Source organism: Micromonospora musae, assembly GCF_003626545.1.
GTDB classification, from domain to species: Bacteria; Actinomycetota; Actinomycetes; order Mycobacteriales; family Micromonosporaceae; genus Micromonospora; species Micromonospora musae.
This window is the reverse complement of the sequence record NZ_RAZS01000003.1, coordinates 516,441-573,903: the sequence shown is the minus strand read 5'-3', so window position 1 is coordinate 573,903 and position 57,463 is coordinate 516,441. Positions and strand designations below refer to the sequence as shown.

General features: G+C 72.0%; 50 protein-coding genes (2 of these 50 only partly in view). 21 read left to right on the top strand and 29 right to left on the bottom strand.

Annotated features, from left to right (window positions below; translation table 11 throughout):
• The 4 genes from D7147_RS10715 to D7147_RS10700 all read right to left on the bottom strand — a co-directional run.
• A protein-coding gene (locus D7147_RS10715) for a DedA family protein (protein ID WP_120676250.1) crosses the window boundary here: on the bottom strand, positions 1–19 show its 5' end (the start). Its footprint begins 563 nt before the window's first position; 19 of the gene's 582 nt are visible here — the first part of the coding sequence; the start codon lies at positions 17–19; its stop codon lies off the left edge, out of view.
• A complete protein-coding gene (locus D7147_RS10710) occupies positions 16–804 on the bottom strand; it encodes an MBL fold metallo-hydrolase (protein WP_233563074.1) in 789 nt (262 codons plus the stop codon). Before D7147_RS10710 ends, D7147_RS10715 begins: the two co-directional genes overlap by 4 nt.
• Positions 805–964: 160 nt before the next feature.
• Positions 965–2,176 (bottom strand): S8 family peptidase, encoded by a 1,212-nt coding sequence (locus D7147_RS10705; protein WP_120676248.1) that lies wholly within the window; start codon positions 2,174–2,176, stop codon positions 965–967.
• On the bottom strand, positions 2,173–3,210 hold the full coding sequence (locus tag D7147_RS10700) for a hypothetical protein (protein ID WP_120676246.1): 1,038 nt from the start codon (positions 3,208–3,210) through the stop codon (positions 2,173–2,175). Before D7147_RS10700 ends, D7147_RS10705 begins: the two co-directional genes overlap by 4 nt.
• A gap of 152 nt (positions 3,211–3,362) precedes the next feature.
• Here D7147_RS10700 and D7147_RS10695 point away from each other — a divergent pair, with 152 nt between their 5' ends.
• A complete protein-coding gene (locus tag D7147_RS10695) occupies positions 3,363–6,251 on the top strand; it encodes an AfsR/SARP family transcriptional regulator (protein WP_120676244.1) in 2,889 nt (962 codons plus the stop codon).
• Between the two features lies 1 nt (position 6,252).
• Here the strand turns inward: D7147_RS10695 and D7147_RS10690 are convergent, their stop codons facing one another.
• Together D7147_RS10690 and D7147_RS10685 are read right to left on the bottom strand one after the other, a co-directional pair.
• Complete coding sequence (locus D7147_RS10690) at positions 6,253–7,059, bottom strand: alpha/beta hydrolase fold domain-containing protein (RefSeq protein ID WP_158609340.1); 807 nt, start codon at positions 7,057–7,059, stop codon at positions 6,253–6,255.
• Positions 7,060–7,217: 158 nt separating this feature from the next.
• On the bottom strand, positions 7,218–7,568 hold the full coding sequence (locus D7147_RS10685) for a DoxX family protein (protein WP_120676240.1): 351 nt from the start codon (positions 7,566–7,568) through the stop codon (positions 7,218–7,220).
• Positions 7,569–7,687: 119 nt separating this feature from the next.
• On the opposite strand from D7147_RS10685, the gene D7147_RS10680 reads away from it, so the two are divergent.
• The 3 genes from D7147_RS10680 (at position 7,688) to D7147_RS10670 (ending at position 10,806) form a co-directional block, all read left to right on the top strand.
• Positions 7,688–8,395: a TetR/AcrR family transcriptional regulator gene (locus D7147_RS10680; protein WP_158609339.1), complete on the top strand. Its 708-nt coding sequence runs from the start codon at positions 7,688–7,690 to the stop codon at positions 8,393–8,395.
• Positions 8,396–8,464: 69 nt separating this feature from the next.
• Positions 8,465–9,673 (top strand): D-alanyl-D-alanine carboxypeptidase family protein, encoded by a 1,209-nt coding sequence (locus D7147_RS10675; protein ID WP_407663328.1) that lies wholly within the window; start codon positions 8,465–8,467, stop codon positions 9,671–9,673.
• An 83-nt stretch (positions 9,674–9,756) separates the two neighbouring features.
• Entirely contained in the window at positions 9,757–10,806 is a 1,050-nt protein-coding gene (locus D7147_RS10670) for a zinc-dependent alcohol dehydrogenase family protein (protein WP_120676234.1), read from the top strand.
• 72 nt (positions 10,807–10,878) lie between these two features.
• Here the strand turns inward: D7147_RS10670 and D7147_RS10665 are convergent, their stop codons facing one another.
• Positions 10,879–12,081, bottom strand: coding sequence for a citrate synthase (locus D7147_RS10665; protein WP_120676232.1), 1,203 nt, complete (start codon positions 12,079–12,081; stop codon positions 10,879–10,881).
• 68 nt (positions 12,082–12,149) lie between these two features.
• On the opposite strand from D7147_RS10665, the gene D7147_RS10660 reads away from it, so the two are divergent.
• From D7147_RS10660 to D7147_RS10620, 9 genes are all read left to right on the top strand, one after another.
• Positions 12,150–13,283, top strand: a complete 1,134-nt coding sequence (locus tag D7147_RS10660; RefSeq protein ID WP_120676230.1) for a citrate/2-methylcitrate synthase — start codon at positions 12,150–12,152, stop codon at positions 13,281–13,283.
• 198 nt (positions 13,284–13,481) lie between these two features.
• A complete protein-coding gene (locus D7147_RS10655; protein WP_120676228.1) occupies positions 13,482–14,750 on the top strand; it encodes a beta-propeller fold lactonase family protein in 1,269 nt (422 codons plus the stop codon).
• A 136-nt stretch (positions 14,751–14,886) separates the two neighbouring features.
• Positions 14,887–15,189: an urease subunit gamma gene (locus D7147_RS10650; protein ID WP_120676226.1), complete on the top strand. Its 303-nt coding sequence runs from the start codon at positions 14,887–14,889 to the stop codon at positions 15,187–15,189.
• Positions 15,190–15,228: 39 nt separating this feature from the next.
• Complete coding sequence (locus tag D7147_RS10645) at positions 15,229–15,684, top strand: urease subunit beta (protein ID WP_120676224.1); 456 nt, start codon at positions 15,229–15,231, stop codon at positions 15,682–15,684.
• 45 nt (positions 15,685–15,729) lie between these two features.
• Positions 15,730–17,448, top strand: a complete 1,719-nt coding sequence (locus tag D7147_RS10640; protein WP_120676222.1) for an urease subunit alpha — start codon at positions 15,730–15,732, stop codon at positions 17,446–17,448.
• Positions 17,449–17,508: 60 nt separating this feature from the next.
• Positions 17,509–18,072: an urease accessory protein UreE gene (gene ureE, locus D7147_RS33375; RefSeq protein ID WP_120676220.1), complete on the top strand. Its 564-nt coding sequence runs from the start codon at positions 17,509–17,511 to the stop codon at positions 18,070–18,072.
• A complete protein-coding gene (locus tag D7147_RS10630) occupies positions 18,072–18,773 on the top strand; it encodes an urease accessory protein UreF (protein WP_120676218.1) in 702 nt (233 codons plus the stop codon). The genes ureE and D7147_RS10630 overlap by 1 nt, the downstream gene beginning before the upstream one ends.
• A 22-nt stretch (positions 18,774–18,795) precedes the next feature.
• Positions 18,796–19,479 carry an urease accessory protein UreG gene (gene ureG, locus D7147_RS10625; RefSeq protein WP_120676216.1) on the top strand — a complete coding sequence of 228 codons (684 nt, stop codon included), beginning with the start codon at positions 18,796–18,798 and terminating at the stop codon, positions 19,477–19,479.
• Positions 19,476–20,390, top strand: a complete 915-nt coding sequence (locus D7147_RS10620) for an urease accessory protein UreD (RefSeq protein WP_120676215.1) — start codon at positions 19,476–19,478, stop codon at positions 20,388–20,390. Before ureG ends, D7147_RS10620 begins: the two co-directional genes overlap by 4 nt.
• 176 nt (positions 20,391–20,566) lie before the next feature.
• On the opposite strand, the gene D7147_RS10615 is transcribed toward D7147_RS10620, so the two are convergent.
• Positions 20,567–21,283, bottom strand: a complete 717-nt coding sequence (locus D7147_RS10615; RefSeq protein WP_158609338.1) for a YoaK family protein — start codon at positions 21,281–21,283, stop codon at positions 20,567–20,569.
• A gap of 67 nt (positions 21,284–21,350) precedes the next feature.
• Between D7147_RS10615 and D7147_RS10610 the strand changes: the two genes are divergently transcribed.
• Positions 21,351–22,031, top strand: coding sequence for a GntR family transcriptional regulator (locus D7147_RS10610; protein WP_120676213.1), 681 nt, complete (start codon positions 21,351–21,353; stop codon positions 22,029–22,031).
• Positions 22,032–22,085: 54 nt separating this feature from the next.
• Here the strand turns inward: D7147_RS10610 and D7147_RS10605 are convergent, their stop codons facing one another.
• The 11 genes from D7147_RS10605 to D7147_RS10555 all read right to left on the bottom strand — a co-directional run bounded on the left by D7147_RS10605 (position 22,086) and on the right by D7147_RS10555 (position 34,686).
• Complete coding sequence (locus D7147_RS10605) at positions 22,086–23,876, bottom strand: gamma-glutamyltransferase family protein (protein WP_120676211.1); 1,791 nt, start codon at positions 23,874–23,876, stop codon at positions 22,086–22,088.
• Positions 23,873–24,874, bottom strand: a complete 1,002-nt coding sequence (locus tag D7147_RS10600) for an ABC transporter ATP-binding protein (RefSeq protein ID WP_120676209.1) — start codon at positions 24,872–24,874, stop codon at positions 23,873–23,875. The genes D7147_RS10605 and D7147_RS10600 overlap by 4 nt, the downstream gene beginning before the upstream one ends.
• On the bottom strand, positions 24,871–25,917 hold the full coding sequence (locus D7147_RS10595) for an ABC transporter ATP-binding protein (protein ID WP_120676206.1): 1,047 nt from the start codon (positions 25,915–25,917) through the stop codon (positions 24,871–24,873). Before D7147_RS10595 ends, D7147_RS10600 begins: the two co-directional genes overlap by 4 nt.
• Positions 25,914–26,801, bottom strand: a complete 888-nt coding sequence (locus D7147_RS10590; protein WP_120676204.1) for an ABC transporter permease — start codon at positions 26,799–26,801, stop codon at positions 25,914–25,916. The genes D7147_RS10595 and D7147_RS10590 overlap by 4 nt, the downstream gene beginning before the upstream one ends.
• Positions 26,798–27,754, bottom strand: coding sequence for an ABC transporter permease (locus tag D7147_RS10585; protein ID WP_120676202.1), 957 nt, complete (start codon positions 27,752–27,754; stop codon positions 26,798–26,800). Before D7147_RS10585 ends, D7147_RS10590 begins: the two co-directional genes overlap by 4 nt.
• 7 nt (positions 27,755–27,761) lie before the next feature.
• Positions 27,762–29,438 carry an ABC transporter substrate-binding protein gene (locus tag D7147_RS10580; protein ID WP_120676200.1) on the bottom strand — a complete coding sequence of 559 codons (1,677 nt, stop codon included), beginning with the start codon at positions 29,436–29,438 and terminating at the stop codon, positions 27,762–27,764.
• A gap of 131 nt (positions 29,439–29,569) precedes the next feature.
• The gene (locus D7147_RS10575; protein ID WP_120676198.1) at positions 29,570–31,075 is read right to left on the bottom strand and encodes a pyridoxal phosphate-dependent decarboxylase family protein; all 1,506 of its coding nucleotides are present in this window, start codon (positions 31,073–31,075) and stop codon (positions 29,570–29,572) included.
• Between the two features lie 78 nt (positions 31,076–31,153).
• Positions 31,154–31,891 carry a cupin domain-containing protein gene (locus tag D7147_RS10570; protein WP_120676196.1) on the bottom strand — a complete coding sequence of 246 codons (738 nt, stop codon included), beginning with the start codon at positions 31,889–31,891 and terminating at the stop codon, positions 31,154–31,156.
• A 20-nt stretch (positions 31,892–31,911) separates the two neighbouring features.
• Positions 31,912–32,706 carry an ABC transporter ATP-binding protein gene (locus D7147_RS10565; protein ID WP_120676194.1) on the bottom strand — a complete coding sequence of 265 codons (795 nt, stop codon included), beginning with the start codon at positions 32,704–32,706 and terminating at the stop codon, positions 31,912–31,914.
• Positions 32,707–32,713: 7 nt separating this feature from the next.
• Complete coding sequence (locus D7147_RS10560) at positions 32,714–33,718, bottom strand: ABC transporter substrate-binding protein (protein WP_120676192.1); 1,005 nt, start codon at positions 33,716–33,718, stop codon at positions 32,714–32,716.
• A gap of 47 nt (positions 33,719–33,765) precedes the next feature.
• Positions 33,766–34,686: an ABC transporter permease gene (locus tag D7147_RS10555; protein ID WP_120676757.1), complete on the bottom strand. Its 921-nt coding sequence runs from the start codon at positions 34,684–34,686 to the stop codon at positions 33,766–33,768.
• Between the two features lie 300 nt (positions 34,687–34,986).
• On the opposite strand from D7147_RS10555, the gene D7147_RS10550 reads away from it, so the two are divergent.
• A complete protein-coding gene (locus D7147_RS10550) occupies positions 34,987–38,445 on the top strand; it encodes a ThuA domain-containing protein (protein ID WP_120676190.1) in 3,459 nt (1,152 codons plus the stop codon).
• 148 nt (positions 38,446–38,593) lie between these two features.
• A complete protein-coding gene (locus tag D7147_RS10545; RefSeq protein ID WP_120676755.1) occupies positions 38,594–39,784 on the top strand; it encodes a sugar phosphate isomerase/epimerase family protein in 1,191 nt (396 codons plus the stop codon).
• Positions 39,785–39,844: 60 nt separating this feature from the next.
• Here D7147_RS10545 and D7147_RS10540 read toward each other — a convergent pair whose 3' ends face one another.
• Positions 39,845–41,125: an L-lactate MFS transporter gene (locus D7147_RS10540; protein ID WP_120676188.1), complete on the bottom strand. Its 1,281-nt coding sequence runs from the start codon at positions 41,123–41,125 to the stop codon at positions 39,845–39,847.
• A 452-nt stretch (positions 41,126–41,577) separates the two neighbouring features.
• Between D7147_RS10540 and D7147_RS10535 the strand changes: the two genes are divergently transcribed.
• On the top strand, positions 41,578–42,618 hold the full coding sequence (locus D7147_RS10535; protein ID WP_120676186.1) for a sodium:calcium antiporter: 1,041 nt from the start codon (positions 41,578–41,580) through the stop codon (positions 42,616–42,618).
• Positions 42,619–42,693: 75 nt separating this feature from the next.
• Here the strand turns inward: D7147_RS10535 and D7147_RS10530 are convergent, their stop codons facing one another.
• Positions 42,694–43,932, bottom strand: coding sequence for a cytochrome P450 (locus tag D7147_RS10530; protein WP_120676184.1), 1,239 nt, complete (start codon positions 43,930–43,932; stop codon positions 42,694–42,696).
• 217 nt (positions 43,933–44,149) lie between these two features.
• Between D7147_RS10530 and D7147_RS10525 the strand changes: the two genes are divergently transcribed.
• A complete protein-coding gene (locus D7147_RS10525) occupies positions 44,150–44,656 on the top strand; it encodes a VOC family protein (RefSeq protein ID WP_120676182.1) in 507 nt (168 codons plus the stop codon).
• A 76-nt stretch (positions 44,657–44,732) separates the two neighbouring features.
• Here D7147_RS10525 and D7147_RS10520 read toward each other — a convergent pair whose 3' ends face one another.
• From D7147_RS10520 to D7147_RS10495, 6 genes are all read right to left on the bottom strand, one after another.
• Complete coding sequence (locus D7147_RS10520) at positions 44,733–45,248, bottom strand: hypothetical protein (RefSeq protein ID WP_120676180.1); 516 nt, start codon at positions 45,246–45,248, stop codon at positions 44,733–44,735.
• Positions 45,249–45,373: 125 nt separating this feature from the next.
• Positions 45,374–46,093: a hypothetical protein gene (locus tag D7147_RS10515; RefSeq protein WP_120676178.1), complete on the bottom strand. Its 720-nt coding sequence runs from the start codon at positions 46,091–46,093 to the stop codon at positions 45,374–45,376.
• Positions 46,086–46,661 (bottom strand): RNA polymerase sigma factor, encoded by a 576-nt coding sequence (locus D7147_RS10510; protein WP_233563073.1) that lies wholly within the window; start codon positions 46,659–46,661, stop codon positions 46,086–46,088. Before D7147_RS10510 ends, D7147_RS10515 begins: the two co-directional genes overlap by 8 nt.
• A 172-nt stretch (positions 46,662–46,833) precedes the next feature.
• Positions 46,834–48,408 (bottom strand): alkaline phosphatase D family protein, encoded by a 1,575-nt coding sequence (locus D7147_RS10505; protein ID WP_120676176.1) that lies wholly within the window; start codon positions 48,406–48,408, stop codon positions 46,834–46,836.
• A 224-nt stretch (positions 48,409–48,632) separates the two neighbouring features.
• Positions 48,633–49,712 carry an NYN domain-containing protein gene (locus D7147_RS10500; protein WP_120676174.1) on the bottom strand — a complete coding sequence of 360 codons (1,080 nt, stop codon included), beginning with the start codon at positions 49,710–49,712 and terminating at the stop codon, positions 48,633–48,635.
• A gap of 104 nt (positions 49,713–49,816) precedes the next feature.
• Positions 49,817–50,944 (bottom strand): low temperature requirement protein A, encoded by a 1,128-nt coding sequence (locus tag D7147_RS10495; protein WP_158609337.1) that lies wholly within the window; start codon positions 50,942–50,944, stop codon positions 49,817–49,819.
• A gap of 671 nt (positions 50,945–51,615) precedes the next feature.
• On the opposite strand from D7147_RS10495, the gene D7147_RS10490 reads away from it, so the two are divergent.
• The 3 genes from D7147_RS10490 to D7147_RS10480 all read left to right on the top strand — a co-directional run bounded on the left by D7147_RS10490 (position 51,616) and on the right by D7147_RS10480 (position 55,735).
• Positions 51,616–54,054, top strand: coding sequence for a hypothetical protein (locus tag D7147_RS10490; RefSeq protein WP_147437384.1), 2,439 nt, complete (start codon positions 51,616–51,618; stop codon positions 54,052–54,054).
• Positions 54,055–54,203: 149 nt separating this feature from the next.
• Positions 54,204–54,947 carry a hypothetical protein gene (locus D7147_RS10485; RefSeq protein WP_120676169.1) on the top strand — a complete coding sequence of 248 codons (744 nt, stop codon included), beginning with the start codon at positions 54,204–54,206 and terminating at the stop codon, positions 54,945–54,947.
• Between the two features lie 212 nt (positions 54,948–55,159).
• Positions 55,160–55,735 (top strand): Dps family protein, encoded by a 576-nt coding sequence (locus D7147_RS10480; RefSeq protein WP_120676167.1) that lies wholly within the window; start codon positions 55,160–55,162, stop codon positions 55,733–55,735.
• A gap of 74 nt (positions 55,736–55,809) precedes the next feature.
• On the opposite strand, the gene D7147_RS10475 is transcribed toward D7147_RS10480, so the two are convergent.
• Positions 55,810–56,727: a siderophore-interacting protein gene (locus tag D7147_RS10475; RefSeq protein WP_120676165.1), complete on the bottom strand. Its 918-nt coding sequence runs from the start codon at positions 56,725–56,727 to the stop codon at positions 55,810–55,812.
• 92 nt (positions 56,728–56,819) lie between these two features.
• Positions 56,820–57,463 carry the 3' end of a potassium transporter Kup gene (locus tag D7147_RS10470; RefSeq protein ID WP_233563072.1) on the bottom strand. It continues 1,324 nt past the right edge of the window, so the window shows 644 of its 1,968 coding nt (coding positions 1,325–1,968); the start codon falls outside the window, past its right edge; its stop codon occupies positions 56,820–56,822.

Genomic DNA, 57,463 nt, shown 5'->3' with positions numbered 1-57,463 from the left:
CCCCGAGCGTCGCCGTCATGAGCGGGTGATCGCGCAGGATTCGCCGGGACGCAGCACGCGCACCCGGGTACCGGGCGAGAGGGCGCCGGCGTGCCGGGCGAACTCCTCCCCCGGTGGGAGGAACCGGTCGGGTCGGACCCGGTCGAAGCCCACCGGCCAGAACGTGCCGTAGTGGATCGGCACCGCCCAGGCCGCCGCCGCCCGCCGTACCGCCTCGGCCGCGCGGGCCGGATCGAGGTGACCGGGGCCGAGGGTCGGCCCCCATCCGGCGACGGGGACGAGCGCCAGGTCGAGCGGGCCCAGCTTGCCCATCTCGTCGAAGAGGCCGGTGTCGCCGGCGAACCAGGTGCGGGCCGCGCCCTGCAGCAGGTAGCCCACGGCGGCGGCGTGGTGCCGGGACCAGGGGCCGCGCCGCGTGTCGTGGGCCGCCGGCACCGCGGTGACCCGGACCCGGCCGACGGTGGTCGTCTCACCGACGGCGAGCTCGACGCAGCGGTCGGCGGCGGCGCCCAGCGCCCGGCGGACCAGCCGCGTCGCGCCGGCCGGCACCACCAGGGTGGGGTCTCCTGGCAGCCGGCGCAGTGACGCGAAGTCCAGGTGGTCGGCGTGCAGGTGCGACACGAGTACGGCGTCCGGCGCGCCCGGCAGCTGTGGGGTGGGGCCGCGGCGGCGGCGCAGGTGCGCGAGCCGGTCCCGCAGCAGCGGGTCGGTCAGCAGGTGGGTGCCGGAGTCCTCGATCCACACGGTGCTGTGTCCGTGCCAGGTCACGTGCGCCGCGGGATCCCCCGCACCTGTCTCGGTCACGTCTGCCACCGTATCCGACCTGCTGCTCCGTCCTCGGTGGGGGCGTCGCGGGTGGTCCGCAGGCGCGCAACTCCGGCGGCACGCACCGACCACGCCTATGGCCGACGCCGTCGCGGTGCCCCTCAACCGGCCGGTTCAGGGGCACCGCCTCCGGGCGAGTTCACCACTGCCGTGGGGGCATTCCGGCCACGGGCGGGCTCGCCAGACGCCGGCGGGCGCGCCGGCCACTGCGTAGCAGCAGCAACCCGCCGATGATCATGCCGGCCGCGAAGAGGCCGAAGACCCCCGCGAACACCAGCAGGAGCACGTCGAGCGGCTGGCCGACACGACGGGGTGTCCCGTCGTCACCGGGACCGAAGTGCGCGCCGGCGCCCTTCGCGTTCACCGGCATCACGTACGGCGCTGGTTTGACCTTTCCGGCGGCGCGCAGCGCCTTGGCCGCGTCGACGACCCCGTAGCCGGTCTTCGGGTCGTGCCGCTGCGGATGCGACGCGGTGCGCTGGAGCAGGTCGCCGACCTGCCGGGGGGCGAGCTTCGGGTACTTGGCCAGGATCAGCGCGGTGACCCCCGCGGTGAGCGCGCCCGCCTGCGAGGAGCCCTGCTCGGAGACCCGCCCCTTCGACTTGATGTCGGCGCCCCAGATGTCGACGCCGGGAGCGGCCACGTCCACGTAGGAGTGCACCGTCGAGAAGTCGGCCCGCCCGCCCGACGGGGTGCTGGCGGCCACGCCGATCACGCCGGGATAGCCGACCGGGTAGGCGACCAGATTCTCCCCGTCGCCGTCGTTGCCGGCCGACGCGATCACCACCACGCCCTTGGCGAGGGCGTACTGGATGGCCTTCGCCTCCTCCTCGTCGTACGGGGTGAACGCGTTCTCCGTACCCAGCGAGAGCGAGATGACCCGGGCGCCGCTGTCGGCCGCGTACCGGATGGCGTTGCGCAGCGCGTGCGCCGACTGCGGGTTCGGGTTCGCCAGGCTCTGCTCCCAGGTCTGGTAGTCGGGGTCCTCGCGGTCGCGGATCGCCCGCAGGCCGAGCACCTTCGCCTTCGGCGCGACGTCGAGGACGTTGGAGGCCATCGACGTGCCGTGCCCGCCGTACCAGGACTCCTTCTTGTCGTTCTCGCTCAGGAAGTCGGGCCCCTCGGTGGCGCGGCCGGCGAGAACCGGGTGGTTCGTCCGGATCCCGGTGTCGATCACCGCGACGGTGATCCCGTCACCCTCGCTCAGGTCGTGCGCCGCCGGCACCGACAGGGCGTCGAGCTCCCAGCCCTTGCCCGCCGCGTGGACCGGGGCGGCCACCGCGACCAGGGCCCCGGCGACGCCGAGCGCGACGGCGGTGCGGGACACCGCCCGGAACGCCCGCGCCCTCATCGGCCGTTCGCCAGGTGGTCGAAGGTGCGCGCGTACCCGCCGACGAGTTCGTCGGCGACGCCCTGGTAGAGCTTCTGCTCGCTGCGGCCGCTGATCGCCCAGTCCCCGGGGAGCTTCCCGTACTGGCGGCGGGGGTCCAGGGGACCGACGGTGATGGCGGCGACGTACGGCGGCGAGTTGGTGGCGAGCCCGACGGATCTCGCCCGACCGGCGTACGCGAGCTTGCGGCTCCAGCCGGCGGCCGCGGTGCCGGGCACCGCCATCGGGACGACCATCGGTACCCGCTCGGAGCCGAGCTCCTCCGCGATCTCCGTCGCCTGCTGGTAAGAACCGACCACGGCGAGCGCCACGGTCGCAGCCATGTCTCCCCCGACGTGCACGTACGTCGCCCGCAGCACGCTCACGCACCCCTGCGCGATCACCGCTTCGGTGAGCTTGTCGGCGAGCACCCCGCGGCAGTCCTTCTGTTCGGCGAGGCCCTGCCGGGACCACCCCTGCGGCTGCTCCCCCGTCAGGTAGGGGTCTCTGAGGAAGTCCGGGAACACCTCCTCGGTGCGCAGGTTGTGCCAGGCGACCGCGGCGAACGCGTCGTTGCCGGTCTGGATCCGGTGGTTCTTGATCGCCGCGTACGTCAGCCCCCCGGCGAGCACCAGGGGCACCACGGCGGAGATGGTGGCGAGGATGCCGAAGACGCGCCGCTTGCGGCCGCGCGGCCGACCGGTGTCAGCGGGTGACGGCTGCGGAACGCCCACCGGGCCGGCGGGCGGCGCGGCGGCCGGGTGCGCGTAGGGCGGGAACGGCGGTAACGGCTGGGCGAAGGGCGGGACCGGCTGCGCGGGCTGCGCGAACGGCGCTGCCGGTGGGACCGGCTGCGCGAACGGTGCTGCCGGCGCGACTTGCGGAACCGGCGGAGCCGGCGGGATCGGCTGCGCGAACTGTGGCGCCGGCGGAACCGGCGGCGGGACCGGCGCGGACCGTGGAGGTTCGTAGGCGGAGCCACCGTACGGCTGGTACGGCGTGGGTGGCTGTGACAAGAGGAGACCTTCCCGCCCGCCGCGACGACGGGGCACTACCGGAATCGGCTGTGGATCCCGGCGACCCTGGCATCCGGTCCTTGCCACCGCCTTGCCACCGGCTCGCCACCGGCGCTCCGGCGCGCGGATCCGGTGCCTCTAGGATTCCCCGAATGGAAATCCGGCTGCTGGGTGCGGTGGAGCTGTACACCGACGGCGGGCAGCTGGTCCCTCTCCGGCGGCGTCAGGAGCGGCTGACGCTCGCGGTGCTGCTGCTCGACCCCGACCGGGTGGTCAGCGCCGAGCGGCTGGTGAGCGTGCTCTGGGGACAGACGCCTCCGGCGACCGCCAGGGCGACGCTGCAGGCGCTGATGTCGCGGGTCCGCAAGGCGGTGCACGTCGCCGCCGGGGCGGATACCGACGGGCGGACCCGCCTGCTTGCCCTGGGCGAAGGCTACCGGCTCTCCGTACCGGCCGATTCGGTGGACCTGCACCGCTTCCAGCGGATGGTGGAGGGCGCGAGGGCCATCACCGACCCGCGGCGGCGATCCGCGCAGCTCGCCGCCGCGCTCGATCTGTGGCGTGGGCCGGCGCTGGCCGACGCGACCACCGGCACCCTCCGGGAGCGGCTCTGCGGCGGCATCGAGGAGTCCCGTCTCACGGCGCTGCTGGACCGGATCGACGCCGACCTCTCCGCCGGCCGGCACGCCGAACTCGTGTCTCAGCTCAGCGAACTCGTCGTCGACCATCCCCTGCAGGAGCGTCTGCACGGTCAACTGATGCTGGCCCTCTACCGCAGCGGCCGGCGGGCGGACGCCCTGGCCGCGTACCGGCACGCCCGTCGGCTGCTCGTCGCGGAGCTCGGCCTGGAGCCGGGCCCGTCCCTGCGTGAGCTCGAGGCGGCGATCATCGGGGACGACCCCGGCCTCGGCTCCGCCGTAGCCGGTGCGGCGGCCAGCACGATCCCCGGCGCCGGGCGGGGCACGACGTCCGGGGCCGGTGCGGCCGGCGCTGTCACGGAGCTGCCGGCGCCACCGGTGGCCGTGGTGCCGGCACAGCTACCGGCCGGGGTGGCGGCGTTCGTCGGTCGTACGGCGTACCTGTCCCGGCTGGACGCGCTGCGCCCGGACGAATCCGACGAACGCCACGATCCGACGATCGTCACGATCACCGGCACGGCCGGGGTCGGCAAGACGTCGTTGGCGTTGCGTTGGGCGCACCAGGCTCGCCGCGCGTTCCCCGACGGACAGCTCTACATGGACCTGCGGGGGTTCGACGCCGAAGCGGCCTCGGTCGGACCGTCGGAGGTGCTGCACGCCTTCCTGCACGCCTTGCAGGTGCCGGCGCAGCGGATCCCGGCGATGCCGGCCGCGCAGAGCAGCCTCTACCGCAGTCTGCTCGCCGAGCGGCGGATGCTGATCGTGCTGGACAATGCCCGCGACGCCGATCAGGTCCGGCCGCTGCTGCCCGGCACGGCGGGCTCGATGGTCGTGATCACCAGCCGGAACCGGCTCAGCAGCCTCCTGGTGATCGAGGGTGCCCACCCGATGCACGTCGACCTGCTCACCGCCGGGGAGGCACGCAAGCTGCTGGTGGACCGGCTCGGCGGCCACCGGGTGGCCGCGGAGCCCGACGCGGTCGCCGAGATCGTCTCGCACTGCAGCCGGCTGCCGCTCGCCCTGGCCGTCGTGGCCGCCCGCGCGGCCGCAAACCCCGGATTCCCGCTCGCCGCCATCGCCAGCGAGCTGCGCGCGGCGCGCGGCGGGCTGGACGCGTTCGACGGTGACGAGACGTTCACCGGCGTCCGGGCGGTCTTCTCGTGGTCGTACCGGGCTCTCGACCCACCTGCGGCACGGTTGTTCCGCCTGCTCAGCCTGCACCCGGGACCGGACATCGCCGCGCCGGCCGCCGCGAGCCTCGCCGGCGTGCCGGTCCGCGCGGTCCGTCCGCTGCTGGCCGCGTTGACCGGGGCGCACCTGCTCTTCGAGCAGAGTCCCGGCCGGTACGGGTTCCACGACCTGCTGCGGGCGTACGCCGCGGAGCTGGCGTCCGCGCACGAGGCTACCGCCGAACGCACGCAGGCGCAGGGCCGGCTCTTCGACCACTACCTGCACACCGCCGACCTCGCCAACCGGCTGCTCTACCCGGGCCGGCAGTTGATGTCGCTCTCCCCACCCCGCCCCGGGGTCGCGGTGGCCGACCTCGCCGCGCCGCCGCAGGCGGTCGCGTGGTTCGCGAGCGAGCAGCGGGTCCTGCTCGGTGTGATCAACCACGCGGCCGAGCACGGCTTCGACCGGCACGCCTGGCAGCTCGCCGGCATCCTCACCACGTTCTTCCACCGGTTCGGTCTCTGGCACACGATGGCCGCCACCCAGCAGACGGTGGTGACGGCGGCGAGCCGGATCACCGACCCGGCGGGCAGGGCGCACCTGCACCGCAGCCTCGCCGTCGCGATCGCCGCGCTGGGCCGCGACGACGACGCCCAGGCCCATCTGGAGTACGCCCTCGACCGGTTCCGCGAGCTGGGCGACTCGAACTATCAGGCCGACACCCACATGGGACTGGTCTGGGTGCACGGGCGGCTGGGACAGCCGGAGCTGGGCCTGCACCACGCCGAGCAGGCCCTGGCGCTCTGGCGGACGACCGGTCACCGCACCGGCCAGGCGAACGCCCTCAACAACATCGGCTGGTGGCACGCCCAGGCGGGCCGGTACGAGGAGGCGCTCGCCTACTGCGGTCAGGCGCTGGACCTGCACCACGAGACCGGCGAGAACACCCACGACGAGGCCGTGGCGCTGGACAGCCTCGGCTTCATCCACCACCACCTCGGTCAGCACGACCGGGCCGTCGCGCTGTACGGGCAGGCACTCGCCCGCTACCGCGCGGTGAGCAGCCGCTACTACGAGACGAGGACGCTGACCCGGCTCGGCGAGCTGCACCTGACCGCCGGTGATCCGGCCCTCGCCCGCCGGACCTGGGAGCAGGCGCTGGCCATCCTCGACGAGCTCACCCACCCGGACGCGGACGCGCTTCGTGACCGGCTCGCCGCGCTGCCCGGGTGACTCAGCGCTCCACCGCGCCGGGGTCAGCGTCGAGACGTCGGGTGATCTCGGCCAGCACGGCGTCGGTCTCCGCGCCGGGGCGCAGCAGCATGAAGGCGTGGATCATGTCCGGGTACTCGTGCAGGGTCATCTCCGTGCCGGTCGCCTCGGCGGCGAGCTGGGCCAGGCGACGTGCGTCCGGGGTGAGGATGTCGTTGGTCCCGGCGAAGATCGCGACACGGCCGAGGTTCTCCAGCGGCCCGTTGATGGGGCTCAGCAGTGGCGTGGCGACGTCGGCGCGGCCGGCCCACCACCGCGCGAACCGGCTGAGGTTCTCGGTCGAGGAGATCGGATCGTGGGGTTCGAGCGCCCTGATCTCGGGGTTGGTCAGTGTCGCGTCGAGCCACGGCGACATGAGGACGAGGTCCCTCGGCCGCCGCTGTCCCGGCGGGAGGGACTGGACCAGCGCGAGACCCATGGTCGCGCCGGTGGAGTCACCCATCACCGCGAACGTGTCCGGGTCCGTCCCGTCGCTCAACTGGTCGTAGAGCCGCCGGAGGGTCGGGAAGACGTCGTGATGCGTGTGCCCGGGTGCGAGCGGGAAGTCCGGCACGACGAAGGCGCGTCCGGTGCGGGCGGCCAGCCGGGCGATCAGATCCCAGTGCGCCGGCTGTAGCGGACTGACGTAGCCGCCGCCGTGCAGGTAGAGGACGTGCCCGCGGGCGTCGCCCGTAGCGGGGCGCACCGTGTGCACCGGCCATCCTTCGAACTCGCTCCGCTCGATCTGAAGCCGTCCCGGCAGGGGTCCGCCGGTGCTGTTTCCGGTCATCGATGCGTTCCTTTGGCTTGCTGTCTCAGGAGGTTTCGAACGGTTCACGTGCTCTGCGGCGTTGTCGGCTCGGAGGCCCGAGCGTCCCCGCGCCATCGACTCCCGCCACACGAGGGTGGATCCCCAGTTCCGGGAGGATCCACCCTCGGTCCTGCGGATCAGGACACGGCGGAGGCCAGACGCAGTGCGGTGGCGGCGAGCGAGACGACGAGCAGCAGGGCGGGCGGGAGGACCGCCCGGTCGCCGACGCGAAGGTGCGCGGCGATTGCTCCGGCGAAGTAGAGGACCAGGCCGATGCCGGCCGCGACGCCGAGCGGCCACCACGCGAGACCGACAAGCAGCCCCGCAGCGCCCGCGAGTTCGAGGAAGGCGAGCAGCGGGCGCAGCCGCGTGGCCCCGACCCGTTCCAGGGTCTTCATCTGTTGCGGGTCGCGCTTCAGCTTTCCGGCGGCGGACACCGCCAGCAGGGCCGCGAAGGCGATGCTGACAACAAGGGTGGCGACGAACATTCGTGACTCCAGGGGGCAGCGGTACGGCAGGGGGGAGGGACCCTCCCTGTTCCGGAGAGCAATCTCCGGTACACGGTATAACGGAGATCTGTCTCCGGTATTCCGGGTACCATGTCCCCGTGGAGCAGACGACGAGCGAACGCGACGAGGGACGGCGTCCGCGCGCCGAACGCCGGGACAGCATCCGCAACCGCGAGCGGATCATCAGCGCCGCGGAGGCGCTCTTCACCAGCGAGGGCCTCGACGCGCCGATCGACAAGATCGTCACCGCCGCGGGCGTCTCCCCCGGCACGCTCTACCGGCACTTCCCGTCCCGCGTCCAACTCTGGGAGGCGGTCCTCGACCAGCCACTGCACGCCGCGCTCGAGCTGGTCGAACGGGCGCTCGCAAACCCGGACCGATGGGCGGGGGTCGCGGAGTTCGTCATGGCCACGTGCGCGCTGGAGGCGGAGCGCGGCGGCTACCTCAACCTCATGACCACGCGCTTCGACGGCTCCCCCCGGCTGGTGGAGCTGCGTGGGCAGATCCAGCGACGCATCGAGGAGCTCTTCGACCGGGCTCGGGAGGAGGGGGCCGTCCGCCCGGACTTCACCGTCGAGGACCTCATCTTCATCACGCTGTCCAACAGCCGGGTCGCCGAGGTCACCCGAACGGTCGCACCGGGCGCGTGGCGGCGCAACGCGGAGCTGTTCCTCGACAGCATCCGTCCGGAACGCGCCCATCCGCTGACTCAGCCACCCATGAGGCCGAGCCAGGTGGCGCGCGCCATGATGCGACCGCCGGCCGGCCGAATCCGGTCGGCCGCGGCCGAGAAGAGCGCGAAGTAACCACGCCAGCCCGCACTACTTCCTCCATTCGCCCCGTGTCCGGCGAACAGGCGATTACCGTACGTAAGCGTGACCACCATTCGGGTTACCTCCGTGGCGCTCGGCGCCATTCTGGCCCTGCCCGCCGTCGCGATCGCGCCACCGGCGCGGACGACCGCCGCACCGCCCGTGCCCTGTCCGGCGGTGAAGCCACCGACACCGGCGCCGGCTCTCCCGTCTCCGCCGCCGGTTGACCCCGCGCGGCGAGCGGTCGGCGGTGCGGCCCTCGCGACGGCCGGGCTCGCGATCGCGCCCGGCGCGCCGAAGCCGCCCGCGGTGACCGCCACCTCGTGGCTCGTGGCGGACCTGAAGACCGGCGAGGTGCTGGGCGGCTGCGGGCCGCACGAGCACCGGACGCCGGCCAGCGTGCAGAAACTGCTGCTGGCCGCCGCGCTGATGCCCCGGCTCGACCCGAGCCAGGAGGTGGAGGTGGCGCGGTCGGACCTGCGCGACCTCGATCCGGAGAGCTCGCTGATGGGGGTACGGGCCGGCGGCCGGTACGCGGTCGAGGACCTGTGGCTGGGGCTGCTGCTCTGCTCGGGCAACGACGCAGCCAACGTGCTCGCCCGCCTCGGCGGCGGCAGCACCGGCCGGCAGGGCGGCGTCGACGCGATGAACGAGGAGGCCCGGCGGCTGCGGGCGTACCAGACCCACGCGGTGACGCCCTCGGGCCTCGACGGCCCCGGCCAGTACACCAGCGCGTACGACCTCGCGTTGATCGCGCGGGCCACCTTCGCCCGCGACGACTTCCGCCGCTACGTGGCGACCCCGGTGGCGCGGATACCGGCCCGCCCCGGCAGCCCGGCGTTCGAGATCACGCACGACAACACCCTGCTCGGCAACTACCCGGGCACGCTCGGAGGCAAGACCGGCTTCACCGACCTGGCCCGGCAGACGTACGTCGGGGTGGCCGAACGCGACGGCCGGCGGCTCGCGGTCACCCTGCTCGGCGCGGAGACCGCCCCGCTGGGCAGTCTGGGCGAGTCGGCGGCGCTGCTCAACTGGGGGTTCGCACTTGCGCGCGGCGCCTCCGTCGGTCACCTCGTGGCACCCGAGGAGAAGAAGTACGACCAGCCCGTGGTGCCGGTCAAGGGTGAGCGCGAGGAGGAGGCGGCCGAGAGCACCTCGCTGCTGCTGCCCGTCGGGCTCGGTCTCGGCGGGGTCTTCGTCCTGACCCTCGCCCTCGTGGTGATCCCGTGGCGACGCCGGAGCAACCGATCGAAGTCCGATCGGCCCTGACGAGGACGCCGCCGACGGAGTGCGCCGCCACGGCCACCGGGGGCGGGGTGTGCACGGCGACCCGGGCATGTGAGGATCCGCGCATGCGTGCGGTGATCTTCGACGAGTTCGGTGCCCGGCCCGAGGTCCGCGAGGTTCCCGACCCGACGCCGCCGCCCGGGGGCGTGGTCATCCGGGTCGAGGCGACCGGGCTGTGCCGCAGCGACTGGCACGGCTGGCAGGGGCACGACCCCGACATCCGCGCGCCGCACGTGCCCGGCCACGAATTCGCCGGCGTCGTCGCGGCCGTCGGCGAGGGGGTACGCGGGTGGCGGCGCGGCGACCGGGTCACCGCGCCGTTCGTCTGCGCGTGCGGGCAGTGCCCGGCCTGCCTCGCCGGTGACCAGCAGGTGTGCGAGCGGCAGACCCAGCCGGGCTTCACGCACTGGGGGTCGTTCGCCGAGTACGTGGCGGTGCACCACGCGGACGTCAACCTGGTCCGGCTCCCCGACGACCTGGGTTACCCGGCCGCGGCGGCGCTGGGTTGCCGCTTCGCCACCGCGTTCCGGGCGGTGGTCGCGCAGGGGCGGGTCGCCGCCGGCGAGTGGGTGGCCGTGCACGGCTGCGGCGGCGTCGGTCTCTCCGCGGTGATGATCGCGGCGGCGTGCGGCGCTCGGGTGGTGGCCGTGGACGTCTCCCCCGCCGCGCTGGAGTCGGCCCGCCGCTTCGGGGCCACGGTCGGCGTGGACGCGAGCGCCTTCACCGGCCCGGGCGAGGTGGCCGCGGCCGTCCGCGAGGCGACCGGCGGCGGCGCTCATCTCTCGCTGGACGCGCTGGGCGCTCAGGCGACCTGCGTCGCCTCGATCGAGGGCCTCCGGCGGCGCGGGCGGCACGTGCAGGTCGGTCTCCTGCCGGCCGCGCAGGGGCGTCCGGCGGTGCCGATGGAGCTGGTGATCGCGTACGAGCTGGAGCTGCGCGGCAGTCACGGCATGGCGGCGCACGCCTATCCGGAGCTGCTGCGGATGGTCGAGGCCGGGGTGCTGCGCCCCGCCGACCTGGTCACCCGCACCATCGGCCTCGACGAGGTGCCCGAGGCGCTGACCACCATGGACGGACCCGGCTTCGGCGGGATGTGTCTCGTCCGGCCCTGGTGACCCGACCGGCGGCTCGCGCTTCCGGACCGCGGCGGCAGGCCGGCTGCCGGTTCCGTGCTTCGGCGTCGGACTTCACGCCGATTCCGGCGTCGGCCCGGTGTAGCCGCTGCTCCAGCGGAACCGGTTGCTCGGCTGGGCGTACTCCTCGACGACGTGTGCGACCCAGCCCGCGGTACGCGCGATGGCGAAGATCACCTCGGCCGCGCCGGGTCCCATGCCGCTCGCGTGTGCCAGCACGGCCACGGCGAAGTCGATGTTGGGCCGGCTGCCCCGCCGCAGCGCCGTCGCGATCAGCTCGTCCACGGTGCGACGCAACCCGTCGGGCAGCGGGAGCGGCGCGACCAGGTCGAGGAGGGCGGCCGCGCGGGGGTCGCCGTCCGGGTAGCGCGGATGCCCGAATCCGGGCAGGCCACCGCCGCGCAGCGATTCGGCGATCGCGGCCGCCGTCCCGTCCCGCACGGCGGACTCGATCATCCGGTGGACCGTGCCGCCGACGGCGCCGTGCATCGGCCCGTCGAGCGCGCCCAGACCGGCCAGTACCGCGGCGTACGGGTTCGCCCGGGTCGATGCCGCGACCCGTACCGCGATGGTCGAGGCGGCCAGGTCGTGGTCGGCGAGCAGGACGAGGGCGGCGTTGAGTGCCCGCAGACCCTCCACGGTCGCCGGCTCGCGGGTCAGCCGGGGCCAGAGGCGGGCCGCCAGGCTGTGGTCGTCGGCGATCGCGCTCCCCGCAAGGGGCAGCGCGTCGACCATGGTGGCCAGCAGGACGGGCCCGATCGCGACCACGGTGGCCGGCGCCAGGTCGAAGCGGAGCGGATCGAGCGCGGCCGCGAGGGCGACGACCACCGGAAGCCGGTCGAAGGTTCGGGCGTGGGCCGGCAGGTGGGCGGCGGCTCGTCTCGCCCCGTCGACGGTCTCGGCGGGGGCCGCGAAGCGCTCCGCCCGCCGCTGCCCCGTCCAGAGCCATCGGGCGACCTCTTCGAAGGGGGTGACCGGGGCGAGCTTCGCGGCGTCGAGTCCCCGGTAGTGCAGCCGCCCGTAGGCGATCAGTGTGGTGGCGGTCCGCATCGTCGCGGCGGTGTCCCGCTCCGGCCGCGTCCCCTGGGTACGGGCGGCCAACCGTTCGACGTCGGCCAGTCGGAAGCGGCTGGTCCGCTCGCCGGGAACCTTGACCCGGGCGAGCAGCCCTCGGCTGACGTACGCGTAGACGGTCTCGGGTTTGATGCGCAGCCGGTGGGCCACCTCGGCGGTCGTCAGCAGCTGCTCCTCGGACATGTGGCCATGCTCTCATGTTGACTGGATCAATGTTGACCAGGCTGTCCGGCGAACGTGAGGCTGCCCGCATGGCTGACACCACCACAGTTCCCCGGGGCCTCGCCGGCGTCGTCGTCACCGACACCACGATCGGCCGCGTCCGTGGCCGCGAGGGCTTCTACCACTACCGGCAGTACTCGGCGATCGACCTCGCCGAGCGCCGCACGCTCGAGGACGTCTGGGCGCTGCTGATCGACGGCGCCCTGCCGACCGAACCGAAGGCCCTGCATCGGGAGATCGCACCGCTGCGCCACATACCGCCGGCGGTCGCCGCCGCGCTGCCCGGCATCGCCGCGGCCTCCTCGTCGCCGGACCCCATGGGTGGGTTGCGTGCCGCGCTGGCGGTCGCCGGGCTCACCGCCGGCGCCCGCCCGCTCTACGACACCTCGCCGGCCGACCGCCGGGCGCAGGCCATGGCGCTCTGCGCGCTCACCCCCAGCCTGCTCGCGGCGCTGTACCGGCTGCGGGCCGGCCTGGAGCCGCTCGCGCCCCGCGACGACCTGCCGCACGCGGCCAACTACCTGTACATGATCACGGGTGAGGAGCCGTCCGAGCCGCAGGCGCGCGCCATCGAGCGTTACCTCATCGCGACCGTGGACCACGGCTTCAACGCGTCGACGTTCACGGCTCGCGTGATCGCCTCCACCGGCGCCGACCTCTACGCCTGCATCGGCGGCGCCCTCGGCGCGCTCTCCGGCCCCCTGCACGGTGGCGCCCCCAGCCGGGCCCTCGACACCCTCGACGCCATCGGCTCCGTCGATCGAGCCGACGCCTGGCTGCGCGCCCGCATCCTCGGCGGCGAGCGGATCATGGGGTTCGGGCACCCGATCTACCGCACGGAGGACCCCCGGTCACGCATGCTGAAGGGGATCGCCCGGGACCTCGGCGGGGAACTGGTGGACTTCGCGGTGGCCGTCGAGGAGCGGGTGCTGTCGCTGCTGGCCGAACTCAAGCCCGGCCGGGAGCTGCACACCAACGTCGAGTACTACGCGGGTGTCGTCATGCACCTGTGCGGGTTGCCCCGGGAGATGTTCACGCCGACCTTCGCGACCAGCCGGGTCATCGGGTGGTGCGCGAACGTGCTGGAGCAGGCGGAGGACTCGAAGATCATTCGGCCGGACTCGCGGTACGTGGGGCCGCAGGCGCCGCAGCCCCTGCCCTGATCAGCACCGCCGCACGGTCTCGGCGACCGACCGGTGGAGTTCCAGTTAGCGACCGCGCGGCCCGGCTCGCTCCAGTAGTTTCGGATTGGGCCGGCCGCGGGCTCCCGCCCGCTGCCGTCACCTTCGCGGCGGCCCGGCCGCCTGCCGAGCATCGGTGAGATCCGGGTTGTCACAGGAGCGGGACACGGGGGCGTCGACATGGGGCACAAACACGCCGGAGCGACCGAGGCGGCGCAGGGTATCCGGCACGGCGGACACGTCTACATGCAGACGAACGAGACGCGCAACGCCATCATCCACTACCTACGCTCCGCGGACGGCATGATCACCGAGGTGGAGCGTGTCCCCACGGGCGGCGCCGGCTCCGGCACCTTCAAGCCGATCAGTGGCCAGGAGAGCGCGCCGAACGCGTTCGAGGGCGCCGGTAGCGTCCTGCTCACGCCGGATCGGCGATTCCTCTTCACCACGAACGGTGGCGACAACACCGTCTCCAGCTTCAGCGTCGGCAGCGACGGCCGGCTCACGCTGGTGGATCTCACGCCGACCGGAAACCCGGTCACCGGCCGGAGCGGCACGGCCAAGTCCCTGGCGTACGCGCCGTCGATCGGCACGCTCATCGTGCTGCACTCGTTCGGGCCGGACCACGTGCGCCTGATGTCGGTCGACGGTGCCGGAAAACTCACCCTGCGGCTGGACCGGTACACGGTGAACACACCGGACAAGCCGAACCGGGTCGCCACCATGGCGGCACTCACGCCGGATCAGCGGTTCCTCTTCGTCGGCACCACGTTCGACCAGCCGCCCACCGCGAACCCGGACGGGTCGGCGATTCTCTGGGTTCCCGGGCCCGACGGCAAGCCGAAGTCGATCGCGTCGAACGAGCCCGATCCCGACGGTCTCATCGTCTTCCCCGTGTCGCCGGACGCCACCCTCGGCCGGCCGTCGTTCTACGACGCGAACGGCGGCTCCCCGTTCTTCATCGTCTTCCTGCACAACCAGCCGGACACCTTCGTCATCGGGTACGCGGTGGGCGACGGCATCGCGAAGGGCACCATCGACGGCGACGGCCGGGTCGACATCGGCCGGCCCGTGCAGATCGACACGAGCGCCGGCAAGCCCTCCGAGCTGTGCTGGTTGTCGATCTCCCCCGATGACCGGTGGGCGTTCGCCACGAACTTCGGATACAGCGGCATCAGCAGTTTCCGCGTCGACGGGCCGGAGCCGGTGGTGGCCCAGGATCCCGCCTGTCCGAGGGTCCCGGGAGACGGCAGCTTCAGAGCACTCAACGGCACGGTCAGCAGCGGCCCGAGTTGCAGCTGGCTGACCCCGGACGGGGCGTACCTCTACCAGATCTACGGGAACGCCTCCAAGCTCATGGGATACGCCGTCCAGCCGGACGGGTCACTCGAGGAGTTGACCAGCGCGGCGATCCCCTACAACAGCCCGCAGGGCCTGGCCGGCGCCTGACCCGCCGGCACGGATGCCCGTTGCGCCCTCTTTAGTTGGTATGTCCAAAAAATAGCTTCCGTCCGCCTATCGTGGGCTGCGGACGCCGGACGCGTCCGCCTCTCATCGAGTTCGGGCGACGTCAGGGGACGAGACCATGCATCTCACGCCGAGAGAGATGGAGAAGCTGCTCATCCTCTCCCTGGCCCAGATCGCCGCGGCGCGCAAGGACCGCGGGATCAAGCTGAACTATCCCGAGGCGGTGGCCGTGGTCTCCGCGACCGCGCTGGAGGGGGCGCGGGAGGGGAAGTCGGTCGAGGAGGTGATGCATGACGCGAGTCATGTCCTCACCCGGGGCGACGTGATGGACGGGGTCGCGGAGATGGTGCCGATGGTCCAGGTCGAGGCGGTCTTCACCGACGGCAGTCGGCTCGTCACCGTGCACGCACCGATCCAGTAGCCACCGGCACGGGTCAGCGAGAGGAGGGCGAGGCAGCGGATGACGAAGGACTTCAGCCGGCACCCCGGGCCGACAGCCAAGCACCGGTGGCCCATCGGCGGCTACATCCTGGCGGACGAGCCGCTGGAGTTGAACGCCGGCCGGCCGACGCTCCGGATCGAGGTAAGCAACACCGGAGACCGGCCGATCCAGGTCGGCTCGCACTTCCACTTCTTCGAGGCGAACCGGAGCCTGGAGTTCGATCGGGAGGCGACCTTCGGTTGGCGGCTGGACATCCCGGCAGCCACCTCGATCCGCTTCGAGCCGGGCGACCGCAAGACGGTCCAGCTCGTGCCGTACGCCGGCCGGCAGCGGGTGTACGGATTCAACGGCCTGGTCAACGGGTGGACCGGTACCGGACCCACCCCGGGCTACCAGCCGGACCGGCCGGAGGCCTTCCAGCGAGCCCGCAGCCGAGGCTTCCGCTCCACCTCGGACGATCGCACCGCCACGTAGACCCAACCGGACCACGGGGCCGCCGATCGCGGCCGGGAGCAGAGTATGAGTCAGATTTCCCGGCAGGAGTATGCCGGACTGTACGGCCCGACCACCGGCGACAAGATCCGGCTGGGCGACACGGAGCTCTACATCGAGATCGAGCGCGACCTGCGGACCCTCGGCGACGAGGCGCTCTACGGCGGCGGGAAGACCCTGCGCGACGGGATGGGGGCCAGCGCCGAGTTCACCAGCGCGAACGGCGTCGTCGACCTGGTCATCACCAACGTGACCATCCTGGACGCGCTGCTGGGCGTGGTGAAGGCCGACGTGGGGATCAAGGACGGTCGGATCGCCGGCGTCGGCAAGGCCGGCAACCCGGACACGATGGCGGGAGTCACCCCGGAGTTGGTGGTCGGACCGGGCACCGACGCGATCTCCGGCGAGCACCTCATCCTGACCGCTGGTGGCATCGACACGCACGTGCACCTGGTCGCACCACAGCAGGCGTACGCGGCGTTGAGCAACGGCATCACCACCATCTGGGGCGGTGGCACCGGCCCGAGCGACAGCTCCAACGGGGTGAACAGCACCCCGGGACCGTGGAACCTGCACGCCATGATGCGCGCCTTCGAGGGCATCCCGATCAACATCGGACTGATCGCGAAGGGCAACAGCTCGGGGCTCGGCCCCCTGGAGGAGCAGGCGCTCGCCGGAGCGGCGGGGTTCAAGCTGCACGAGGACTGGGGCGCGACGCCACAGGCGATCCGGTCGGTGCTGACCGCGGCGGAGCGGTACGACATCCAGGTGGCGGTGCACACCGACACGCTCAACGAGAGCGGCTACATCGAGGACAGCATCGCCGCGTTCGAGGGCCGCACCATCCACACGTACCACACCGAGGGCTCGGGTGGCGGCCACGCACCGGACATCATCAAGGTGGCCGGCGAGATCAACTGCCTGCCGAGCTCCACCACACCCACCAATCCGTACGGGGTCAACAGCCAGGCCGAGCTGTTCGACATGATCATGGTGGCGCACAACTTCAGTCCGAAGGTGCCGTCGGACGTGGCGTTCGTGGAGAGCCGGGTCCGCGCGGAGACCATCGCGGCCGAGGACGTCCTGCACGATCTCGGCGTCATCTCGATGATGTCCAGCGACTCGCAGGCGATGGGCCGGATCGGCGAGAACTGGATCCGGGTGATGCAGCTGGCCAGTGTGATGAAGGCGGCCCGGGGCAGCCTGCCCGAGGACGCCGCCGGCAACGACAACTTCCGGGTGCTGCGCTACATCGCGAAGATAACCATCAACCCCGCGATCACCCAGGGCATCTCCCATCTGCTCGGCTCGGTCGAGCCGGGCAAGCTGGCCGACCTGGTGCTCTGGGAGCCGGCCTTCTTCGGGGCCAAACCCAAGATGGTGATCAAGAACGGCATGATCCTCTGGTCGATCATGGGGGACCCGAACGCGTCCGTACCCACCCCGCAACCGGTGCTCTACCGGCCGATGTTCGGCGCGCACGGCACGGCGTTGAGCGAGAGCTGCGTGACCTTCATGTCGCAGGCGGGTTGCGCCGCCGGTGTCGCGGAGAAGCTGGGCCTGCGCCGGCGGGTCCTGCCGGTACGCGGGACCCGTGGGCTGACCAAGCGCCACATGGTGCGTAACGACGTGTTGCCACACATCGAGGTGGATCCGGAGACCTTCGCGGTGAAGGTCGACGGCGTGCACGCCACCGTGCCGCCGGCCAAGACCCTTCCCCTGGCTCAGCTCTACTTCTTCAGCTGACCGCCCCCTCGGCGGCACCACCACCCCACCAACCAGCAATCCGGAGCGAAGGACGACGAGATGCTTGTCGAATCGGTACTCGGCAACGTGGACGAGCCGGCCTGGGCGGCCCGGCTCGACGCCGCCGGGGTGGATCGCCTGCTGCTCGATCAGTGGGAGGCGCAGAAGAACCGGCTGCGCAAGCACACCCGCGACGGTGTCGAGGTGGCGCTGTCGCTGGGTCGGGGGAACCGGCTGCGCGACGGCGATGTCCTGTACTGGGACGAGCGTTCGACCCGGGCGATCGTGGCGCAGGTGCAGCTGGGTGAGGTGATGGTCGTGGACCTGTCCCGGCTGGCGAAGGAGCCGGTCGAGGTGGGTCTGCGGTCGGCGGTCGAGCTGGGGCACGCCATCGGCAACCAGCACTGGCCGGCGGTGGTGAAGGGCACCCGGATGTACGTCCCACTCACCGTCGACCGCAAGGTGATGGATTCGGTGATGCGAACGCACGACCTGAGCGGGATCTCGCACAGCTTCGTGCCCGGCACCGAGGTCATCGCGTACCTCGCGCCGCACGAGTCCCGCCGGCTCTTCGGCGGCGCCGACTCGACGCCGCATTCGCACCTGCCCGAACCCGTCGACTGATGGCCCGGTCGGTACCGACGATCCCGGCCGCGCTGCGGCTGCTGCAGTTCGGGGACTCGATGTTCCCGGTCGGCGCGTTCGCGTTCTCCAACGGACTGGAGATGGCGGTGCAGGCGGGGGTGGTCCGCGACCGGGCCGAGCTGGCGGAGTTCGTCCGGACCGTGACCCACGTGGCGGCCACCGGGGACGGGGTGGCGCTGCTGCACGGGCATCGCGGCGCCGTCGCCGGTGACCTGGACCGGATACGCCGGGCCGACGAGGCCGTCCACCTCCGCAAGCTCTCCGAGGAGGCGCGGACGATGACCCTGCGGATGGGACGGAAGCTGGCCGAGGCGGCGGGACAGGTCGCCGGCGACTCGATGCTGGACAAGCGGTTCCGGGACGCCGAGCCGGACGGCGTCCCGGTCACCTATCCGGTCGCGCTCGGGGCGCTCTTCGCCGGCCTCGGGCTCGGCGAGGAGGAGGCCTTCGCCGTTCACCAGTACGGCGTCGCGGCCACGCTGCTCAGCGCCGCGCTCCGGCTGATGCGGATCGGTCACCTGGACACCCAGGCGATCCTCTACGAGGTGAACGGGACGGCCGCCGAGGAGTACCAGCGGGCGGCGGTCGCCGATCTGGACGACATGGCCGCCTTCGCGCCGATGGTCGACGTGCTGGCCGCGGCCCACGTCCACGCACACGTCCGCATGTTCATGAACTGACAACACGGTTTCGGGAGTGGCTATGAAGACAGTCAGTCGCATCGGCGTCGGCGGCCCGGTCGGCAGCGGCAAGACGGCGATCATCGAAGCGGTGGTGCCCCGGCTGGTGGAGAGCGGGCTGCGGGTGCTCGTGGTCACCAACGACGTGGTCACCACGGAGGACGCCAAGCATGTCCGGCGGGCGCTGACCGGGGTGCTGGTGGAGGAGCGGATCGTCGGCGTGGAGACCGGCGCCTGCCCGCACACGGCCGTACGCGAGGACCCGAGCATGAACCTCGCCGCGGTGGAGGACATGGAGGCCCGGTTCCCCGACAGCGATCTGGTGCTGATCGAGAGCGGTGGGGACAACCTGACCCTCACCTTCAGCCCCGCCCTGGTCGACTACTTCATCTACGTGATCGACGTGGCGGCCGGCGACAAGATCCCGCGTAAGAACGGTCCGGGGATCTCACAGTCGGACATCCTGGTCATCAACAAGATCGATCTGGCTCCGTACGTCGACGCCGACCTCGACGTGATGTCGGCCGACGCCACCCGGATGCGCGGCGGCAAACCGTTCGTCTTCACCAACTGCAAGACCGGCGCGGGGATCGACGAGCTGATCTCGCTCATCCGGTACCACGCCCTGTTCGACCTGCCGCAACCGGCCGCTCCCGGCGAGCCGCTCGCCGGTGGTCAGGAGGAGGCGCGGCGGGTGCCGGCGTGACCGACCTGGACGGCGCGCCGGAGCTGGCCCCGTACCGTGACGAGCCGGCCCAGCTACCCGGCGGCGCGCCGGGCAAGGTCGGCCTGCTCCGGCTCGCGTTCGAGCGGCGTGCCGAGCGGACCGTGTTGACCGACCTGTTCCGTCAGGCGCCCCTGCTCGCGCAGCGCGCGCTCTACTGGGACGCGGCGATGCCCGAGATGGCCTGCCTGTTCATCATCTCCACCTCCGGCGGGGTCCTTCAGGGTGACCGGTACCGGATCGACGTCTCGCTCGGCGAGGGCGCGCGGGCCCACCTGACCACCCAGGCGGCGAACAAGATCCAGGAGATGGACGCGAACTACGCCACCCAGTTCCAGCGGATCACCCTCGCCGAGGACGCCTACCTGGAGTACCTGCCGGAGCCGACGATCCCCTACCGGCACAGCCGGTTCGTCTCGGACACGGCCGTCACGCTGCCGGAGTCCGCGACCGTGCTCTACGCGGAGATCCTGCTGCCCGGCCGCAAGCACCACCGGGATGGGGAGATCTTCCAGTACGACCTCTTCTCCTGCGCCGTCCGGGCCGCCCGCCCGGGTGGACGGAACCTCTTCGTGGAGAAGTACGTGATCGAGCCGGCCCGGTTCGGCGTCGACCGTCGAGGGGTGCTCGACTCCTTCCACGTCTTCGGCAACGTCCTGTTGCTGACCTCGCCCGAGCGGGCCCGCCGCGTCGCGGATCAGACGCCACCCACCTGGGACGACGACCTCCCGATCGTCGCGGGGGTCAGCCTGCTGCCGAACGACGCGGGGCTGAGCTACAAGGTCCTCGGGCGGGAGACCGAACCTGTCCGGACCCTGATCCAGCAGTTCTGCACGGTGGCGCGGGCCGCGGCGGTGGGCCGGGCAGCGTCGTCGGCGTTCGCCTGGCGGTGACGCCGGTGGACTAGGAGATGTGTCGAAGTCCTCGGTCGAGCCGAGGCGGAGTCCAGGCGGCGGTCCGGCAAGGCGGGGATTCGTTCGGATACCGGTGTTGTATCCGGACGAAGCGCCGACGCCGACGGTCGTCGTCTGGGCCCGCCGCAGACCGGCCAGGGACTTTGACACACGCCCTAGCGCGGGAAACGCGCGGAGACGGCGATGACGAGCAGGAGCGGGACGATCAGCAGCGCCGGCGCGAACGCGGTCAGGTGCAGGGCGGCGAGCGCTCCGACGGCAGCGCCGGCCATGAGGGCCAGCAGGACCTGCGCCTTCGGCCGCAGCATGTGCCACGGGCTGCGCGCGGCGACACCGCCGATCAGGCTGGTCAGGGTGCCGGTGAGGTACGTGGAGGAGAGACCGGGTACGCCGAACCGCTGGATGGCGCTGCTCTGCACGCCGAGCGCCGCCGCCGACAGCATCAGCAGCACGAGGTCGACGCGCTCCGAGTGCTCGGGGAGGTTGAGCTCCCAGACGACGACGAAGACGACGAAGACCAGTAGTTCGAGGGTGAGCGCCCGGTTGACCTGTCGTGGCCAGACCGGGTCGTCCGGTTGGGCCGAGCCGGCGAGGCGGGCGCCCGCGAGGACGCCGACGATGAAGCTCAGAATGGCGCAGCCGGAGGTGACGGCGAGTTCGGCGTCGCCCCGGCCGGCCGAGAGGCCCAGCAGCACCATGTTGCCGGTCATGACGCTGGAGAACGCGCCGCCGAGGGAGAGGAAGCCGACGGCGTCGGCGCTGCCGGTCAGGAAGGTGAGTACGACGACGAGGGCGTGCCGTCGCCGCAGGAGGTCTCCGGGCGCCGCGGTGGCGACGCGGGAGCCGTTGACGTCTTGCTCTGTTCTCGACACTGTCGGCCGCCCTTCACAGATTGTTCTTCGTATACACTCGCCGTGACGTTGATGAGAGGCGGTCGGCTTGACTGGAGACCTGCGGGGCAAGCTCGGTGCTCAACACCTGCCGCTACGCGACCAGGTCCTCGTCGCCCTGCGGACCGCGATCATCAACGGCGACTACCTTCCCGGTGAACGGCTCACCGAGGACCGGTTGGCCGAGGACTTCGGCGTCTCCCGCAACCCGGTCCGGGAGGCGTTGCGCGTCGCGGAGGCCGAGGGGTTCGTCGTGATCCTGCCCCGACGCGGGGCGGTGGTCGCCTCCCCCAGCAGCGGGACGGTCGCGGACATGTTCGCCGTCCGCGAGCGCCTGGAGGCGCTGGCCGCCCGGCTGGCGGCCGAACGGGCCACCGCGGCGGACGTGGCCGCCCTCCGGGAGCTGCTCGACCAGGGCCACGAGGCGACCGAACGGCACGACCTGCGCCGGGTCGCCGAGTTGAACAGCGCCCTGCACCTGCGGATCCTCCAGATCAGCGGCAACCCCTGGCTGTCGTCGATCACCAAGGCGCTGTACCTCCATGTGCAGTGGGTCTTCCGGCTGGGTGCCGCGGAGCGGGCCCCGCACTCGTGGGCCGAGCACATCCAGCTGGTCGACGCGATCGAGTCCGGCGACGGGGATCGGGCCGAGCTGGCCGCCCTCGCCCACCTCGGCGCCGCCTACGTGGCGGCGCACGAGAACGCCGAGGGCGGCTACCAGGCCCGCTAGGGCGTGTGCCGAAGTCCTCGACTCGACCGAGGACTTCGACACCTGCCCTCGGCGTCACCGCCCGCAGGCGTAGCCCTGCACGCCGCGCGGGTTCGCGCCCGCCGCGAGGACGCCGGTGTCCGGGTCACGGGTCACCGCGCAGAGCCGCCCCAGGCTCCACGGGTCGGAGAGCCGCACCTCGTGCCCGTACCCCCGCAGCGTCGCCAGCGTCTCCTCGTCGAGGCGGTCCTCCACCACCAGCACGCCGGGCTCCGTTCCGCGCGGATAGAACGACGCGGGAATGCTCGTCGTGTGCCAGGCGGGCGCGTCGATCGCCTCCTGCAGCGACGCCCCGCCGGCGAGGTGACGCAGCAGGAAGAGCAGCTGCCACTGGTCCTGCTGGTCCCCGCCGGGCGTGCCGCACGCCATGACCGGCTCGCCGTCGCGGTACACGAGGGTCGGGCTCAACGTGGTACGCGGACGGCGTCCCGGCGCGAGCGAGGAGGCGAGCCCCTCCTCGAGCCAGAACATCTGGAGGCGGCTGCCGAGGGGGAAGCCGAGCTCCGGAATGGTCGGTGAGCTCTGCAGCCACCCACCGCTCGGCGTCGCGGAGATCATGTTGCCCCAGCGGTCGACCACGTCGACGTGGCAGGTGTCGCCCCGGGTGACGCCGTCCGACTTGACCGTCGGCTCACCCGTCGTGGCGTCGGTCGCGTCCACCAGCGGCCCGGCGCCCCGTCGGGCGTGAGCCGACAGCCGCGGCTCGGCCCCGTCCGGACGCCCCGGCCGCAGCTCGGTCGACGCGCGCTGCCCGATCAGGGCGGCCCGCTCCCGGGCGTACTCCCGGGACAGGAGCGTCTTCGCGGGCACGTCGCCGCCGTCGCCGTACCACGCCTCACGGTCGGCGAAGGCGAGCTTGAGCGCCTCCGCCTGGGCGTGGATGCCGGCCGCGGTCGACGGGTCGTACGCCTGCGGATCGTCGAGCGCGTCGAGGATCGACAGGGTCTGCAGCAGCACCGGGCCCTGCCCCCAGAAACCGGTCTTCGCCACCGTGTGGCCGTGCCAGTCGAGGGTGGCCGGCTCCTCCCAGGTCGCCGAGTACGCGGCCAGGTCCGCCCCGGTCACCAGACCGGCGTGGGGAGCGCCGCTGGAGTCCTGGAACGGTCGCCGGCTGAAGGCGTCGACGGCCTCGGCGACGAACCCCTCCCGCCAGGCCCGGCGCGCGGCCTCGATCTGCGCCTCCCGGTCCGAGCCGGCCGCCGCGGCGGCGTCGAGCAGCCCGCGCAGCGTCCGGGCGTACGCCGGGTTGGTGAAGAGCTCGCCCGCGGCCGGCGGCCGGCCCTCCCGCAGCCAGAGCTGCGCGGAGGTGGGCCAGTGCTCCTCGAAGAGCTTCCGCACGGCCGCCACGGTGTCGCCGACCCGGGCGACGAGCGGGTGGCCGGCGGTGGCGTAGCCGATCGCCGGGTCCAGCACCTCCGCCAGCGGGAGCGTGCCGTGGTCACGCAGCAGCAGGAGCCAGGCGTCCACGGCGCCGGGCACGGCCGCGGCGAGCGGGCCGGAGCCGGGGATGAGCTCCATCCCCAGGGACCGGAAGTGCGCGATGGTCGCGCCGGCCGGGGCGGGCCCCTGCCCGCACAGCACCTTCGGCGTGGGGTCCTGGGCCGTCGCCACGATGGCGGGCACCTCGCCGCCCGGCCCGTTCAGGTGGGGTTCCACGAGGTGCAGGACGAACCCGGCGGTGACCGCGGCGTCGAAGGCGTTGCCGCCGCGTTCGAGGATTCCCATGGCCGCCTGGCTGGCGAGCCAGTGCGTCGAGGAGACCATCCCGAAGGTCCCCTGCAGCGTGGGTCTGGTGGTGAACGTCATGACAGGACCTCACTCGAATCTGCGGCGCGGACGTCTGGTCGGGTGCCGTCCGGTTGGACCAGGTGGCACGCGGCCATGCCGCCGCCGTACTCGACCTGCGCGGGCGTCTCGCTCGCGCACCGGTCGAACGCTAGCGGGCACCGGGTGCGGAAGCGGCAGCCGGAGGGCGGATCCAGCGCGGACGGCAGGTCGTCACCGAGCAGCACCGGCTGGCGCTGCCGCTGACGCACCGGATCGGCCAGCGGGGCGGCGGCCAGCAGTGCCTGGGTGTACGGGTGGGCGGGTCGGGTGAATATCTGCTCGCGGGAGCCCTGCTCGACGAGCTGGCCGAGGTACATGACGGCGATGTCGTCCGCGAGGTACTCGACGGCGGAGAGGTCGTGGGTGATGAAGAGGCAGGCGAAGCCGATGTCCCGCTGCAGATCGGCGAGGAGGTTGAGCACGGACGCCTGCACGGAGACGTCGAGCGCGCTCGTGGGTTCGTCCGCGATGAGCAGGTTCGGCTCGGAGATCAATGCCCGGGCGATGCTGACCCGCTGGCGTTGGCCGCCGGAGAGCTCGTGCGGGTACCGGCGGGCCACCTCGGCGCGCAGGCCCACCCGGCCCAGCTCGGCGGCGACGCGGGCCTGCCGGTCTCGTCCCGACAGCCGCCGACCGGAGAGCCGCAGCGGCTCGGCCACGATGTCGCCGACCAGCATCCGTGGGTCCAGCGATCCGGCGGGATCCTGGAAGACGATCGACACGTCGCTGCGGTGCCGGCGCAGCTGCCGCCGGGTCAGGTGGGTGACGTCCGTTCCGGCGATCCGCACCGTGCCCGCCGTCGGCTCCACGAGCCGCACCACACAGCGGCCCACCGTCGACTTCCCGGATCCGCTCTCCCCCACCAGCGCCGTGACCCGGCCGCGCGGAATGCGCAGCGACACGCCGTCCACCGCGCGTACGGGGCCGAAGTGCATGACGAGGTCGTCCAGCTCGAGGGCGTTCGGTTGCGGCGTCATGCGCTCGCCTCCTCCGGCTGTGTCCGCGGTATCGGGCAGGGGTGCCAGCACGCCGCGAGGTGGTCCGTGGCCGCGGCGACCGCGGCGAGGGGCGGTGCGGCGTCGCGGCACCGCGCGTCCGCCGCGGGGCAGCGGTCGGCGAAGGTGCAGGCGTCGGGCTGGGTCGACAGGACGGGGACCAGGCCGGGGATCTCCTGCAGGCGTTGGGTGCCGGCGTGCACACCGGGCGTCGGCGACGCCGACAGGAGTCCCGCCGTGTAGCGGTGGTGGGGATGCGCGAACAGGTCGGTGACCTGCGCCCGCTCCACCACCCGGCCCGCGTACATGACGACGACTCGGTCCGCGACGTCGGCGATCACCCCGAGGTCGTGCGTGATGATGAGGATGCTCGTGCCGAGCCGGTCACGCAGGTCCCGCAGCACCTGGAGGATGCCGGCCTGCACGGTGACGTCGAGCGCGGTGGTGGGCTCGTCGGCCACCAGCACCTTCGGGCCGCAGGCCACCGCCATCGCGATCATCACGCGTTGGCGCATCCCGCCGGAGAGTTGGTGCGGGTAGTTGTCGACCCGGGTCGCCGGCGACGGGATGCCGACCAGGGTCAGCAGCTCGACGGCGCGGGCCCGGGCGGCGCGGCGGGACATCCGTTCGTGGACCTGGAGGACCTCGGTGATCTGCCGACCCACGGTCAGCACGGGGTTCAACGAGCTCATCGGCTCCTGGAAGATGTACGCGATCTCCTTGCCACGTACCCGACGCAGCACGGAGTCGCGGGCCCCGACGAGCTCGGTGCCCTGCAGCCGGATCGAGCCGCTGATCCGGGCGCTCTCGGGGAGCAGGCCGGCGATGCTCATCGCCGTGACGCTCTTTCCGCACCCCGATTCGCCCACCATGCCGACGATCTCCCCTGGGGCGAGGTCCAGGCTCACCCGGTCGACCGCCGAGACGATCCCGCCCTCGGTGCGGAAGGTGACCGACAGGTCGCGCAGCTCCAGCGCCGGTGCCCCCGGCGCGGGTGGGTCACCGAGCTGTCCGGTGGTGGTCATCGCCGGTCCCCCTTCGGGTCGAGGGCGTCCCGCAGGGCGTCACCGAAGACGTTGAACGCCAGCGCCAGACCCATGATCACCACACCCGGCAGGACGGCGGCCCACGGTGCGCGGGCGGCGAACTGCTGGGCGGTGGCGAGCATGGTGCCGAGGCTGGGATCCGGTGGCTGGATGCCGAGACCGAGGAACGAGAGCACGGCCTCGCCGAGGATCGCGGCGGGGATCGCCACCGTGGCCTGCACCAGGATCACGGACGTCGCGTTGGGCAGGATGTGCCGGGCGAGCACCCACAGGTCGCTGGCGCCGTCCACCACGGCGGCGGCGACGAAGTCCAGCGACTTGAGCCGCAGGGTGTCCGAGCGCACCACCCGGATCACGCCCGGGATCTGCGCGATCCCGACCGCCACGGCCGCGTTGGTGAGGCTGGCGCCGCGGATCGCCGCCAACCCCACCGCCATGATCAGGAACGGAAAGGCGAGGAGCAGGTCGGTGAAGCGCGAGATGACCGCGTCCCACGCCCGGAAGTATCCGGCGGCGAGCCCGAGGGGCACGCCGATCACCAGTGACGTGGCCACCGCCAGGATCGCCACCTGGAGCGAGGCGCGCGCCCCCAGCATGATGCGGGACAGGACGTCGCGGCCGAGGTCGTCGGTCCCCAGCAGGTGCCCGGGTGTTCCCGGTGGTGCGAACGTGCGGGCGAAATCGGTCTGCTCGACCGCGTACGGGGCGAGCCAGGGCGAGAGCAGGGCGGCGACGGCGGCGAGCGCGAGGACGATGAAGCTCGCGACGGCGAGCGGGTTTCGGCGCAGCCGGCGGAGGATCCGGGTGCGTCGGCTGAGGCCCGCCGGTACGGCGTCGGCGGTCGGAACGGTCAGTACGGTCATGCCGGGTCCCCCGTCACTCGGATTCGGGGATCGATGACGGAGTAGAGCAGGTCGACGAGGAAGTTGATGAGGATGTAGGCGGTCGCGGTGAGCAGGACGACGGCCTGGATCACCGGGTAGTCCCGCTGGAACACCGCGTCGATCGTCATCTTGCCGAAGCCCGGAAGCCCGAAGATCTGCTCGGTGACGACCGCGCCCGAGATGAGCCCGCCGAGCTGGAGGCCCACGATCGTCACGACCACGATGAGGCTGTTGCGCAGGGCGTGCCGCGTGATCACGGCGCGCGGCCGCAGACCCTTCGCCTTCGCCGTACGCACGTAGTCGGACGAGAGCGAGTCCAGCATCGCCGACCTGGTCTGCCGCATGATGATGGCGGCGAGGCCGGTGCCGAGGATGACGGCGGGCAGGATGAGGTGGTGCAGGTTGTCCACCGGGTCGTCCAGCAGCGGCACGAATCCGGAGGCGGGGAAGAGCCCCGTCGCCACGGAGAGGTAGAGGATCGCGAGCAGTCCGAGCCAGAAGTGCGGCACCGAGAGCCCGATCAGAGCCAGTCCGTTGGCCAGCCACTCCGCGGGGTGCCCGCGGCGCACGGCCGCGAGCACCCCGGCGCCGACACCGAGCGCGGCGGCGATGAGGATGGCGAGGACGGCGAGTTCGGCCGTCACGGGCAGGGCGGTGGTGAGCATCGAGGACACCGGTATCCCGGTCCGGATCGACTCCCCGAAGTCACCCTGGGCCATGCGTCCCACGTACTGGGCGAACTGGAGCGGCAGCGGCTGGTCCAGCCCGTAGTGGTGCCGGATCGCCTCCAGCGCCTCGGGTGAGCGGTCCTCCCCGGCCAGCGCGAGCGCCGGGTCGCCGGGGAGGGCGCGCACGCCGAAGAACACCACGACGGTCGACAGGAGCAGGGTCAGCGCGGACTGCCAGGCGCGCGTGATCAGATACCGGGCCATGGTCGACCTACTTGGTGAATCCGGCGAAGGCCGCGCGGATCACGCCGTCGGGGAAGACCTGCAGTCCCTGGATCTTGTTGGAGAAGGCGGTGAGGTTGCGCTGCCGGTACATGTAGATGAGCGCGTCGTCCTGCTGGAGGAGCGTCACCGCCTGCCCGTACAGCTTCTTGCGCTCCTCGATGTCGCTGGCCTGGCGGGCCTGGGTCAGCAGGCCGTCGAGCTGGGGGTTGCTGTAGCCGGCGACGTTCTGGCTGGCCCGGGTGCCGACGAAGTTGGTGATGTTGGCGTCCGGGTCGATGCGTCCGCTCCAACCCAGCTGCAGCAGCTCGAAGTTGCCGCGGTCCTGCTCGTCGAGGAGGGAGGAGTACTCCACCGGGTTGATCTTCAGGTCGAAGCCGCCCTCCTTGACCATCGACTGCAGGGCCTGCGCGAGGCGCAGCGTGTCGGGCGTGTTCGACGCGAGCATCGTCACCGGGTACGGGGTCTGCACGCCGGCCTCGGCGAGCAGCTGCTTCGCCTTGGCGGGGTCGTGCGCGGGGCAGTTCTGCGCCTCGGGGGACGAGAACGGGCTCGCGGGCGAGATGGGTGAGCAGGCTTCGGCGTGGATGCCGTTGAAGACCGCCTGTACCAGCGCCTTCCGGTCCAGCGCGTGCTCGAACGCCTGCCGGACCTTCGCGTTCTGCGCGATGGGCCGGTTGATGGGCTTGGGCGCGGTGCCGAGGCCGTCGACGTTGCCGATGTTGAAGGTGAGTCCCTGGTAGCCGAGGGACTGGGACTGCAGCACGGTCAGCGAGGACTCTCCCTGCAGCGCCGCGACGTCCTGGGTGGAGACGCTGTCGGCGACCTGGGCGTCACCGGAGCGCAGGTTGGCGGCGCGGATGCTCGCGTCGCTGAGGATGCGCCACGTGATGCCGTCGAGGTGGACCTTCGCGGCGTCGTAGAAGTTCGGGTCCCGCACGACCTCGATGGAGTTCTGGGGCACCCGCTTGCCGAACTTGAAGGGGCCGACGCAGACCGGCGCGGAGGCGAAGTCGTCGCCGAGGCTCTGCAGCGCCTTCGGGCTCATGATCATGCCGGCGCGGTCGGCGAGCGCGCCGACCAGGGGCGCGAACGGCTGCGCCAGGCGGATGACCACGGTGTGGGCGTCCGGGGTGTCGACGGCCTCGATCGGGCCGAGTTCGCTCTTGCGGGCCGAGCGGGCGTTGCTCAGGTGCCGCTCGATGGTGGCCTTCACGGCCGCGGCGTCGAGCTGCGTGCCGTCCGCGAAGCGCACGTTCTCGCGCAGCGGGATGGTCACGCTCTTCCCGTCGCTGCTGGTGGTGGGCAGAGCGGTGGCGAGCTGGGGTACGACCTGGGCCTTCTCGTCCACGTCGTAGAGCTTCTGGCACATGGCCTGGAAGACGTAGCGGGAGTAGAGGCTGCGCGACAGGGTCGGGTCGAGCGCGTCCGGCTCTGCCGAGAGGGCGATGACCAGGTTGCCGCCGTCGCGCACTGCGTTGGGGTCCGCCGGTGAGCCGAAGGAGTCCTGGCCGGCGGATTGGTTCGCGTCCGAGCCCGGGTCGCCTCCACTCTCCGACACCGGCGAGCAGGCCGCGACGGTGCACGCCACGAGGACCGCCGCCAGTGCGGCCCGGAGTGGACGGAGCCTGGGCAGGCTCGGTTCGCGGAAGGGGAGGTTCGTCATTTGAGAGCTCCTCACGTGGGCGATTCGGGGAGCGTATGTTGTATACGAAGTCCGCGCAAGACCTTCCTCGATGGCTGTCCGACCACTGAGCGTGCCCGGCGAATCCGCACCAAAACGGGTGGTCGGCCGGCTCACTCCTCGGCGTCGAGCACCTGTCTCGCGGCCCGCCGGACGTCGTCGAGCAGGATCTCCATGTCCCGACGGGTCGTCCGGTAGTTCAGCACGCAGCCACGCAGCGCGAAGCGGCCGGCGACGGAGGCGTTGGAGAGGTAGGAGCTGCCGCCCTGTTGCAGCGCGACCATGATCCGCTCGTTGAGGCGGTCCAGTCGCTGCTCGTCCGCATCGGACCGTGGCTCGTCCCGCATCGTTCGCGGCAGGTAGCGGAAGCAGACGATGGAGAGCCCGACCGGGGCCAGCAGCTCGAACTCGTCGCTCGCGTCGACGAGTTCGCCCAGGTGGCGAGCGCAGTCGAGGTTGCCCTCGATCGCCTCGCCGAGCGCCCGCGACCCGGCGTGGGCCAGCAGCATCCAGACCTTGAGCGCCCGGAACCGCCGCGACAGGTCGGGGCCGTAGTCCCAGAACGCGAAGGCCTCGGCCGGCTCGGTCTGGGTGACCCGGGTGTAGTCGGCGTCCAGCCGGAAGGCGGCCCGCGCGGCCTCGGGATCACGGTAGATGAGACAGCCGCAGTCGGCGGGCAGGTAGAGCCACTTGTGCGGGTCGAGGGCTATCGAGTCGGCCTCCGCCAGGCCGTCGAAGAGCGGACGGGCCGACGGGGCCAGCCGGGCGAATCCGCCGTAGGCGGCGTCGACGTGCATCCAGAGCCCGTACCGGCGGGCGACGGCCGCGACCTCACGCAGCGGGTCGACGGCGCCGGTGACGACGGTGCCCGCGTTCGCCACCACGCAGAACGGCTCCAGGCCCGCCGCCCGGTCCTGCTCGACGGCCTCGACGAGCGCGTCGACGTCCATCCGGAAGCCGGCGTCGACCGGGATCTCCCGCACGTTGGCGCGCCCGATGCCGAGCAGCGCCGCCGCCTTGTGCACCGAGTGGTGGGTCTCGGTGGAGGCGTAGACGCGTAGCGGCGCGGGGTGCGCGCCCGCGCCGTGGATGGCGACCGCGTCGCCGCAGTGCCGGTGCCGGGCGGCGGCGAGCGCCGTGAGGTTGGCCATCGACCCACCGCTGGTGAAGAGTCCACCGGCGCCCGGGTCACAGCCGAGCGCCTCCCCGATCCAGCCGATCGTGACGTGTTCCAGCTCGGTGGGGGCCGGCGCCGAGCGCCACGCGGGCAGGTTCGCGTTCAAGGTCGACGCGAGCAGGTCCGCGACGGCGGCGACCGCGGTGCCCGGCGCCGACACGTAGCCGAAGAAGCGCGGATGACCGTTGTGCCGGCTGCCCGGCACGATCACGTCGCGGAAGACGTCGAGCAGCTCGGCGAAGTCTCGGCCGTCGACCGGCAGCGGCTCGGCCAGCCGCCGGTTGAGTTCGGCGGCGGAGACCCGGGGCGCGATGGGCAGGTCGCGGATCGACTCGTGGTAGGCGGCGGCCCACTCCACCGCCGCCGTGCCCATCTCGCGGATCCGGGCAGCGGAGGGATCCAGCGCGGAGTCGGCCCGGGGTTCACCATGAGTGGCGCTCATGATCGGCACAGTAGCGGCCCGGTCGGACAGTCGCCGCGCACCGGCTCGACCGGCGCGGGCGGGTCGGGTCGGCGCGGGTCAGCCCGCCGGGTAGGTGTCGAGCAGCCCGCACATGCCGTGTCGGCCCCGCTCGTGCGGCCCGGCGAACTCATGGACCGCCGCGTCGGCCAGGTGCGGCGCCTCGCCGCGGGCCAGCGCGTCGAGCTGCCGGCCGGTCCCGGTGGCCGTGCCCAGCGCGCCCCGCAACCACCGCTCCCGCCAGGTGTCGACGAAGGGTCGCACCAGGCGGACGGCGGCGGAGTGGAACTCGCGCAGCGGAGCGAGGTCGCCGCTGCTCGCGGCCGCGCGTAGTCGGTGGAATCCGCGTACGGCGAGATCACGGCGGGCGTGCGCCGCGGCCAGGTCGGTGCCGGGTGCTCCCCCGCCGGGCAGCGCGGTGGCCGCCGCGTAGCCGGCCGGGTCGGTGAGGTGCTCCGGTGGAAGGGTCAGCACCGCGTCCCCCGCCTCCGGCAGGCCACTGTTCTGCATGAGGACCACGATCTGCAGGTTGCCGTGGTTGACGAGCCGGTGGATGGTGCCCGGGTCGAACCAGACGACCGCGCCGGGGCGCAGCGGGGTCTCACGGTACCCGTCGAGGGTGAGGGTCTGCACCAGCCCGGCGCCGGCCACCACCACGTACGCCTCGGCGCAGCAGAGGTGCAGGTGCGGTGTGCCGCCGATCTCGCCGTCGGGCGCGACGGTGTCGTAGACGCAGAGTCGGGACACGCCGACCCCGCCGGGCAGGGGTGCGGACGGCGCGGCGCGGTGACCGGTCATCGGCTCGCCTTTCGGATCGGTCAGTGGTTGGCGCCCGCGCCGAGCAGTCCGCGGATCTGCGTGGCGAGGCGGTCGAACCGCTCGTCCGACATGACCTGCGCGTAGTCACGCTCCGGTGGGATGTCGACCGGGAAGGTGCGGACGATCCGGCCCGGCCGGGGGCTCATCACCTCGACGCGGGTGCCGAGGAAGACCGCCTCGGCGATGGAGTGGGTGACCAGCAGGACGGTGGTGCCCGTGTCGCGCCAGATGCGGTTCAGCTCGGTGTTGAGCTGTTCGCGGGTCAACGCGTCGAGCGCGCCGAACGGCTCGTCCATGAGCAGCACGGGCGGCTGGTGCAGCAGGGCGCGGCAGAGCGCCACCCGTTGCTGCATGCCGCCCGAGAGCTCGTGCGGCAGTGCCTTCTCGAAGCCGGTCAGGCCGGTGAGCTCGATCAGCTCGTCGGCCCGGCGGGCGGCCGCCGACCGGTCCAGGCCGCGCATCTCGGCCTGGAGCAGGATGTTCTTGCGTACGCTGCGCCACTCGAGCAGGGCCGGTCGCTGGAACACGAAGCCGATGTCCTGCTGGGGGCGGCGGACGGCCCGGCCGAGCAGGCTGACGGCGCCGCCGGTGGGTGGCACCAGCCCGGCGACGACCTTGAGCAGGGTGGACTTCCCGCAGCCGGAGGGGCCGACGATGGTGACGAATTCGCCGGGCTCGGCCCGCAGGCTGACGTTCGTCACGGCGGTGGTCCGGGACCGCTTGGACTCGAACCGGACCGTCAGGTCGGTGATGTCGACGGCGGCGTCGATGAGCGTCGGGGTGGCGGTGGACATGCCGGCGTCACCCCTGCTCACCGTAGGAGCCGTCCCAGTACGTCGACGGGTCGCCCGCGTTCTCGAGCCCCGCGTACCGGCTCATCAGGCCGATGGTCTCGCTCCACTTCGCCTCCGCGTTGACCCCGGGCGCGCCGCCGGCGTCGAGGTCGAGCAGCGGCACGGCGAGCGTCAGCTGCTCGACGAGCACCGGCTTGTCGGGCTCGTTCTCGGCCAGCTCCGCCATGGCGTCGGTGGCGCCGGGGACGTCCTTGGCGGCCTCGGCCCAGGAGCGCTGGGTGGCGCGGGTGAAGGCCCGGACGAGGTCCGGGTCCTCGCTCAGGGTCTGCTCGTGCACGACGAGCCCGGTGCCGAGCATGTTCATTCCCCAGTCGGCGTAGAGCAGGTAGTCGACGTCCTTGCCGGTGCGCGCCTCGATGGTGGGCGCCTGGTCGTGGAAGAAGCCCTGGATCGCGTCGACGCGACCCTCGGCGAGCGCGGCGATCTTGCCGGCGGCGTCGAGGTTGACCACCTTGACGTCCGACTCGGCCAGGCCGTTGGCCTTGAGCCAGGCGGGGAAGGTCGCGTAGATGGCGTCGCCCGGTGTGCCGCCCACCGTCTTGCCCTTGAGGTCGGCGGGCGACTTGATGCCCTTGTCGGCGAGGAACTCGATCGACGCGGGGCCCTTCTGCAGGAAGACCCCGACGCTCTTGACCTTCATGCCGCTGGCGATCCCCTTGAGCAGCGGCGGGGTGTCCGCCCACCCGAAGTCGGTCTGCTCCTGCGCCACCGCCTGGATGGTCTTGCCGGAGCCGCCGCCGGCGCTGATGGTGAGCTCGATGCCCTCGGCGTCGTAGTAGCCCTTCTGCAGTCCGTAGTAGAAGGGGGCGTGCTCGCCGTAGGGCACCCAGTTGAGGGTCAGGGTCACCTTCTTCTTGCCGTCGGCGGTCGTCGGTCGCTCGCCGTCGTTGCCACACGCGGCGACCGATCCCAGCAGCAGGAGCGCGACGGCCGTGGTTGCGAGACGTCTCATGGGTGTTGCCTCCTGGAGCATCCGGCGGGGGCGGGTGGGTACGCGGTTCAGGACGTGGCGAGCGGAACGCCGCCGCGTCGGCTGGCGTGCCACGGAATGAGCAGCGCCTCGGCGATCTCGACGACGGCGAAGAGCACGATGCCGATCAGCGACATCAGGAACAGGTCGGCGAAGAGCAGCGCGGCGTCCAGGTTGCCGTTCGCCACCAGCAGCACGTAGCCGAGGCCCTCCTCGCCGCCGACGAACTCCCCGACGACCGCGCCGACGACGGCGAGGGTCACGGCGACCTTGAGCCCGGACATCAGGTGCGGCAACGCATTGGGGAACCGGATCTTGCGGAACGTCTTCCACGGCCCGGCGCCCATCGTGGCGGAGAGGTCGAGCAGCTCCGGGTCGGTGGAGCGCAGCCCGGCCACACCGGAGATGACGACCGGGAAGAACGCGATGAGCACGGCCAGCACGATCTTCGGCGTGAGCCCCACCCCGAACCACGCGACGAGCAGCGGCGCGATCGCGATCTTCGGAATGACCTGTGCGAAGAGGACGACCGGGTAGACGGCCTTCTCCATGGTGCGGGAGTAGACGATCAAGATGGCGGTGCCGAGACCGAGCAGCGCGGCGAGGACGAAGCCGAGGACGGTCTCGTACAAGGTCACGTAGGTGTTGCGCATCAGGAACGACCAGTCCTCGGTCATGGTCTCCCAGACCTGGCCGGGGGTGGGCACCAGGTAGTTCGGCATGTACTCGCGCTCGGCGACGAACCACCAGCCGGCGAAGAGCGCGGCGAGCAGCAGCGCGGGTCGCCAGAGCGCGTCGAGCAGGCGCGCCAGCCGGGTGCCGAGGCCCGCAACGGGCCGCGAGCCGTCGCCGGCCGATGAGCCGCCGGTCGGGAGCGCCGCCGCCGGTGCGGCCCCGGGCTGATCGTCCGTGACCGGGTCGGCGCTGCGGTCGGCCGCTCGCTGTGGCACGGGCACTCCTGCTCGATGTCGGACGACAGCGGGGGGCGGTCCTGCGGGCGGCCCGTCTGACGTCGCGGAAAGGGCTTTCCCGAGTTGATTCACTCGACCGTAACGACACCCGGCAGCTCCGTCAACGGCTCCCCGACTCCTTGGGGCTAAGACCGATGCCAATGCGTACGCGATTCGAGCACGTCCGGCACCTCGCCGAGACAGGCCTGCGTGCGCATTGACCGATCGGAATGAGTCTTCTAGTGTTGTACACCGGCTGGAAAGCGCTTTCCGACTCCCGTCCCGTTTAGGAGCGCGTGCATGAGACGCCAACGCCAGCTGGTCCTCGCCCTGCTCACGGCCGTCACCCTGCTGGTGACGAGCGCCGTGACCAGCACCGCGAACGCGGCAGCCACCACCGGCGCCTCGTTCCGCGTACTGGTCTTCTCCAAGGCCACGGACCAGCGCCACGACTCGATCCCCGCCGGCATCGCCGCCATCCGCAAGCTCGGCGCACGACATGGCTTCGCGGTCGAGGCGACCGACGACGCCGCCGCCCTCACCGACGCCAACCTGGCGCGGTTCGACACCCTGGTCTTCAACAACACCAGCTCCACACCGGACTCCGGCGACCTGCTCGACGCCGACCAGCGGGCCGCGTTGCAGCGGTACGTCCGCGGCGGCGGCGGCTGGGTCGGCCTGCACGCCGCGTCGGCGGGCGAACGCGACTGGGACTGGTACGGGGGCCTGGTGGGGGCCGTCTTCGACAACCATCCGGACTTCTCCGCCACCGGCGGCACCTTCCCCGGCCGGATCAAGGTGCTCGACCATGCCCACCCCTCCACCAGGGATCTGCCGGAGCTCTGGGAGCGCAGCGAGGAGTGGTACAACTGGCGGACCAACCCGACGGGCCAGGTGCACACCCTCGCGCAGATCAAGGTGCGCGACGGCATTCCCGGCCTCGACGAAGGGGTCGACCACCCGTACTCGTGGTGCCAGAACTACGACGGCGGCCGCTCCTGGTACACCGCCGGTGGGCACGCCTCCTCGTCCTTCGGCGAGCAGGCCTTCCTCAAGCACCTGCTCGGTGGCATCCGCTGGGCGGCCGGCGCCGTCCATGGTGACTGCGGCGCGAGCCGGACCGACAACTTCGAGCGGATCCCCCTGGTCAACCAGGACCTCTCCGACCCGTTCGAGCTCGCCGTCGCGCCGGACCGCCGGGTCTTCTACATCGAGCGCACCGGGGCCCTGAAGGTCGTCGACCAGGAGAGCCTCGCCGTCACCACGCTCATCGACTTCGCCTACACCCCGGAGCAGACCAGCCAGTCCGACGGCCTGCTCGGTCTCACGCTGGACCGCAACTTCGCCCGGACCAACTGGCTCTACCTGCTCTGGTCCGACAAGGTGGAGAAGCAGCTCAACCTGTCCCGGTTCACCGTCGACGGCGACAGCATCAGCCTCGACTCGGAGAAGCGGCTGCTCACCATCCCGACCTGGCGCGGTGAGGCCCGCGCCAACTCGCACATGGGCGGCTCGCTGACGATGGACCGGCAGGGCAACCTGTACGCGGCGATCGGCGACAACACCGACCCCTTCGAGTCCGGCGGCTTCACCCCGATCGACGAGCGGGACGGCCGCCGCGCGTTCGACGCGCAGGCCACCGCCGGCAACACCAACGACCTGCGCGGCAAGATCCTGCGGATCACGCCCCGGCCCAACGGCACGTACGCCATCCCGAAGGGCAACCTGTTCAAGCCGGGCACCCCGCGCACCCGGGCCGAGGTGTACGCGATGGGCATGCGGAACCCGTTCCGCATCACCGTCGACCCGAACAGCGGCGCGCTGCTGGTCGCCGACTACGGACCGGACGCCAGGTCGGCCAACCCGAGCCGCGGGCCCGAGGGGACCGTCGAGTACAACCGGATCACCCGGGCCGGGAACTACGGCTGGCCGTACTGCGTCGGCGACAACACGCCGTTCAACGACTACGACTTCGCCACCAGCACCTCGCGGCCGGTCTTCGACTGCGCCGCCCTGGTCAACGACTCCCCCAACAACACCGGCCTGACCCGGCTCCCGGCGGCGAAGCCGGCGCTGATCTGGTACGCCTACTCGGCCTCGGCGGAGTTCCCGGAGCTCGGCACGGGCGGCGGCGGCCCGATGAGCGGCCCGGTGTACGACTACGACCCGGCCAACCCCCGGGTGACGAAGTTCCCGCAGCACTTCGAGGAGAAGTGGTTCGTCTACGAGCTGACTCGCAAGTGGTTCAAGACGGTCTCGATCCACGAGACCTCGCAGCGCTTCCGCGACCCCCGCTTCGGCCCGACCAGGCCGGGTGACCTGCAGTCGATCAACGGCGTGCTCGGCAACATGTCGTGGATCCAGCCCTTCGACGCGGAGTTCGGTCCCGACGGCTCCCTGTACGTCATCGACTTCGGTGAGGGCAGCGGGAGCGGCCGGGGTGGCAGCAACGAGGGCGCCGGCATCTACCGCATCGACTACGTCGCGCACAGCCGGCCCCCGGTGGCCCGGCTCGCCGTCGACCAGGACAGCGGGCCCGCGCCGCTGACCGTCGCCTTCTCCAGCGAGGGCTCCGCCGGCCCGGACGGCACGGCGATCGAGTACGCGTGGGACTTCGACGGGAACGGCACTACGGACTCCACCGCCGCGAACGCGAGCCACACGTACAGCACGCCCGGTCGTTTCACCGCCCGGCTCACCGTCACCGCCACGAACGGGCAGACCGCCGTGGCGGTGCAGGAGATCACCGCCGGTAACACCCGCCCCACGGTGACGCTCAGCGTGCCGGACGGGGCGTTCTTCGAGTTCGGTGACCGGATCCCCTACACGGTGACGGTCGACGACCCGGAGGACGGCGCCGTCGACTGCTCGAAGGTGGTCGTGCAGACCCAGCTCGGGCACGACTCGCACACCCACCCGATGGACAACTACATCGGCTGCAGCGGAGTGGCCGTGACCGAGACCAACGGCGGTGACGGGCACGGGCCGGGGCAGAACCTCTACACGGTGCTCACCGCGCAGTACACCGACGGTGGTGCCGCGGGCGCGCCGGAGCTGGTCGGCTCGACGAAGGCGGAGCTGCAGATCAGGAGCAAGGAGGCCGAGCACTTCGACGGCCAGAGCGGCATCCAGGTGCTCGACCGTCCCACGGCCAGCGCCGGCAAGCGGGTCGGCGACATCGACACCGGGGAGTGGATCAACTTCGGCCCGGTCAACCTGCGCGGCATCGATTCGGTCACCCTCGGCGTCGCCTCGGGAAGCGGCGGCGGCGACGTCGAGTTCCGGGCCGACTCCCCCACCGGTGAGCTGCTCGGCCGGGCCACCATCGGCGGCACCGGCGGGTGGGACAACCTCGTCTCGCCCACGGTCGAGCTGACCGACCCGGGCCGGACGACCACCCTGCACCTGGTCTTCGTCAACCCGAACCAGACCGGGGGCACCCCCGACCTGATGGCGCTGGACTGGCTGCGTTTCAACGGCGCCGGCGTACGCGAGCAGACCGACGCCACCCTCTCGGCCACGGCTACGCCCACGGCGGGAACGGCTCCGTTGCCGGTGACGTTCAGCGGCTCCGCGTCCCCGGCCGCCGGACGCACCATCGTCGACCACGTCTGGGACTTCGGCGACAACACCCCCGTCGTGCACGCCGCCTCGGCCGACCACACGTACGCCCGGGCCGGCACCTACACCGCGCGGCTGACCGTCACCGACAGCCTCGGGGCGACGATGGCCTCGACCGTCGTCGTCACGGTGAACTGAGTGTCCGGTGGTGGCGGGACGGGCCCTCGCCCCGCCACCACCGGCCCGGCACCGCCGCGCTCCCGCTGTCCCGCCGCCCCGACCGCGCCGGCAGGCCCGCCGCCCGCCCCCGATGTCCAACTCCGCGTCCACCACCCTGGGAGAGAGCATGGACCGAACCGCCGCCCGTCCGTTTCGAACACGACTCGTACGGCCCCTGCTCGCCGCGTCGATCGCCGCGGCGCTGCTGCCGCTCGCGCCACCCGCGGCGTCCGCCGCCCAGAGCGGGCGCACGCCCGCCGTCCAGGAACAGACCGCGGACGCCTGCCCGTGGGGCTACACCTCGGCGGGCACGGTCTTCTTCGGCCGGGATCGGGCCGATTCGGGCGTGCCGAACCGTGAACTCGGTGACGGCTGCACGATCATGGACGCCGTCTGGGCCGAGGCGCCCTTCGCCAGCCACGGCACCTTCCTGCTGACCGTCACCCGGCTCACCGCCTCGGCCAGGCGGGACGGTGTCATCTCCTCGACGGAGCAGCTGCGCATCCTGCTGGCCGCCGCCCGCTCCGACGTCGGCAAGCGACAGTGGGTAACCCACACCCGCGCCGTATCCGACCGGCGGATCGGCCTGGTCCTCTACACGGTCCGCGCCACCATGCCGACCGCGCCGGAGACCACCCTGGCCGCGCTCGTCGGCTGCGGTTACCGCAACGCCGAGCCCTCCGGGGCGGTGAACAACTTCTACGGAAAGACCGCCGCGCAGCTCGCGCCGCTGGTGGCCGGGGCCGGTCTCACCGTGCCGTCCCTCGGCATCGGTCTCGGCGACCTGGAGAACAACCTCGACGGCGTCATCGCCGACGCCCGCGCGTTCGGCGCGAAGTACGTGCGGATCTCGGGTTCGGGATCGTGGGGCCTCGCCGACTACTCCCGCGTCGCGGCGACGCTCAACACCGTCGGCGCCCGGCTGAAGCAGGCGGGCATCACGGTGGCGTACCACAACCACGGGTTCGAGTTCACCGAGCAGGACGGCGTACGCGGCTACGACGTGCTGGTCCGGGAGACCGACCCGCGGCTGGTGGCGATGGAGCTGGACCTGTACTGGGCGGCCAGCGTCGGGGTGGATCCGGTGCAGCTGATCCAGCAGTACCCGGGCCGGTTCTCACTCTTCCACGTCAAGGACCTGGCCGCCGACGGCTCGTTCGCCGACGTGGGCGAGGGGACCATCGACTTCGCCCGGATCTTCGCCTACAGCGGGGTGGCCGGCGTCGAGTACTACCTGACCGAGAACGACAGCCCCCGTCCGGACGGCGTCTCGTCGGCCTGCGACAGCTACGCCAACCTGCGGGCGCTGCGCTACTGACGGCCTCGCCGGCCCGTGGGGACGCCACGGGCCGGCGGGCTGTCGACGCCTGTCGCGCCGTCAGGGGCCGGTGACCTCGCTGTGCGGTCGCGGTCCGCTGGGCGGGGTCGGCAGCTTGGTGATCGGCGGCAGGACCAGGGCCACCAGCGCGATGATCGCGATGACCGTGAACGGGAGCGTGTAGCTCTCGCCGCTCGCCTCGAACAGCCCGGAGAGGATCAGCGGGCCGACCACGCCGCCGATGCTCCACGCGATGATCATCGCGCCGTAGACGGCGCCCGCGTTCGGGGTGCCGAAGTAGTCGGCCGCCGTCGCCGGCATCGTGCCGAAGCCGCCGCCGTAGGCGAGGTAGACCAGCGCGGCGAGGACGGCGAAGACCGCGAACGCCCCCGCGTGCGGCAGGATGAAGAAGCAGATCGCCTGCAGCACCAGCATCCCGAGGAACGCCGTCATCCGGCCGATCCGGTCGGACAGCCACGCCCAGGCCACCCGGCCGGCGCCGTTGAAGAGGCCGAGGATGCCGACCATCGTCGCGGCGGTCGCGGCGGTCACCCCGGTGATCGTCTGCGCGGCGTCGGCCGCCTGCGAGATCAGCGCGATACCGCAGGTGACGTTGAGGGTCAGGATCCCGGTGAGCAGGTACCACTGCCGCGTGCGGAGCGCCTCGCCGAGGGTGTAGACCCGGGTGCCGGCCACCGCACGGCCGCCGGTCTTCGGGACGAAGCCGGGCACGTGATAGCCCGGGGGCGGGTTCCGGAAGGTGGACGCCCCGAGCAGGACGGCGATGAGGTACGCGATACCCAGTGGCAGGAACACGCTGGTCTTGTCGTCGGTGCCGCCCAGCAGCGCCTTGGCGACCGGGGCGACGATCACGGCGCCGAAGCCGAACCCGGCGACGGCGATGCCGGTGATCAGGCCCCGCCGGTCCGGGAACCACTTCGAGAGCATGGCGATCGGCGTGATGTAGACGGCGCCGAGGCCGATTCCGCCGATCACCCCGTAGGTGACCACGAGCAGCCAGAGCTGGTCGCTGGAGGAGGTGAGCGAGGCCAGGATGTTCCCGACGCCGTAGAGGACACCGCCGCCCAGCGCGACCGGTCTCGGTCCGCGCCGGTCCTGGATGCGGCCGCCGATCAGGCTGCCGATGAAGATCGTGCCGATCGCCACCGTGAACGGCAGCACCACCTGTGTCTTGCTCCAGCCGAACTGCTGCTGCAGCGGCTCGTTGAAGACGCTCCACGCGTACACCGCGCCGAGTGCGAGCTGGACGAGCACCGCGGCGGCGACGAGGCCCCAGCGGCCTTTCGTCGGTCTGGTGCTCTGCGGACTTGAGTGGGCCATGACCGCTCCCCCGTGTGTCGGCTCATGGGCCGGCGGCTTCCGCCGCCCGCGCATGTCTCCGGCTCGCGGCGCCGGTCGAATCGGCCCCTGACGAGCGCGCTGTCCGGTCGCCCCGGTGCCGGATCCGACTGGGTCCGCTCCCCGGGCCTTTGCCCGGCGGAGCAGGTCCCGCGTCTCACCACTTCGGTGACGTCGGGCAGGCGGTCGGTCGACGGCGCCACCGGTGGCGGCGGCGCGGTGCGGTCGGCCGGGCCTGCCGTCGGTCCGGGTGCGCGGACCGCGTACGGATGAACGTGAGCAATTCTGACAATAGATGATTTGTCCGCCGGGCGCAGTGTGATGACGGCGCTGGTCGCCGCCGCCCACCGCGCGAGCGCTCGCCGCAACCCGGGCGCAGCCGGACATCGGAACCATCGAGGCATCATCGCCGCGCTTCGGGGAAGAACCGGCCGGTGCCGGACCCGACCGCCCTCCCCTGGCCGCTGCCGTTCAGCGCCGCGGTGTTCCTCATCGCCGGGGCGATCACGGTCGCCGGCAGCATCCGCCTGGCCGGCCTGGGTGACGCGCTCGCCGACCGCACCGGCTGGGGCGAGGCGCTCTTCGGGGTGGTCTTCTTCGGCATCGTCACCGGCCTGTCCGGCATCATCATGACGATCGTCACCGCCGCCAGCGGCGAGGCCAGCCTCGGCTACAGCAACGCCGTCGGCGGGATCGCCGCCCAGACCACCGCCGTCGCCGTCGCCGACGCGTTCCACCGCCGCGCCAATCTGGAGCACGCGGCCGCCTCCGTGTCGAACCTGCTCTCCGGCTGCCTGCTCATCGCGCTGCTCGCCCTCGCCCTGCTGGCCAGCTACGTGCCGGAGGCGACTGTCGTGGGCGTCGACCCCATGTCCGCCGTCATCGTCGGCGTGTACGTCGGTGGGCTGGTCCTCATCCGGCGCGCCGGCGCGGCACCCATGTGGCAGGCGATCGCCACCTCCGAGACGCAGCCCGACGTCCCGCACAACGAGAACCCGCTCAACCGGCACTCACCGCGCTGGCTGTGGACCCGCTTCGCCGCCGTCGGCCTGCTCGTCGCCGCGGGCGGCTGGTTGGTCGCCCTCGCCGCCGAGAGCATCGTCAACGTCACGGGGCTCAGCTCGGGGTTCGTCGGCGGCGTCCTGATGGGCATCGTGAACGCGCTGCCGGAGACCGTCACCGCCGTGGCCGCGGTACGCCGAGGCGCGGTGACCCTGGCCATCGCCGCCGTGCTCGGCGGGAACATCCTCGACGTGCTGACCCTCGTCGCCGGCGACATCGCCTACCAGGAGGGCTCGATCTACCACAGCGCCGGCCCCGCGGAGCTGCTCGCCACCACCACCAGCCTCTTCATGACCGCGACGCTCCTCGGCGGTCTGCTCATCCGGCAGACCTGCGGGTGGGGCCGCCTGGGGTTCGAGGGAGTGATGCTCCTGGCCACCTACGTCGGGATGACCGTCCTGCTGGCCCTCTGACGGTCGACGCTCGGGCGCGCGTCGACGTCGCGCCGGCGCGGCCGGCCCGCCGACGTGCGGCGGGAGGTCACCGGTTCACCAGGTCACCGGCAGCGCGGCCGGACCCAGGATGGCGTGTCCGGCCTTCCACGGCACCTCGTCCGGCGCGACCGCGAGCCGCAGCCGGGGAAGTTCGGCCAGCAGCAACGCCACGGCGGTGCGCACCTCGAGCGCGCCCAGGTGCGCTCCGATGCAGTAGTGCGGGCCGTACCCGAAGGAGAGGTGCGGGTTCGGGTGCCGGTCGAAGTCCATCCGCTCCGGATCGGGGAAGACCTCCGGATCACGGTTCGCCGCGTCGTGCGACGGGATGACGAGGTCTCCCTCGGCCAGCCGCACGCCGCTGGGCAACCGCACGTCGGCGAGCACCCGGCGCGGCATGTCGTCGCCGTTGGCGGTGGAGTAGAGCCGCTCCAGCTCGGTGACGGCGGCGTCCACCTGCTCCGGGTGCGCAATCAGGTGCTCCCAGCCCGTCCGGCCGTCGCGGTAGGGGCGGGTGTGCAGCACGTACACGAAGGTGGCGATCGAGCTGGCGGCGGTCTCCCAGCCCCCCACCACCAGCGAGATCGGCAGCTTGATCTGGACGTCCATCGGCTGGTCGGCCGCGCCGGCGGCGATCCGGCTCATCAGGTCGCCGGCGGGGCAGGACCGGCGCTGCTCCAACTGGTCCCACAGGTAGCCGCCCATCTCGGTGGCCGACCGGGCGGCGTCCTCGCGGCTGAGGTCGCCGGATCCGAGGAACATGTCGCCCCACCGCCGGAACTGGATCCGGTCCTCGCGGGGCAGGCCGAGCAGATCGCAGATCACGTCCAGGGTGAACGGGACGGCGAAGTCCCGGACCAGGTCGGCGGGGCGTTCACCGGCGGTCAGCGTGGCCAGGTGTGCCTCGGCGCCGGCCCGCACGGCGGCGCTCAGCCGGGACACCGCGGTCGCGGTGAAGGCGTCCTTCACGGTGCCGCGGACCCGGGCGTGCTGTGGGCCGTCCATGCCGAGCATCGTCCCCGTCACGTCGACCTGGTCGTCGGGTACGGCGGCGGCGCGGGAGAAGACGTCCTGCCGGCGCAGCACCTCCCGGACGTCGGCGTACCGGCAGATCAGCAGTGCCGGGAGCGGCTCGCCGGCCACCTGGCGGACCACCGGCACCACCGGCGGGCCGGCGGCGGCGAACCGGGCGTAGTAGGGGTGCTTCTCGGGTCCCCGAGGGCGGAGGACGCCGTCGGCATCGGTGTGGAAGGGGTGACGCAGCTCGACAGCGAGTTCCGGGCCGGAGGCGTTCATTGCCGCACGATGTCACCCGAAAACACGTATGGCAATCAACCGATCACACGAAGTCACCTCCGCCGCGCAGCGATGCCCGCCGACCGAACACCTGATCAACGCGGCGGGAAATGTGCGGGTCGTTCCGAGGCATGGGTATAGGCCAGGAGCTGCTGGGTACGACCCCAGACGCGGCGAATTGCCGGCCGTGCGAACGTACCCCTGAGGAGATCCCGAAGTGACCAGCACGCCAAACCCCTCGACGGTGTCCATCGGCCTGCGGGAGGCCGCCCACGTGGGGATCGCGGTCAGCGATCTCGACCGATCGGTCGCGTTCTACCAGGCCCTTCTCGGCGTCGAACCGGTGGTCCGGGACGAGAACATGCACGGCCCCGGGTTCGCTCAGTCCCAGGGGCTGCCGACGACGAAGCTGCGTTACGCCACCTTCAACCTGGACAACCTCGGCATCGACCTGATCCAGTTCCAGGACCCGATCGGCGACCGGTCGGAGCCGGCCGCGAACCGCCCGGGCTCCATGCACCTCTGCTTCAAGGTCGACGACGTCTCCGCCGTCTACGACCGCATGCGCGACGCCGGATTCGAGTTCCTCGGCCGCCCGTACACGTTCACTGAGGGCGAGGTGTACCCGGTGGAGGCGCTCGGCACCGAGGTCGCGTACTTCAACGATCCCGACGGCACGAACCTGGAGCTCATCGCGCCGAAGGGCGGCTTCGCCCGCTCGTGACCGTCGCGCCCTGGAAACCGCCCGGCGCACCTCGTGGACGCCCCGGCCGCCGACCGGGGCGTCCACGGTGTCCGGCCTACTCCGGCGCGTACACCAGATCGACCGTGTCGGTCCGCCCGGACCAGCGGAGTTCGAGGTGCCAGCAGCCCGCCTGCGGCAGGTCGATGATCGACGGCCCCGGACCACCGGCGACCTCCCGGGAGACCCGCGTGTCGGTGCCATCCAGCGTCGCGGTGATCTCCAGGGCGGGCGAGGACGCCGGATCGGGCGACGTGCCGGCAGCACGCGAGACCCAGAGGATCTTGTTACTCGACCCGTCCTCGCGAGTCACCCGCAGCGGATGGCCGAAGAGCGCCGCGACGATGTCACCGTTCTCCCCCATGACGTGCGGCATCCGGGCGTCGCCGCTGAAGCCCGTACGGGCCCACTCGGGCAGCGGCCCGGTCTCGACCCGCGAGCCGCAGCCGGCCGCGCCGCTTCCAGCGGCTGTCGGCACCGGCGGGGAGGCGGCGCTGGTCGGCCCACCCGTCGTGGTGCACCCGGCCAGCAGGATCACCGACGCCGGTAGCAGGAACCTCTTCCACGGACCCATCTCGCCCTCCCGTCGAACGCCCGACCCGCCGGTGGCTCGGCAACTGCCCGCCACTGTCCAGACACCGGGAACGCGCCTACGGTTCCGTGGCCGAGCCCGCTTTCGACGGCGAGCGGCTGGCGCTCCTACCAGAGCGCGGAGGCGATCCCGATCGCCTCCGCCTTGGGCAGGTCGCCCTCCAACCGGTAGGTCACCCCGGCCTCCTCCCAGATCAGGGTCGACGCGGCGAGCCGAGCGGTCTGCACCCGCGTCACGCCGGTGCGGTCCACGTAGGTCAGGTCGTGCGGGCCCACGACCCAGACGGCGAACGCGCCGTCGACCCGCACCCACTCGGTCCCCGGCTCGGTGACCCGCTTCAGGTAGACCGGGTCGATCCGACCGTCGAAGGTGTCCAGACGCACCGCTCCGCCTTGGAAGACGAGCGTCGCCACCCGGCATGCGCCCGTGTTGTCGGGGTCGGCCACCAGCACCTCGTCGAGCGGGCCCAGCCCGGCCGGTACGCGCAACGGAAAGCGCACCTGACGTTGGGCCTCCGCCAGCGAGAGTGACAGCTGGGACGGCAACGGCGAAGGGGCGTCGGCGGACGGTGGCGATCCGGGCACCGTGGCGATGTCGACGCCGGCGAAGCGCAGCACCCCCGCCACGGCGTCCGCGAGCGCGGCCCGCCCCGGCGGCAGCAGCGCGACGAGCAGGACGACGAGCACGGGGGCGAGGTAGTAGCGCCACCTCCGCCACCACGGTGCGGGCGCGGCGATCCGGGCCCGCACGCGACCGGTCAGCTCCGGCGCGTCCGGGGTACGCAGCCACGGCGACAGGTCGCGCAGCTCCCTCTCCAGGTCATCCATGGCGAACCTCCTGGAGGTCGAGCATGGCGCGTAGCTTCGCGAGCGCCCGCGACGTACGAGACTTCACCGTGCCGCGCGGCCAACCGAGCGTGGTCACCGTCTCCTCCTCGTTGAGATCGAGGAAGAAGCGGCAGACGATCACCTCGCGGTCCTTCGCCGGCAGCCGGCGCAGCGCCTCCACCAGCATCGCCCGGCGCTCCGCGGCGAGCACGGCGCTCACGGCGCTGTCCCCGGTGACCTCCGAGTCGGGGTCGGCGGCCGCCGCCCGCAGGAGGAGGCCGTCGCGGCGGGTGCGGGAACGGTGCAGGTTGCGGGTCTCGTTGGCCACGATGGCCAGCAGCCACGACCGGAAGGACGCCTCTCCCCGGTAGCGGGCGAGCTTGCGGTACCCCTTCACGAACGCCTCCTGCACGACGTCCTCCGCATCGGGGCCCGCGCCGAGCAGGACCGCGGTCCGGTAGGCGGACGCGGTGTGCCGGGCGACCAGGAGTTCGTAAGCCTCCAGGTCACCGCCCTGCGCGCGCGTGACGAACTCGTCGTCGTCCAGTGGAACCTCCGGTTCGGTCACCCCCCATGACACCGCCCAGGGCGTTCAGGTTCCACTCGCACGAGAAGGAAATACGGTCGGCCGCCCTCCGCGTCCGGCCGGATCGGCCGGACGCGGAGACGACCGCGCCGGTGAGGACGGGTGTCAGAGTCCCTGGCCGGCCCGCGGCGGGCCAGGGACTCTGACACACGCTCTAGGCGGAGACGTGGGCCACGCCGGGCCGCCCGCTCTGCACGTGGACGCGGGCCCGGGTGCTGACCAGGGCGTTCGGCGCGTTGACGAAGGGCACCACCCGGTAGTCCGTGTACATCTCGCGGCGGCCGAGGTGGCAGACCTGATAGCCCCGCTGGGAGTTGTGGAATCGCATGTGCGGGTTCTCGGCGAGCCACGTCACGCCGAGCGCGTCCATGTCGGTCCCGTTGCCGCCCGAGCTGATCGACGTGCCGAGGAACTCGGTGCCGATCGTGCGCGAGCGCGGTTCGGAGAAGTCCAGCTTGAGGTCGGCGGCCACGCTCCGATGGGCGTCGCCGGTGATGATGATGAAGTTCTCGACGTGGCGGCGGGCCACGCCGTCGAAGAGCCGCTGACGCGCGGCGGCGTACCCGTCCCAGGTGTCCATGCCGAACGTCTCGGGCTCGCCGTCGGTGTGGTCGGCCTCCATGGCGAAGATCTGGTTGCCGAGCACGTTCCAGCGGGCGGTGGAGGCCCCCAGCCCGGCCAGCAGCCACGCCTCCTGCTTCGCGCCGAGCATCTGCCGCTTCGGGTCCCAGCGCAGCGACTGGTCGGTGAGCTGCTGGTCGCGGAACCGGCGGGTGTCGAGCACGTCGAGCTGCAGCAGGTCGCCGAAGCGCAGCCGCCGGTAGACCTGCATCTCCGGGCCGCGCGGCATCGACGCGGCGCGCAGCGGCAGGTTCTCGTAGTACGCCTGGTAGGCGGCGGCCCGGCGGAGCCGGAACACGGCCGGGTCCTGGTCGGGCTCGGTGTCGGGCTGCGAATGGTCACCGGCCCAGTTGTTCTCGACGTCGTGGTCGTCGGGGGCGACCACCCAGGGCGCGGCGGCGTGCGCCGCCTGGAGCGCGGGGTCGAGCTTGTACTGCGCGTACCGGATCCGGTAGTCCGTCAGGGAGAACGTCTCCGTCGCCGGGAGGTGCGCGCGACCGATGGTGCCGGCTCCCCCGCCCTCGTAGATGTAGTCGCCGAGGTGCACCACGAGGTCGAGGTCCTCGCGGGCCATGTGCTCGTACGCAGTGAAGTAACCGTCGGTGTAGGCCTGGCAGCTCGCGTAGGCGAACGTCAACGACTGCAGGGCGGCGCCGGGGCGCGGCGCGGTGCGGGTCCGGCCCACCGGGCTGACCTGGTCCGCGACGCGGAACCGGTACCAGTAGACGCGGTCCGGTCGCAGGCCGTGCACCTCGGCGTGCACCGAGTGCGCCCAGTCGGGAGTCGCGCGGTGCACGCCACGGCGCACGACGTGGCGGAACCGCTCGTCCTCCGCCACCTCCCACCGCACGTTCACAACGCGGTGAGGCATGCCGCCGAGCCCGTCGCCCGCCAGCGGGTCGGGCGCCAGGCGGGTCCAGAGCACGACTCCGTCGGGGGTCGGGTCGCCGGACGCGACACCGAGGGTGAACGCGTAGCCGGGCAGGGTGATCCGGTCGTTCGAGGCGGCGGACGTCGCCGACGCCGGGTCGGCGGCGAAGATCGCCGCACCGGCGGCGACACCGCCGAGGGCGAGGAAGCGGCGGCGCGGCAGCGGGGAGTGCGTCATGTGGAGGGTCGCCTTCCGGGCAGGGGTCCTTGCGCCCCTCATCCCAGCCGTCAGACGTGACACCCACCGGAACGAGCCGTGAACAGAGTCGGCGGCGCCGCAGCGACTGGGCGAAGTCGATCCTTCTTTCCCGGCCGTGGGCGTGCCGCGCCGAAGCCGCTCAGCCCCGGCGTCGAGTGTGGACTCTCACCGCCGCGACGGCGCCCGTGGACGCGTCGCGCCGGTCACGGCGCCTGCGGGGTGAGCAGATAGTCGTCGGCGTCGGGATTCCACCGCAGCTGAACGGCGCCGGCAGTGGCGGCCGCCTTGCAGAACTGCAGGAAGCTGCGGTAGCCGAGCTTCTTCTCGCTGAAGTCGGGCCGGGCCCGGCGGAGCTGGTCCTTCAGGCCGGAGAGTGCCACCGCACCGCCCTCGCCCGCCACGTCGGCGACCACGGTTCGGAGCAGCCCGAACGCCGACTCCCGGTCGCCGTGCTCGGGCAGGGACACCTCGGGGTCACCCTTCGCGGGGCCCTCGGCCAACTCGACGACGTTGTGCTCGGCGAGGTGCCGCAGAAGCTCCCCGAAGGTGCGGAACCCGTAGTCGGACTCGGTGAAGGTGGGATCCTTGCGCAGCAGGGTCCGCTTCAGCCGGGAGGCGGTCACCTCTCCGCCGGAGCTGCCCTGCAGGCCCGCGACCGTCTGCGCCACGAGCGCGGCGAGCGCCTCGACGTCACGTACGGGTTCCTCGACGGCGGGCTGGGACTCGTTCTCCTGCACGGCCTGCTGGGGCCCCTGACTCGGCAGGGGGGCGGCGGGACGGGTACGGCGGGACCGGGCGGGCGGGACCTCCACGCCCTCGAGGCGGTCGTAGAAGAGGAACTCGTCGCAGGCGGGGGGCAGCAGCGCCGAGGTGGACTTCTCGACCCCGACGCCGACGACCCGCTTGTTGAGTTCGCGGAGCTTGTGGACCAGCGGCGTGAAGTCGCTGTCGCCGGTGCAGATCACGAAGGTCGAGATGTAGTCCCGCTCGAAGGCCAGCTCCACGGCGTCGACCGCCATCTTGATGTCGGCCGCGTTCTTGCGGGAGGCCCCCATCCGCTGGGGTATCTCGATGAGTTCGACGTGGCTGCGGGTGAGCATCCGCCGGTCCTCGTCGAAGTACGACCAGTCGGCGTACGCCCGGCGTACCACCACGCGTCCCCGCTCGGCGAGGGCGTCGGCGATGGGACGGAAGTCGAAGGCCGTCCCGCCGAGGTGGTCACGGAACCCCAGGGCGAGGTTCTCGTAGTCGAGGAAAAGGGCAATCCGGTCTTCTTGCTCCACGGAGGCAGCTTAGCGCCGAATCATTGAACGTTGATGGCCGAGGGTCAGCGATTGCAGGCGGATCATCCGGACCCGGGGGCCTGTCACGCGGGGTCCGGGTCCCGCTACGGCCGTCTGTCCCGTGGTGCGGCTGGCGGGTGCTTCCGCGCGTCCCGCGCATCGGAGAGGACGATGGCGGCGAGGACCGCGGCGACGGCGACAGCGGCCAGCAGCGGTGGGGCGAACAGCAGCGGCGCCGCCAGCCCGAGCAGGATGAGCAGGGCGATCGGTCGGTCTGGCGAAACCCGACCGAAGACCGTGTGTTCCAGGAGGGCCCGTCCCACGATGAACAGCGCGGGTCCGCCGACGAGGACGGCGACCCACGCCGGGTCGCTGCGACCGAGCGGTTGGGTGATGACGAGTTCGTCGCCGACCGCGGTGACGACCACGCCGGCCACCATTGTCAGGTGGGCGAGCGCCATGGGGCGGGCCAGCCGTATCGGATCGGCCGCGACGTCGATGGCTTCGGCAAGCAGTTCTCCGGCGCGGAAGACGTAGATCCTCCAGAGGAGCACGGTGGTGAGGACCGAGGCAGCGAAGGCGCCGGTGCGATCGGCGGTGTAGTCCGTCCGGGTGAAGGTGAGCCCCGTGACGAGGATCAGTTCGCCGAGGGCGATGATGAAGAGTTGGCGGTGCCGCTCCGCCATATGCTCGGCGGCGACGGGCCACTCGGGTGCGGTTATCCGCCCGAGCGGTGGGGTGGGAAACCGGAGGGTGAACCCGGCGTAGTTGATCGCCGCGCCGAGGGTCCAGAGCACGGCGCGTGCGGCATCGCCGGTGACACTGCCCACGATCCAGAGCACGCCGGTGCCGGTGGACCAGATCAGGAGTCGCCAGCCGGTGCGTCTTTCCGGTTGGGGCAGGGCGACGGCGAAGAAGAGCGCCATCGCGATCTGGAGTACGGCGTAAACGCTCGCGAATACAACGCTGCGCCCGTCGAAGGCGTCGGCCAGAACGGCTGCCATCGCGATACTGGCGATCATGGTGCCCAGGACCACCGCCTGGACCGTGGGGCGGCGAGGGTCCAACCGGTTCGTCAGCCACGCCGTAAGGCTCCAGACCCACCACATCGAGAGGAGCAGCACGAGGGTCTGGTACGCCCCCGTCCAGGTCAGCTCCGAGATCAGCTTTCGGGAGAGCTGGGTGAAGGCGAAGACGAACGCCAGGTCGAAGAAGAGCTCAAGGAGCCCCACCGGCTGCCGTTCCCGGGGCGCCCTGAGTAGGCCGCCTGGCTGTTCGTCCCCCATCACCTGCGTCCTACCGTTCTGGACTCCGCGCCGCGGTCGGATCTCGGCAAACCACCCGAACGGATGGAGCCGCATGTGCACTGGTTGACGAGTCGCCTCGCAGCGTCGGGGATGCCGTGCCAGCACGCCTCCCGAATCTGCTCCGACCGAAGCCGAACGACGAACGCGGTTTCCCGCAGGTCGGCTTCCTGTCAATTCCGTTCACTTCCGCAGCTACGGTCCATTCGTTTTCCGGCACAAATCCCGTTGCGCCGCGAAATCGGCGCCGCGCGAATCCCAGCGACGACAATCCGGCCGCACGACATCCACCTGCGGCACCGCTAGCAGCGACTACATGCGGCAGCCATCGATGCGACGATGCGTCGTCGGAGATTTGACATCCGACACGATCGCCCCGGCATGGCTCACTGAATTGGATGATCGGACGACACGCGTCGCCTTTCAGGCCGCCCGGATCCCCTGTTCGTGTCGCTCGGTCAATTTAGTTTCGTCTGCTTGTCGCTAACCGGTCAAACGCTTTGCCGAACGGCCAGGAATACCCATGCTCTCTTCGGGCCCAAAATCGCGGCCCAGTCCACCGGACCGAATACGGTCCGCCCGTGGGGGGAGGAGCATCGATGTTCGGTAGGAAGGCCACCAGACCCGCGAGAACGGCGCTCGCCGTGATCGTGCCGGCTGTTCTGGTGACGCTCGCGGGAGGGGTTGGTCCCGCGTACGCCGCGGACCCGGGCGAGGACGCGAAGGCTCGCACCACGCCGGCCTATCAACTGGCCAAGGGCGAGGAGTGCGGGCTGCGGCCGTCGGCCGGCAAGAGCGCGAAGGACGAGCAGCTGAGCTGCCTCGGTGTCGAGGCGAAGCTCGACCGGACGCCGGCGGTGGGAGAGCAGGCGACGCTGCGGGTCACCGTCCGCGCCGCGGGGAAGATCGGACCGAGCGAGATCAGTGTCGCCCTCCCGGCCGAGCTGGAGTGGGTGCAGGCGCCGGCCGAACTGGGCGTGCAGAAGCGCAGCAGCATCCAGCCCGAGCGGGCCGGCTCCATCTCCGTGGCGCGGACGACCCAGGCGCTGCGCTCGGGCGACAGCGTCGGGTTCAGCGGTGTGGTCCGGGCGGTCAAGGCGGGTCAGGTGCAGATCCAGGCCCGGGCGACCGCGCCGTACGGCCGGGACGTCCAGGCCGGTCAGGACGACGTCTTCCTGACCATCGCGGAGAAGGCGGGAGCGTCCCGGCTCGGACACGCGGTCCCCGCGGGCGACAGCTCCACGAAGCGGGTACCCACGACCGAGCGGGCGGCGCGGCCGTCCGGCCAGAAGCCGAAGAGCGTCGGCGCGCAGAGTGTGACCGGCGAGGCACAGGCCGAGGCGCGGGCCAAGGGGCTCAAGGTGATCGCCCCGCAGGCGCCGTGTGACACCCGGGTCGCCGGGAACTGGAGCTTCCAGGACCAGAACGGCACCTGGCACAACCAGATGAACATGCAGGTGCAGGTCTGGGACGACGACGTCTTCGGTGACTCGCTGCTCGCCACCGGCGTGACCGACGGCGCCGGCAACTACAACATCTGCTTCGACTCGAAGGTCGAGGGCTTCCCGGACAGCGGGAACGCCGACATCTACGTCCGCTTCATCACGTCGAACTCCCAGTGGCGGGTGCAGCGCGGTGGCAACCCGCTCTCCTTCCAGACCGGGACGACCAACGACGTGCCCACCGGCAGCACCTTGAACCTCGGTTCGCTCACCGCCGCCGACGGCGCGCTGCAGCGCGGTCTGCACGCGTACGACTCCGCGAACGACGCGTGGCTGTGGGTGCCGAAGCCGAACAACCTGTGCTGGGACCAGGACGACGCGAGCTGCCGCCAGGTGGTCATCAACTGGGCGCCGGACTCGACCGACGGCACGTACTACAACCTGGGCAGCAACCAGGTGCACCTGGCCGCCGACGACCCGAACGCCCCGGTCACCGTGGTGCACGAGATCGGCCACGCGGTGATGGACGACCTGTACAACGACAACTTCCCCGCCGCGCCGAACTGCAACCCGCACAGCGTCACCGGCACCAGCTCGGCCGGCTGCGCCTGGACCGAGGGCTGGGCGGAGTGGTTCCCGGCCACCGTCTACAACGACCCGTTCTTCCGCTGGCCCAGCGGCGCCTCCCTCAACCTGGAGAACGCGAGCTGGGGCAACGGCTGGGGCGAGGGCGACACCACCGAGGGTCGGGTCGCCGCCGCGCTGATCGACATCACCGACTCCGCGAACGAGGCGACCTGGGACCGGTACGGCGAGGGGCCGTGGAACATCTGGATGACCTCGCGGCTGCACAACTCGACCACCTTCGCGAACTTCTGGGCGCACCGCACCGCCGACGGCTTCAACGTGGCCGACTCCGGGGCACGGGCCTCGGTGTACCAGAACACGATCGACTACCAGTTCCGGGACCCGCTGGGCAGCTACGCCCCGCTGACCCGCCCGACACCAACGCCGCCGCACAACTTCGGATACTCGACCTCGTCGGTCTACTGGTCGGTGGTCGCGCTCAAGCCCAACTCCGGTGACCTGGACCTGCAGCTCTACGACGACCGGGCGCAGGGCGTCTACCTCAGCGGCAGCGCCGCCGGCGGCACCACCGTCGACTTCGTCGCCGTGGACTCCAACCGCCGGGCGCTGGGTGACTACTACCCGCGGGTGACCAACTGGTCCGGCGGCGGTGGCTACCGCGTCGAACTCGCCCAGGGCGCCAGCGTGCTCAACGGCGGCAGCAGCACGATCACGATGGGTACGAACAACGTGGTCGCCGTCCGGGACACGTACCTCACCGCCGGGGTGCCGGTCACCATCTCGGCGGCGGCCACCAACGTCGGTCAGGACGCCGAGCTGTTCCTGATGAGCAGCGACGCGAACGCGGCCACCTGGATCCGTCCCCGCTCGGGTGCGGCGGCCGCCGCCACCGGCGGTGGCGCCGGGGCGACCGAGACGATCACCTTCACCCCGGCCCTCTCCGGCTGGTACGGCGTCGTCGTGGTCAACAAGGCCGGCTCCGGCAACTACACCCTCACCCGGTCCTGACCGTCCACCTCCTGACCGGTCCGGGAGCGCCCGTCGCGGCGCTCCCGGACCGCTGTTCGCGGACCCGCGAACGATCCGTCCCGAATTGCACGGAACCGCCGGGCACACCGGCACGTCCGACCGACGTAACCTGACGCGGGAGGCGACAGATGCACCGACTGCTGGCCCTGCTCGCTGTGCCGGCCGTGCTGGCCTCGACGGTGACCGTGGCGGCCTGCGCGGGCGGCGACCGCAGCGAGCCCGAGCCACCGACGGGCGCAACGACGCTGGTGCTGCGGCTGAGCGAACTGCCCGGCCTGCTGCCGCCCGGCGGCGTGGCCACCGTCGCTCCGCGCCACTCCCTCTTCGGTGACGGTCGGCTGATCAGCGACGCGTCCGGGCCCACCGGGGGGTGGCCACAACTGCGCGTGGACACCGTTTCGACCGAGGACCTGCGCGAGCTGTTCCGTACGGCCGCCGCGCTCCCGGACGAACCGGGAACGGCGGCCCCGGACGGGCCCGTCGTGCAGGTGGTCGTCGGCGCGCCCGGCGGTCGACGCGGCGTCACCCTGGCCCGCGACGATGCGGCGGCCACCCGGCTACGGGCCGATCTCGCCCGGCATTCCGGCGGTCCGCCGGCACCGTACGAGCCACCGGCCGTCGCGATCGTCGCCACGCCCGCCGACCCCGCCGAACCGGCCCGGCCCTGGCCGTTGCCGACCCTGACCGGCGAGCCGCTGGGCGGCACGTCGGCCGGTTCCACCTGCCTCGTGCTGCGGGGCGCCGAGCTGGACGCCGCCCGGCGCGCGATCGAAGCCACCGACGGCGACGCGCGGTGGAGCAGCGCGGGCCGGGTGTGGCAGGTGGCCGCACGCCCGCTGCTGCCCGACGAGACCGGATGCGCCGACCTCTAGTCGCTGGTCGCTCACCGGCAGCCCGGACGAGTGACAGCGGCGAAGCGGCGCCCCGGCACGGGGCGAACCGGGAGAGGGTGGGCGGAGCGTCATGTCTGCCCTGCGTCAGCCGTCCATCGCCGGCGCCCCGCGTAGCGGATCGCCCATCGCTTCCGTGCCGAGGCCGGCCCGGCGCGACGTACGGGCAGGCCGATGAGGAGCGAGGAGACGACGTGACCGGAGAGCCGAACACCGCGGACAGCCAACCCCGCCTTCATCAGCACGGCCGGGAGATTCAGGCCTTCGGCAGTGTCCGCCAGTTGCCGGTCGCTCTGGCGTACGAGGCTCGGTTGTACTCGTGCGAGCGGTTGAACCGGATCCTCGCCGACACCCGCATCCTGCACTCGCTGTACAAGAAATACCACTGGCTCATGCGAGGGCACACGTTCTACCAGTTGCATCTCCTGCTCGACAAGCACGCCGACGAGCAGCTGGCGCTGATCGACACGCTCGCCGAGCGGGTGCAGACCCTCGGTGGGGTCGCGGTCGGCGATCCGCGCCACGTCGCCGAGCTGACCCGGATCCCCCGCCCGCCGAACGGTGTCGAGGAGGTTCCCGGGATGCTGTCGCGCCTACTGGAGGCGCACGAGACGATCCTGATCGACGCGCACGACGCGGCGGCCCGGGTCGCCGAGGGCGGTGACGACGGCAGCAACGACGTGCTGGTGTCGGATCTGATCCGCACCAACGAGCTACAGGCCTGGTTCGTCGCCGAGCATCTCGTCGACACGCCCGCGGTACGGGCCTGAACGTCCGCGCGGACCGGGGAGTACGGCACCTCGGGTGTCCCGCCCGTGCCGGCGACGGCGGGACACCCGGGGTGTCAGGCGACGTCGGCGCGCCCGAGCCGCCAGTAACCCATGAACGCGACGGCGTGCCGGTCGAGGCCCCGCTCCCCCACCAGGTGCCGGCGCAGCGCGCGGATGACGCCCGCCTCCCCCGCCAGCCACGCGTGCAGCGGTGACGCGGCGGTCTCGGTCTCGGCGGGCACCTCCCAGAGGATCTCGGTGTCCACGTCCACGTCGTTGTCGGTGACCGGACCGGTGGCGGGCTCGGTGCGGGCGGCGATCAGGTCCCCGGCCGCCGCGGCGACGGCCGGGACGAGGAGGCTTCCGTACTCGCCGGCGCCCCGGGGGAGCCAGGTCAGCTCGACCCCGGGTGGCGTCACCAGCGGGAGCGCGTCGCCGGCCTCCGGGACCTCGATCAGCGCCCGGCCGGACGCGTCCAGCGGCAGACGCTCCAGGATGGCGGCGATCGCCGGCGCGGCGGTCTCGTCCCCGGCGAGCAGCAGCTGCCCCGTCGACGGCAACCGGAACTCGATGCCGCCGTGGTCACCGGAGTAGCCGGCGTCCGGGCCGACGAGGGCGATCTCGTCACCGATCCGGGCCCGCCGGGCCCATCGGGTGGCCGGGCCGCCGTCGCCGTGCAGAACCAGGTCGATGTCGACCTCGGCGAGGTGCGGACGGACGGCCCGCACGGTGTAGGTGCGGATGGGGTTGCGCTGCTCCTCGGGCAGGGCCCGCCACTGCGCGTACCAGTCGGGGCCGTCCGGCAGCCGTACCCCCTGCTGGCCGGGGAGCGGCAGCGCGAGCTTGATGCGCTGGTCCCAGCCGTTGTCGGCGAACCGGTCGAGGTCGGGGCCGGTGAAGGTGGCCCGCAGGAACGAGGGGCTCAGCCGGTGGATGGCCCGGACCTCGACGGTGAAGACGCGCCAGGGCGCGATAGGCAGGGTCTCGGTCATGGTGCCTCTCTGGGTCGGGCGGCGCCGGTCGAAGGTTAGGCTACCCTAACCAGCTTTCCCGATGAGCGGAAGTCCGCTGCCGGACCCGGCGTTCACACCTCGATGTACGAGCCCATGATGACCGTGCGATCGCGCGGCAGGCAGAAGTGCTCGGCGGCGTCGGCGGTGATGAACGAGGTCGTGATGAAGAGCCGCTTGCGCCAGCGCGGCATGGTCGGCCGGCTCCCGGCGCGCAGCTCGATCTTCGAGAGGAAGTAGGAGGCCTCCTCGGCCTGCACCCGCCCCTCGACGTCACCCGCGTTGAGCCTGCGGAGCGTCTCGGGCACGTCCGGGCTCTCCATGTACCCGAAGTAGGCGCTCACGTGGGTGATGCCGTCGTCGGAGTAGCCGAGGTCGTCGACGGCGATCCGCTGGTCCGCGGCGATCCGGGGCACCGGCTTGGTCTCGATCGAGAGGATCACCACGTGCTCGTGGCGTACGTGGTTGTGCTCCACGTTGGCGCGCATCGCGAGCGGCACGGTCTGCTTTCCCCGATTGAGGAAGATGGCCGTGCCGGGCACCCGGCGGGCGAGCTTGCCGTCCGCGCGCAGCTCCTCGACGAAGTCACGCAGCGAGCCCTCGTGCTGCTGTCGTTCGCTGGTGACGATCTCGCGTCCGCGTTTCCACGTCGTCATGATCGTGAAGGCGGCGAGGCCGATCAGCAACGGCACCCACGCGCCGTGCAGCAGCTTGGTCG

Excerpts from the sequence above, each read along its gene's own strand:
- D7147_RS10705 (WP_120676248.1), bottom strand. The coding sequence starts at position 2,176 with ATGAGGGCGCGGGCGTTCCGGGCGGTGTCCCGCACCGCCGTCGCGCTC.
- D7147_RS10695 (WP_120676244.1), top strand. The coding sequence starts at position 3,363 with ATGGAAATCCGGCTGCTGGGTGCGGTGGAGCTGTACACCGACGGCGGG.
- D7147_RS10690 (WP_158609340.1), bottom strand. The coding sequence starts at position 7,059 with ATGACCGGAAACAGCACCGGCGGACCCCTGCCGGGACGGCTTCAGATC.
- D7147_RS10685 (WP_120676240.1), bottom strand. The coding sequence starts at position 7,568 with ATGTTCGTCGCCACCCTTGTTGTCAGCATCGCCTTCGCGGCCCTGCTG.
- D7147_RS10670 (WP_120676234.1), top strand. The coding sequence starts at position 9,757 with ATGCGTGCGGTGATCTTCGACGAGTTCGGTGCCCGGCCCGAGGTCCGC.
- D7147_RS10665 (WP_120676232.1), bottom strand. The coding sequence starts at position 12,081 with ATGTCCGAGGAGCAGCTGCTGACGACCGCCGAGGTGGCCCACCGGCTG.
- D7147_RS10660 (WP_120676230.1), top strand. The coding sequence starts at position 12,150 with ATGGCTGACACCACCACAGTTCCCCGGGGCCTCGCCGGCGTCGTCGTC.
- D7147_RS10655 (WP_120676228.1), top strand. The coding sequence starts at position 13,482 with ATGGGGCACAAACACGCCGGAGCGACCGAGGCGGCGCAGGGTATCCGG.
- D7147_RS10650 (WP_120676226.1), top strand. The coding sequence starts at position 14,887 with ATGCATCTCACGCCGAGAGAGATGGAGAAGCTGCTCATCCTCTCCCTG.
- D7147_RS10645 (WP_120676224.1), top strand. The coding sequence starts at position 15,229 with ATGACGAAGGACTTCAGCCGGCACCCCGGGCCGACAGCCAAGCACCGG.
- D7147_RS10640 (WP_120676222.1), top strand. The coding sequence starts at position 15,730 with ATGAGTCAGATTTCCCGGCAGGAGTATGCCGGACTGTACGGCCCGACC.
- ureE (WP_120676220.1), top strand. The coding sequence starts at position 17,509 with ATGCTTGTCGAATCGGTACTCGGCAACGTGGACGAGCCGGCCTGGGCG.
- D7147_RS10630 (WP_120676218.1), top strand. The coding sequence starts at position 18,072 with ATGGCCCGGTCGGTACCGACGATCCCGGCCGCGCTGCGGCTGCTGCAG.
- ureG (WP_120676216.1), top strand. The coding sequence starts at position 18,796 with ATGAAGACAGTCAGTCGCATCGGCGTCGGCGGCCCGGTCGGCAGCGGC.
- D7147_RS10605 (WP_120676211.1), bottom strand. The coding sequence starts at position 23,876 with ATGACGTTCACCACCAGACCCACGCTGCAGGGGACCTTCGGGATGGTC.
- D7147_RS10600 (WP_120676209.1), bottom strand. The coding sequence starts at position 24,874 with ATGACGCCGCAACCGAACGCCCTCGAGCTGGACGACCTCGTCATGCAC.
- D7147_RS10595 (WP_120676206.1), bottom strand. The coding sequence starts at position 25,917 with ATGACCACCACCGGACAGCTCGGTGACCCACCCGCGCCGGGGGCACCG.
- D7147_RS10590 (WP_120676204.1), bottom strand. The coding sequence starts at position 26,801 with ATGACCGTACTGACCGTTCCGACCGCCGACGCCGTACCGGCGGGCCTC.
- D7147_RS10585 (WP_120676202.1), bottom strand. The coding sequence starts at position 27,754 with ATGGCCCGGTATCTGATCACGCGCGCCTGGCAGTCCGCGCTGACCCTG.
- D7147_RS10580 (WP_120676200.1), bottom strand. The coding sequence starts at position 29,438 with ATGACGAACCTCCCCTTCCGCGAACCGAGCCTGCCCAGGCTCCGTCCA.
- D7147_RS10575 (WP_120676198.1), bottom strand. The coding sequence starts at position 31,075 with ATGAGCGCCACTCATGGTGAACCCCGGGCCGACTCCGCGCTGGATCCC.
- D7147_RS10570 (WP_120676196.1), bottom strand. The coding sequence starts at position 31,891 with ATGACCGGTCACCGCGCCGCGCCGTCCGCACCCCTGCCCGGCGGGGTC.
- D7147_RS10565 (WP_120676194.1), bottom strand. The coding sequence starts at position 32,706 with ATGTCCACCGCCACCCCGACGCTCATCGACGCCGCCGTCGACATCACC.
- D7147_RS10560 (WP_120676192.1), bottom strand. The coding sequence starts at position 33,718 with ATGAGACGTCTCGCAACCACGGCCGTCGCGCTCCTGCTGCTGGGATCG.
- D7147_RS10550 (WP_120676190.1), top strand. The coding sequence starts at position 34,987 with ATGAGACGCCAACGCCAGCTGGTCCTCGCCCTGCTCACGGCCGTCACC.
- D7147_RS10545 (WP_120676755.1), top strand. The coding sequence starts at position 38,594 with ATGGACCGAACCGCCGCCCGTCCGTTTCGAACACGACTCGTACGGCCC.
- D7147_RS10540 (WP_120676188.1), bottom strand. The coding sequence starts at position 41,125 with ATGGCCCACTCAAGTCCGCAGAGCACCAGACCGACGAAAGGCCGCTGG.
- D7147_RS10530 (WP_120676184.1), bottom strand. The coding sequence starts at position 43,932 with ATGAACGCCTCCGGCCCGGAACTCGCTGTCGAGCTGCGTCACCCCTTC.
- D7147_RS10520 (WP_120676180.1), bottom strand. The coding sequence starts at position 45,248 with ATGGGTCCGTGGAAGAGGTTCCTGCTACCGGCGTCGGTGATCCTGCTG.
- D7147_RS10515 (WP_120676178.1), bottom strand. The coding sequence starts at position 46,093 with ATGGATGACCTGGAGAGGGAGCTGCGCGACCTGTCGCCGTGGCTGCGT.
- D7147_RS10505 (WP_120676176.1), bottom strand. The coding sequence starts at position 48,408 with ATGACGCACTCCCCGCTGCCGCGCCGCCGCTTCCTCGCCCTCGGCGGT.
- D7147_RS10490 (WP_147437384.1), top strand. The coding sequence starts at position 51,616 with ATGTTCGGTAGGAAGGCCACCAGACCCGCGAGAACGGCGCTCGCCGTG.
- D7147_RS10485 (WP_120676169.1), top strand. The coding sequence starts at position 54,204 with ATGCACCGACTGCTGGCCCTGCTCGCTGTGCCGGCCGTGCTGGCCTCG.
- D7147_RS10475 (WP_120676165.1), bottom strand. The coding sequence starts at position 56,727 with ATGACCGAGACCCTGCCTATCGCGCCCTGGCGCGTCTTCACCGTCGAG.